Annotated in this window: 49 protein-coding genes and 2 pseudogenes (1 of these 51 running past the window's edge); 25 read left to right on the top strand and 26 right to left on the bottom strand. The window is 63.9% G+C overall.

Features of this window, described 5'->3' with window-relative positions; translation table 11 throughout:
- From BLV31_RS24130 to BLV31_RS24115, 4 genes are all read left to right on the top strand, one after another.
- On the top strand, positions 1–982 hold the 3' portion of the coding sequence (locus BLV31_RS24130; RefSeq protein WP_064060133.1) for an NDMA-dependent alcohol dehydrogenase. 143 nt of this gene lie to the left of the window's left edge; only the last 982 of its 1,125 coding nucleotides appear in the window; its start codon lies beyond the left edge, outside the window; its stop codon occupies positions 980–982.
- 139 nt (positions 983–1,121) lie between these two features.
- Positions 1,122–2,456 (top strand): MFS transporter, encoded by a 1,335-nt coding sequence (locus BLV31_RS24125; protein WP_162273059.1) that lies wholly within the window; start codon positions 1,122–1,124, stop codon positions 2,454–2,456.
- Between the two features lie 146 nt (positions 2,457–2,602).
- Positions 2,603–3,814, top strand: a complete 1,212-nt coding sequence (locus tag BLV31_RS24120; RefSeq protein ID WP_248846172.1) for an MFS transporter — start codon at positions 2,603–2,605, stop codon at positions 3,812–3,814.
- A gap of 16 nt (positions 3,815–3,830) precedes the next feature.
- Positions 3,831–4,535: a GntR family transcriptional regulator gene (locus BLV31_RS24115; protein ID WP_139193024.1), complete on the top strand. Its 705-nt coding sequence runs from the start codon at positions 3,831–3,833 to the stop codon at positions 4,533–4,535.
- A 1,152-nt stretch (positions 4,536–5,687) separates the two neighbouring features.
- Here the strand turns inward: BLV31_RS24115 and BLV31_RS24110 are convergent.
- The 3 genes from BLV31_RS24110 to BLV31_RS25255 form a co-directional block, all read right to left on the bottom strand.
- The gene (locus tag BLV31_RS24110) at positions 5,688–7,112 is read right to left on the bottom strand and encodes an aldehyde dehydrogenase family protein (RefSeq protein WP_064060130.1); all 1,425 of its coding nucleotides are present in this window, start codon (positions 7,110–7,112) and stop codon (positions 5,688–5,690) included.
- Between the two features lie 166 nt (positions 7,113–7,278).
- Positions 7,279–8,259: a C-terminal binding protein gene (locus tag BLV31_RS24105; protein ID WP_211269799.1), complete on the bottom strand. Its 981-nt coding sequence runs from the start codon at positions 8,257–8,259 to the stop codon at positions 7,279–7,281.
- A complete protein-coding gene (locus BLV31_RS25255) occupies positions 8,256–8,465 on the bottom strand; it encodes a hypothetical protein (RefSeq protein WP_211269798.1) in 210 nt (69 codons plus the stop codon). Before BLV31_RS25255 ends, BLV31_RS24105 begins: the two co-directional genes overlap by 4 nt.
- A 90-nt stretch (positions 8,466–8,555) precedes the next feature.
- Here BLV31_RS25255 and BLV31_RS24100 point away from each other — a divergent pair, with 90 nt between their 5' ends.
- The 3 genes from BLV31_RS24100 (at position 8,556) to BLV31_RS24860 (ending at position 11,287) form a co-directional block, all read left to right on the top strand.
- Positions 8,556–10,193 (top strand): GMC family oxidoreductase, encoded by a 1,638-nt coding sequence (locus BLV31_RS24100; RefSeq protein WP_064060128.1) that lies wholly within the window; start codon positions 8,556–8,558, stop codon positions 10,191–10,193.
- A 35-nt stretch (positions 10,194–10,228) separates the two neighbouring features.
- Positions 10,229–10,642, top strand: a complete 414-nt coding sequence (locus BLV31_RS24095; RefSeq protein ID WP_064060127.1) for a hypothetical protein — start codon at positions 10,229–10,231, stop codon at positions 10,640–10,642.
- Positions 10,643–11,080: 438 nt separating this feature from the next.
- On the top strand, positions 11,081–11,287 hold the full coding sequence (locus BLV31_RS24860; protein WP_139193022.1) for a hypothetical protein: 207 nt from the start codon (positions 11,081–11,083) through the stop codon (positions 11,285–11,287).
- Between the two features lie 111 nt (positions 11,288–11,398).
- Here the strand turns inward: BLV31_RS24860 and BLV31_RS24085 are convergent, their stop codons facing one another.
- Positions 11,399–12,055 carry a GntR family transcriptional regulator gene (locus tag BLV31_RS24085; protein WP_064060126.1) on the bottom strand — a complete coding sequence of 219 codons (657 nt, stop codon included), beginning with the start codon at positions 12,053–12,055 and terminating at the stop codon, positions 11,399–11,401.
- Positions 12,056–12,125: 70 nt separating this feature from the next.
- Between BLV31_RS24085 and BLV31_RS24080 the strand changes: the two genes are divergently transcribed.
- The 3 genes from BLV31_RS24080 (at position 12,126) to BLV31_RS24070 (ending at position 15,469) form a co-directional block, all read left to right on the top strand.
- Positions 12,126–13,394: an alpha-hydroxy acid oxidase gene (locus BLV31_RS24080; RefSeq protein ID WP_282956079.1), complete on the top strand. Its 1,269-nt coding sequence runs from the start codon at positions 12,126–12,128 to the stop codon at positions 13,392–13,394.
- A 780-nt stretch (positions 13,395–14,174) separates the two neighbouring features.
- Positions 14,175–15,101 carry a fumarylacetoacetate hydrolase family protein gene (locus BLV31_RS24075; RefSeq protein WP_064060124.1) on the top strand — a complete coding sequence of 309 codons (927 nt, stop codon included), beginning with the start codon at positions 14,175–14,177 and terminating at the stop codon, positions 15,099–15,101.
- Positions 15,102–15,115: 14 nt separating this feature from the next.
- Entirely contained in the window at positions 15,116–15,469 is a 354-nt protein-coding gene (locus tag BLV31_RS24070) for a WhiB family transcriptional regulator (RefSeq protein ID WP_072740596.1), read from the top strand.
- A gap of 221 nt (positions 15,470–15,690) precedes the next feature.
- Here BLV31_RS24070 and BLV31_RS24065 read toward each other — a convergent pair whose 3' ends face one another.
- Positions 15,691–17,322, bottom strand: a complete 1,632-nt coding sequence (locus tag BLV31_RS24065; protein WP_064062013.1) for an IS1634 family transposase — start codon at positions 17,320–17,322, stop codon at positions 15,691–15,693.
- 119 nt (positions 17,323–17,441) lie between these two features.
- Here BLV31_RS24065 and BLV31_RS24060 point away from each other — a divergent pair.
- Both BLV31_RS24060 and BLV31_RS24055 read left to right on the top strand, forming a co-directional pair.
- Positions 17,442–17,555: pseudogene (locus BLV31_RS24060) on the top strand (integrase); the annotation flags it as partial.
- Positions 17,556–18,630: 1,075 nt separating this feature from the next.
- Positions 18,631–19,635 (top strand): DUF4192 domain-containing protein, encoded by a 1,005-nt coding sequence (locus tag BLV31_RS24055; protein ID WP_064061815.1) that lies wholly within the window; start codon positions 18,631–18,633, stop codon positions 19,633–19,635.
- Between the two features lie 230 nt (positions 19,636–19,865).
- On the opposite strand, the gene BLV31_RS25170 is transcribed toward BLV31_RS24055, so the two are convergent.
- From BLV31_RS25170 to BLV31_RS24040, 3 genes are all read right to left on the bottom strand, one after another.
- Positions 19,866–20,030 (bottom strand): hypothetical protein, encoded by a 165-nt coding sequence (locus BLV31_RS25170; RefSeq protein ID WP_155621909.1) that lies wholly within the window; start codon positions 20,028–20,030, stop codon positions 19,866–19,868.
- A 120-nt stretch (positions 20,031–20,150) separates the two neighbouring features.
- On the bottom strand, positions 20,151–20,459 hold the full coding sequence (locus BLV31_RS24045; protein ID WP_248846309.1) for a hypothetical protein: 309 nt from the start codon (positions 20,457–20,459) through the stop codon (positions 20,151–20,153).
- Between the two features lie 226 nt (positions 20,460–20,685).
- The gene (locus tag BLV31_RS24040; protein ID WP_248846310.1) at positions 20,686–21,102 is read right to left on the bottom strand and encodes a hypothetical protein; all 417 of its coding nucleotides are present in this window, start codon (positions 21,100–21,102) and stop codon (positions 20,686–20,688) included.
- Positions 21,103–21,369: 267 nt separating this feature from the next.
- Between BLV31_RS24040 and mobF the strand changes: the two genes are divergently transcribed.
- The 3 genes from mobF (at position 21,370) to BLV31_RS24025 (ending at position 29,141) form a co-directional block, all read left to right on the top strand.
- Positions 21,370–25,797 (top strand): MobF family relaxase, encoded by a 4,428-nt coding sequence (gene mobF, locus BLV31_RS24035; protein WP_064061818.1) that lies wholly within the window; start codon positions 21,370–21,372, stop codon positions 25,795–25,797.
- A gap of 17 nt (positions 25,798–25,814) precedes the next feature.
- On the top strand, positions 25,815–27,128 hold the full coding sequence (locus tag BLV31_RS24855) for a PIN-like domain-containing protein (RefSeq protein ID WP_139193021.1): 1,314 nt from the start codon (positions 25,815–25,817) through the stop codon (positions 27,126–27,128).
- Between the two features lie 381 nt (positions 27,129–27,509).
- On the top strand, positions 27,510–29,141 hold the full coding sequence (locus tag BLV31_RS24025; RefSeq protein WP_064062013.1) for an IS1634 family transposase: 1,632 nt from the start codon (positions 27,510–27,512) through the stop codon (positions 29,139–29,141).
- Positions 29,142–29,162: 21 nt separating this feature from the next.
- Here BLV31_RS24025 and BLV31_RS24020 read toward each other — a convergent pair whose 3' ends face one another.
- Genes BLV31_RS24020 through BLV31_RS23990 form a run of 7 tightly spaced genes read right to left on the bottom strand, consistent with a single transcriptional unit; the run spans position 29,163 to position 37,914 of the window.
- The gene (locus BLV31_RS24020) at positions 29,163–29,783 is read right to left on the bottom strand and encodes a hypothetical protein (RefSeq protein WP_064061418.1); all 621 of its coding nucleotides are present in this window, start codon (positions 29,781–29,783) and stop codon (positions 29,163–29,165) included.
- Positions 29,780–31,591 carry a type IV secretory system conjugative DNA transfer family protein gene (locus tag BLV31_RS24015; protein WP_064061417.1) on the bottom strand — a complete coding sequence of 604 codons (1,812 nt, stop codon included), beginning with the start codon at positions 31,589–31,591 and terminating at the stop codon, positions 29,780–29,782. Before BLV31_RS24015 ends, BLV31_RS24020 begins: the two co-directional genes overlap by 4 nt.
- Positions 31,588–33,087: a putative type IV secretion/conjugal transfer ATPase gene (locus BLV31_RS24010; protein ID WP_248846281.1), complete on the bottom strand. Its 1,500-nt coding sequence runs from the start codon at positions 33,085–33,087 to the stop codon at positions 31,588–31,590. The genes BLV31_RS24015 and BLV31_RS24010 overlap by 4 nt, the downstream gene beginning before the upstream one ends.
- Positions 33,087–34,679, bottom strand: coding sequence for a hypothetical protein (locus BLV31_RS24005; RefSeq protein WP_064061415.1), 1,593 nt, complete (start codon positions 34,677–34,679; stop codon positions 33,087–33,089). The genes BLV31_RS24010 and BLV31_RS24005 overlap by 1 nt, the downstream gene beginning before the upstream one ends.
- The gene (locus BLV31_RS24000) at positions 34,679–36,808 is read right to left on the bottom strand and encodes a hypothetical protein (protein ID WP_064061414.1); all 2,130 of its coding nucleotides are present in this window, start codon (positions 36,806–36,808) and stop codon (positions 34,679–34,681) included. The genes BLV31_RS24005 and BLV31_RS24000 overlap by 1 nt, the downstream gene beginning before the upstream one ends.
- 2 nt (positions 36,809–36,810) lie before the next feature.
- Complete coding sequence (locus tag BLV31_RS23995) at positions 36,811–37,563, bottom strand: DUF8175 domain-containg protein (RefSeq protein ID WP_064061413.1); 753 nt, start codon at positions 37,561–37,563, stop codon at positions 36,811–36,813.
- Positions 37,564–37,596: 33 nt separating this feature from the next.
- Positions 37,597–37,914, bottom strand: a complete 318-nt coding sequence (locus tag BLV31_RS23990; protein WP_225623901.1) for a hypothetical protein — start codon at positions 37,912–37,914, stop codon at positions 37,597–37,599.
- Positions 37,915–38,246: 332 nt separating this feature from the next.
- On the opposite strand from BLV31_RS23990, the gene BLV31_RS23985 reads away from it, so the two are divergent.
- Positions 38,247–39,449, top strand: a complete 1,203-nt coding sequence (locus BLV31_RS23985; protein WP_064061412.1) for an IS110 family RNA-guided transposase — start codon at positions 38,247–38,249, stop codon at positions 39,447–39,449.
- Positions 39,450–39,481: 32 nt separating this feature from the next.
- Here BLV31_RS23985 and BLV31_RS23980 read toward each other — a convergent pair whose 3' ends face one another.
- From BLV31_RS23980 to BLV31_RS23950, 7 genes are all read right to left on the bottom strand, one after another.
- Positions 39,482–40,996, bottom strand: a complete 1,515-nt coding sequence (locus tag BLV31_RS23980; protein WP_064061422.1) for a MinD/ParA family ATP-binding protein — start codon at positions 40,994–40,996, stop codon at positions 39,482–39,484.
- A gap of 10 nt (positions 40,997–41,006) precedes the next feature.
- Positions 41,007–41,606 carry an RAD23 family protein gene (locus tag BLV31_RS23975; protein WP_064061411.1) on the bottom strand — a complete coding sequence of 200 codons (600 nt, stop codon included), beginning with the start codon at positions 41,604–41,606 and terminating at the stop codon, positions 41,007–41,009.
- Positions 41,603–42,178 (bottom strand): hypothetical protein, encoded by a 576-nt coding sequence (locus BLV31_RS23970; protein WP_248846279.1) that lies wholly within the window; start codon positions 42,176–42,178, stop codon positions 41,603–41,605. Before BLV31_RS23970 ends, BLV31_RS23975 begins: the two co-directional genes overlap by 4 nt.
- 135 nt (positions 42,179–42,313) lie before the next feature.
- The gene (locus tag BLV31_RS23965; protein WP_248846278.1) at positions 42,314–43,918 is read right to left on the bottom strand and encodes a peptidoglycan DD-metalloendopeptidase family protein; all 1,605 of its coding nucleotides are present in this window, start codon (positions 43,916–43,918) and stop codon (positions 42,314–42,316) included.
- Between the two features lie 154 nt (positions 43,919–44,072).
- Complete coding sequence (locus tag BLV31_RS23960) at positions 44,073–46,016, bottom strand: cutinase family protein (RefSeq protein ID WP_248846277.1); 1,944 nt, start codon at positions 46,014–46,016, stop codon at positions 44,073–44,075.
- A gap of 32 nt (positions 46,017–46,048) precedes the next feature.
- The gene (locus tag BLV31_RS23955; RefSeq protein ID WP_248846276.1) at positions 46,049–46,582 is read right to left on the bottom strand and encodes a DUF8176 domain-containing protein; all 534 of its coding nucleotides are present in this window, start codon (positions 46,580–46,582) and stop codon (positions 46,049–46,051) included.
- Between the two features lie 233 nt (positions 46,583–46,815).
- Positions 46,816–48,099 (bottom strand): hypothetical protein, encoded by a 1,284-nt coding sequence (locus tag BLV31_RS23950; RefSeq protein ID WP_064061421.1) that lies wholly within the window; start codon positions 48,097–48,099, stop codon positions 46,816–46,818.
- A gap of 535 nt (positions 48,100–48,634) precedes the next feature.
- Here BLV31_RS23950 and BLV31_RS23945 point away from each other — a divergent pair.
- Positions 48,635–49,081, top strand: coding sequence for a helix-turn-helix domain-containing protein (locus BLV31_RS23945; protein WP_064061406.1), 447 nt, complete (start codon positions 48,635–48,637; stop codon positions 49,079–49,081).
- A gap of 218 nt (positions 49,082–49,299) precedes the next feature.
- Here BLV31_RS23945 and BLV31_RS23940 read toward each other — a convergent pair whose 3' ends face one another.
- Positions 49,300–50,508, bottom strand: coding sequence for a GAF domain-containing protein (locus tag BLV31_RS23940; RefSeq protein WP_139193019.1), 1,209 nt, complete (start codon positions 50,506–50,508; stop codon positions 49,300–49,302).
- Between the two features lie 166 nt (positions 50,509–50,674).
- Between BLV31_RS23940 and BLV31_RS23935 the strand changes: the two genes are divergently transcribed.
- Positions 50,675–50,860, top strand: a complete 186-nt coding sequence (locus BLV31_RS23935; protein WP_064061405.1) for a toxin-antitoxin system HicB family antitoxin — start codon at positions 50,675–50,677, stop codon at positions 50,858–50,860.
- 358 nt (positions 50,861–51,218) lie between these two features.
- Complete coding sequence (locus BLV31_RS23930) at positions 51,219–52,217, top strand: hypothetical protein (RefSeq protein WP_064061404.1); 999 nt, start codon at positions 51,219–51,221, stop codon at positions 52,215–52,217.
- Positions 52,218–52,286: 69 nt separating this feature from the next.
- Here the strand turns inward: BLV31_RS23930 and BLV31_RS23925 are convergent, their stop codons facing one another.
- Both BLV31_RS23925 and BLV31_RS23920 read right to left on the bottom strand, forming a co-directional pair.
- Positions 52,287–52,550 carry a sigma factor-like helix-turn-helix DNA-binding protein gene (locus tag BLV31_RS23925; protein WP_064061403.1) on the bottom strand — a complete coding sequence of 88 codons (264 nt, stop codon included), beginning with the start codon at positions 52,548–52,550 and terminating at the stop codon, positions 52,287–52,289.
- Positions 52,547–53,434, bottom strand: a complete 888-nt coding sequence (locus BLV31_RS23920) for a replication initiation protein (protein WP_029547303.1) — start codon at positions 53,432–53,434, stop codon at positions 52,547–52,549. The genes BLV31_RS23925 and BLV31_RS23920 overlap by 4 nt, the downstream gene beginning before the upstream one ends.
- A 186-nt stretch (positions 53,435–53,620) precedes the next feature.
- On the opposite strand from BLV31_RS23920, the gene BLV31_RS23915 reads away from it, so the two are divergent.
- Positions 53,621–53,896 carry a ParB family protein gene (locus BLV31_RS23915; RefSeq protein ID WP_064061402.1) on the top strand — a complete coding sequence of 92 codons (276 nt, stop codon included), beginning with the start codon at positions 53,621–53,623 and terminating at the stop codon, positions 53,894–53,896.
- On the top strand, positions 53,893–54,150 hold the full coding sequence (locus BLV31_RS23910) for a ParB family protein (protein ID WP_064061401.1): 258 nt from the start codon (positions 53,893–53,895) through the stop codon (positions 54,148–54,150). The genes BLV31_RS23915 and BLV31_RS23910 overlap by 4 nt, the downstream gene beginning before the upstream one ends.
- Before the next feature lie 87 nt (positions 54,151–54,237).
- Here BLV31_RS23910 and BLV31_RS23905 read toward each other — a convergent pair whose 3' ends face one another.
- A complete protein-coding gene (locus tag BLV31_RS23905) occupies positions 54,238–54,888 on the bottom strand; it encodes a hypothetical protein (protein ID WP_139193018.1) in 651 nt (216 codons plus the stop codon).
- 465 nt (positions 54,889–55,353) lie between these two features.
- Between BLV31_RS23905 and BLV31_RS23900 the strand changes: the two genes are divergently transcribed.
- The 4 genes and pseudogenes from BLV31_RS23900 to BLV31_RS23885 form a co-directional block, all read left to right on the top strand.
- Complete coding sequence (locus tag BLV31_RS23900; RefSeq protein WP_248846275.1) at positions 55,354–56,166, top strand: DUF2637 domain-containing protein; 813 nt, start codon at positions 55,354–55,356, stop codon at positions 56,164–56,166.
- 761 nt (positions 56,167–56,927) lie between these two features.
- A complete protein-coding gene (locus BLV31_RS23895) occupies positions 56,928–57,068 on the top strand; it encodes a hypothetical protein (RefSeq protein WP_254778519.1) in 141 nt (46 codons plus the stop codon).
- Positions 57,069–57,094: 26 nt separating this feature from the next.
- Positions 57,095–57,310: a hypothetical protein gene (locus BLV31_RS23890; protein ID WP_064061398.1), complete on the top strand. Its 216-nt coding sequence runs from the start codon at positions 57,095–57,097 to the stop codon at positions 57,308–57,310.
- A gap of 76 nt (positions 57,311–57,386) precedes the next feature.
- A pseudogene (locus BLV31_RS23885) lies at positions 57,387–57,671 on the top strand (DUF3560 domain-containing protein); the annotation flags it as partial.

The raw sequence follows: 57,671 nt of genomic DNA, 5'->3' as shown, positions 1-57,671 counted from the left end.
TGACGGGCCGGTCTACCACGAGGGTCTCGGACCCACTCTCGGCGGCCACGAAGGTGCTGGTGTCGTGGAGAAGGTCGGTTCAGCGGTGACACATCTCAAACCGGGCGACCATGTGGTCTTGGCTTTCATCCCCGCATGCGGACGATGCGCTCCGTGCGTGGACGGCCATTCGAACCTGTGCGAGATGGGACAACACAATCTGACGGGAGTCGAGCTCAGCGACCTCAAGCCGCACATCCACGCCCGCGGCGTGGGCATCGGCACCATGTGCATGCTGGGAACGTTCAGTCCCTACGCCCTTGTCCACGAAGCATCGGCAGTCAAGATTCGCGACGACGTTCCACTCGAGGTAGCTGCGTTGGTGGGCTGCGGCGTCACGACCGGTTGGGGTTCGGCTGTCAATGCGGCGCAGACCCAGGCCGGCGACACTGTGGTTGTCATCGGTGTCGGGGGTGTCGGAATGAATGCAGTCCAGGGTGCCCGCATGGCAGGTGCGAGGCGGATCATTGCGGTCGACACAGTGTCGTGGAAGTTGGAGCACGCGTATCAGTTCGGGGCGACCCACACCGCATCGAGCATCGAAGAAGCATACTCGCTGGTGAACGAGCTGACGTGGGGCCTGATGGCCGAGAAGGTCATCTTGACCACGGGACTCGCTGAAGGCGGCATCATCAATGCGGCGATGGGCCTGGTCGGCAAGCGGGGGACCCTGGTAGAGACCGCCGTGGCGCCAGCAAGCCAGACTGAGGTGACCTTGGATCTGTTCACCTTCGGCACCTACGAAAAGCGGCTGGTAGGTACCTTGTTCGGATCATCCAATGCGCGGACGGCCATTCCCAAGCTTCTTGACTACTACATGGACGGCACGCTCAAGCTCGATGAGCTCGTCACCAACACGTACTCGTTGGATGAAATCAACGAGGCCTATGCGGATATGCACGCGGGCAAGGTCATTCGCGGAATCATCAAGTACGACCTCTGATACGCCTCCCCACGTCGACCACACCTTCCCGGTGGCGGCTGGCGGCAATCTCACCGGAAGCAACGGGTAAACCATGCAATCAATCGCATCCGAAAATGATGTGTACCGTGCAATCGACAATGGTCGCAGCACGAGCAGAATGAAGTGGATCTGGATCCTCGGCCTGGGCGGCGTCTTCTTCGAGGCGTACTCGGGAGCTGCCCTGGCCACGGGGCTTGCGCCGTTGACCGAGCAGCTCCAATTGTCGACCACCGAGGTCTCCATCATCACCAGCACCTACATGGTGCTTGCAGTCCTGCTGTGCCCGCTCGCCGGCTCGCTTGCGGATCGTTTCGGCCGCATTCCCATCTTGATCAGCGCGAAGGTCATCGCCTGCGCATCCATGGTGATAGGGCTCGCCGCGCCCAACTTCGAGATACTCCTCGCCAGCCGACTTCTCGCCGGCATCGCCTGGGCAATGGACTTCGGAGTCGTTCTGGCCTACATCGCTGAGTTCCTACCGCGTCGCCATCAACGTAAACTCAGCCGCTGGCAAGGGGTATGGTACGTCGCGACGACTGCCAATCTCCTCATCGCTTTCCTGATCTACCAGATGGACGTCGGGCTCGATATTTGGCGCTACCTACTTGGAACCGGCGCAATCATCGCTGCACTGTTGGCCGTGCTGCAGTTCCTACTTCTGCCCGAATCCCCACGGTGGCTAGCCTCCAAGGGCAGATATGTCGAGTCCGTGAAAGCACTCAAGATCGTGTACCACACCGATGCAGTCGCGGTGGAGGGAAAATCTGCAGGGGACGGTCCTGCCATTCAGGCTCCCGGGTTCATTCGCGGTACCCGCGAGCTGTTCAGCCCACCCTATTTGGGACGAACGACTCTCTCGACGGTCACCTTTGCGGCTCAGGCGTTGCAGTACTATGCGGTCGGGTGGTACCTGCCCATCATCGCCTTCCGGTTGTTCGGCGAAAGTTTCGAAGCAGCAACACTTGGCGCTGCAGTGTTCAATGCCGTCGGTATTGCCGGTGGTTTCGCCGCCGCCGGTTGCTACAAAGTACTGGGCATTCGTCGTGCCGTTCGCATCGGTTTCGCTTGCTGTGCAGCGGTCCTCATCGTCTTTGGATTGGCCTTCGATAATCTGCCACTGTGGGCAGCAATCGGACTCCCGACGATGTTCATCCTGTTTCACTCCACGCTGGCAGCATCCGGTGGGGCTGCCTTCTCGGCGTTGGCTTTCCCCAGCCACTTGCGGGGGCTCGGAATGGGATTCGCCACGACAGCATGCAACATCGGCGCTGCAACGGGGCTGTTCGTATTCCCGTTCCTGCAGGAGACGTTGGGTGAAGGCGGTGCCATCCTGGCGACGGCACTTGTCCCCTTGGTTGGTCTTGCAGTGGCAACCCTCATTCGCTGGGATCCGGAGAAGGATCTGGAGGCCGACGACACAAGCGAGGACCTCGTTCCGACACCAGTCCACTAGGGCAACACACCATGCCGCCCCACAGCTGTACCTCAGTCCCGGCGACCGGTCGGTCGCCGGGACTGACGGATGTCGAGAGGTCTTAAGCCACGATGAGGTCAATACGACGATGGAATCAAGGTGTACGCCAGCGCGCGCTCATCGCAGTGATCCAGGTCTTGAGTTTGAGTGTCTGGTTCTCGGCGACAGCAGTTGTGCCGAGTCTTCGCAGCGAGTGGGGTATCGGTTCGGGAGAGGCGGTCTGGTTGACCGCATCTGTGCAGGTCGGATTCGTCGTCGGCGCGATCGGCTCGACACTTCTCAATCTTGCCGACCGGGTTCGCCCGCAATTGGTTCTCGGGGCAAGCGCGTTCCTGGCCGCCGGGATCACGCTGCTGTTCGCGGTCACGGTCGACAGTCTCAGTGCCGCGATCCCGCTACGGTTCGCGACCGGGGTATGTCTGGCGGGTGTGTACCCGGTCGGCATGAAGGTCACAGCCTCATGGGCACGACCGTCGGAGCGCGGTCGTGCGTTCGGAATTCTGCTGGGTGCCTTGACACTAGGTACCGCACTACCGCACCTGATCGGTGGTCTCGGCTCCATACCCTGGCGATCGGTGATGACAATCGCCGCCCTGCTCTGCGCAGCCGGCGGACTGCTCGCCATCACCTTGATCAAATCGGGTCCATACGTCAACAGCACGATGCCGCGTCCCAATCCCCGATACGCCCTGGCCATGTTCTTGGAACGAGGGCCACGGCTGGCAAACATCGGCTACTTCGGCCATATGTGGGAGCTGTACGCACTGTGGACCTGGATGCCGGCATTCATCCTCGCCAGCCAGCAGCACACTTCTGCAGGGGCAAGTCCGATGTCCAGTATCACCGCATTCGTATCCATCGGTATCGCCGGAATCGCAGGCTGTCTCTTAGGTGGCTGGGCGTCGGACCGGTTCGGCAGACCCATCTCGGCATTCACGGCACTGGCGATCAGCGGCCTGTGTTGTCTGCTCTCGCCTGTTGTCTTCGGTGCTCCGTGGATTGTCCTGGTGATCTTTCTTCTCGTCTGGGGATCGTCGGTCATCGCGGATTCCGGTGTCTTCTCGACAAGTCTCAGCGAACAGGTCGACCCTCGTTATGTGGGCACGGCCTTGACAACACAAACAGCGATCGGCTTCATGCTTACCGTGGGCTCTATTCAGCTCGTGCCGGTGATAGCCGACGCTGTCGGCTGGAGGTTTGCATTCCTGATACTTGCCCTTGGGCCGATAGTCGGTGCGCCGGCCATGCTCATACTTCGGAGAATCCGGGGTGCCGACACCCGATCGCACTCTGGTGTCCGGGAGACCCCGGCTGATAATCTTATACTCGAGAATTAACAGCGGAAGGTGCACGATGACGCAGGTCGACCGCGCGGGATCGATCCCTACGAAGAGCATGCCGCGACGTAAGAGCTCCGACCGGCAGGCGGCAGACTGGCTCCGCGACGCCATCGTCGACGGGGGATATACACCGGGTGCTCGATTGACCGAAAACGCCCTGGCCGAGGGCACTGAACTGTCCCGCTCGACAATGCGCACCGCGCTCCTGCACCTTGCGTCTGAGGGACTCGTCGTACGAGAGGCATACTCCGGCTGGCGTGTCGCCGAGTTGTCCGCGGCGGATGCACGTGACGTGTACAACCTGCGTAGCGCACTCGATGGTCTTGCTGCTCGTCACGCTGCACTGAACGTCACAGACGACGGTGTAGTGGCGTTGAAGGCGGCCCTGTTGGACCTCGTGCTCGCCGCGAGGGAGAGGACAGACGTGCGCAGGCTCGCGGACATGGACATGGCTTTCCATTGTCAGGTGGTACGGATGTCCGGCAACGCGCGACTCGAGGGCGAGTATGACCGACTCAAAAGCGTGGTCCTTCGGTACGTTCGTGCAACCAATCTCATGGCCTCCTCCGAAACGATAATCAGCGAACACGCTGCAATCTTCGATGCCATCGCAGCAGGTGACCCGGACCTTGCCGAGCAGCTCGCAATCCGGCATGTGCTCGACCACGGCGAACAGTTGGCGCAAGAGCTTGCTCGCGCGCCGGAGACAGAGCTGTAGCGTCCGAGGCCTTGATATTCGGTCGCTTGCAGCTATCGAGGCAAATGGTGTCGCGCCCGACGAGGCCTTCCTGGCGTGGAGAGTAAAACGATCCGCTATCGCTTGCGTCGAGTAGTCGCCGACGAATTGCGCATCGGGACAACGACTTCGAGGTCCTCGTCGTCTATGGGGCAGCGGCCCTCGCGAAGTTCGGGACCGCTGCAGGGTACGTAGCAGCCGATCTGTGGTGTCCTGGGCGCCGCGAAGGATGTGCACCATGGCGCAGCCTTATCCACCGAGTACCGCGACGTCGTTCGAGTGACCCGCGCCCGCGAACCAGGCCGGCATCTGGAGCAGGTAGCCGCGGATTGTTTCGCCCAGTGAATTTTGCTTGCTGTCCTGGAAAGCGGTAGCCGATTTCCAGGACAGCATCAAACCCTCTTTCATGCGCCAAGGTCCGGTGGGTCGAGCCGAAGAATGAGGACCGGGCCTCCGATCTGCGGGGTAGTTGTGCGCGAGGGCATGTTCCGGGAAGACCCCCGCTCGCGGGCGAGCTCTACTGCGGACCCGATTCCGGTGGCCATGATGCGCGGGGTAGCCAAAGATCGCTCACTCGTGGTAGCTACCGGCTGCGCGCGCGGCCGGCTCCCGATACGTATCAGGTCACACAGTGTTCGGCTGCCGGACGCGATCCGCTTGCTGGATGCGTGCCTCATGCAGACTCCGACGTACAGGGCGGATTCAACCGGTAGCCGTAACACCCGATGACGGAGGCGTTGATGGGCAGGACGTCTGGGTGAATGTGGTGATTGCGGGCACGTTGCGACCCCCAGTTGTCGGAAGGCTGCCGTTGCGAAGGGCTTCGGCTCGTCTGCTTCGGAAGGAAGTCGTGACGGGCGCTCCGAGTGCGCTGGCGGTACCTCGCATGGCGTAGGTCGTTGAAGTCGGTGGCTCACTGCACATCCAGTGGGAGACCCTGCCCAGCGGTCCCGTCATTGCCACATGAACTCGGATGGTGACCGAGGGTGGCAGGCGTCCGAGCAAGCAACCTGCCACCCTCGGACCGCCCCGATGACGCGTCAAACGGCAGGTCCAGCCGGGGATGACTCCTTGATCAAATGTGAAGCGCGCAGTAATGTCCGTGTGACTGCGCCGCCTCCCGCGAGAGTTCGATCAGCCCTCGTCGAAGACGGATTTCATCTCCAGGAACTCGTGCATGCCGAACTTCCCGAACTCTCGACCGTTCCCCGACTGCTTGTAGCCTCCGAAGGGAGCGTTCTGGTCGAGCGGGGCGCCATTGATGTGAACCATTCCCGTCCGTAGTCGTCGGGCCACGTTACGTGCGCGGTCGTGGTTTCGGGACGAGACCATCCCCGAGAGTCCGTACTCTGAATCATTCGCGATCGCAACAGCTTCGTCAACGGTGTCGTAAGGCATGATCACGAGCACAGGGCCGAAGATTTCCTCACGTGCGATGCGCATCGCTGGAGTGACATCACTGAACACCGTCGGTTTCACGTAATACCCTGTGTCGAGTCCCTCCTGGCGGCCTGGCCCGCCCGCGATCACCGTCGCTCCCTCTTCGATCCCGGACCTGATGAGATCGTTCACCTTGTCGAACTGTTGGGCGGACACGACCGGGCCGACCATCGTGTCGGGATCTGCCGGGTCTCCCACGATCACTTCATCGGTGGCTGTTCGCGCAATCGTCACTACCTCGTTCAGGAGCGCAGACGGTACGAGCATTCGAGAACCGGCATTGCATGATTGCCCGGAATTGCTGTACATCGCTTGGACATCCCGGCGAATTGTGGTTTCCAGGTCGGCGTCGTCGAGTACGATGTTCGCCGATTTACCGCCGAGCTCCTGGGACACTCGCTTGACCGTAGCGGCGGCATTGCGTGCGACTTCAATGCCGGCACGCGTGGACCCGGTGAACGACACCATATCGACGTCAGGGTGGCTGGACAGGGCATTTCCGACAACGGGGCCATCACCGTTGACGAGATTGAAGACACCGGCGGGGACCCCTGCATCTTCCATGACTCGCGCGAACACCATGGCGCTGAGCGGCGCAATCTCGGACGGTTTCAAGATCATGCTGCAGCCTGCCGCCAGCGCCGGTGCAACCTTGGCGGCAATCTGGTTCAGTGGCCAATTCCATGGCGTGATCAGGGCGCAGACACCGATGGGTTCGTGATAGACGGTCGTCGAACCCACGCGTTCTTCGAAATCGAACTCTTTCAGGGCGCGCAGCGCAGCCTCGAGGTGACCTCGACCGGATGGAACCTGTGCGTTCTTGCACAGCTGGACAGGAGCGCCCATCTCCTGCCGGAGAACATCGGCGAGCTCATCGCTGCGCTGCTCATAGGCGTGGATTACTGCTTCGAGAAGTGCGATTCGCTCGTCTCGCGAGGTTTCCGCGAAGTCCGTGAACGCGGAACGAGCGGCGGCGACTGCGGCGTCGACATCGCGCTCGTCACCTAATGTGATGGTGGCGAACGGCTTCGTTGTCGCCGGGTTGACAACGTCCAGCGTCCGATTCGAGTGGGAATCAACCCATTTTCCGTTGATGTAAAATTGGCGTTCGTCAAACATGTCGTTGCCCTTCGTGGTCTCTCGCCGATCGGATTGGGTAAGGTCCCCGGCCACCGGCCGCGGGCATTCAGAGAAATCCGTGTCAAGGATTAACAATCACAGGCTAGGGTGATCTGTGCCATGAGTCAAGCCTCGTGTGATGCCGGAATCGGACCGAATGAGCTGGTCAGACGACCTTGCATCGAAGTTCTTCTCCGCGGATCGCGCGCCCTGCCTCCTCGGCCGCGAGTTGCTGTAGGCGTGCCAGGGACTGCTCCGAATAGAAGGCTGTATGTGGGGTCAACACGAGACGAGGCGCCCGACGTAGCGGAGAGTCTTCGGGTAAGGGCTCTTCTTCGAACACGTCCAGGCCGGCACCCCTCAAATGCCCGGATTCCAGAGCCTCACAGAGAGCCCGCGCGTCGACAAGCGGCCCTCGTGAGGTATTGACCAGGACCGCGTCGTCACGCATCAGGTCAAGCGTCCGAGCATTGATGATGTGGTGAGTCTCGGAGGTCAAGGGAAGGTGGAGAGATATTGCGTTGCTGCGGGCCAGCAACACATCCAGGTCGACCATCTCGATACCGATCGCCGCCATAGCGGCGACATCTGCGAATGGGTCATGGGCGATAACGCTGAACCCGAACGGCGCCAACCGCGTATGCAGTTCTCGGCCGATGCGGCCGACGCCCACCAGGCCGATGGTGGTCGACGCGAAGTCGTGGATCGGGCCGAGTCCAGCCGGGGGCAACCAGCCCATCTGGCGCACCGCCGAATCGTACTCGGGTATTCTGCGCAGTAGAGTCACGATGAGTGAAGCAGCATGATCTGCGACAGTTCGGCTTCCGTAATCGGGGATGTTCGCGACGGCGATTCCATGGTGGGCCGCAGCGTCGAGGTCCACGTTGTCATAGCCGACGCCATAGCGAATCACCGCGCCGCCCCGCTGCATCGACGCGAGGGCGGCTTCGTTGACCGGAGCTTGGTTGACGAGTACGACGAGGGCGCCCTGGGCGGCCGACGCGACGTCTTGCTCTGTCCGGCACTGATGCTCTCGGAAGTCGGCGTTGTGGTCAGCGGCGGTGGCGCGTTCGGCGGTCAAGGATCCGAAGGCGTGGTCGAGGACAACGACCACGGGATGTTGAGGGTTGTCGGTTCTGGGAGTCACCCCAGGATCGTATGCTGCATGCAGGTTTTGGTCGAGTGGAACTTTCTCGGCGCTTCCCGGGCGAGTTGCCGGGCCAGTTCGAGTGGATGTTTCACCCTCGAAGCGGTGATGAGCGCGGTACCTGCACGGAAAAGGTGACGTTTGACATAGTTCTCTTTCTGCATGCACAATGCAGCAGACGCTTTGGCGATCCGTCCGATGGTCACCCGTCTCGGTGCACCGCTCGCGTATATCCAGCATCGCGGTCAGAACCTCGAAGCCGGCCGCGGCTTACAGACACTTACCCTGGAGGCTCCATGGACCTACTTGATTCATCGGCAGAAGTGTACGACGTCATCGTCGTCGGTTCAGGCCCGAGCGGGGCGGTCGCGGCCAAGAGGTTCGCAGAGAGCGGTTTCTCGGTTCTCTGTCTCGAACAGGGCGAGTACCCGGACTACACGTCGATCCGGAGCGCAGACCCGGAGTTCGAGCTTACTAAGGACAAGCACTTCTCGTGGAACCCGAACACGCGTCAAGCCGACTCCGACTATCCGATCAACGATGCAGACTCGGAAGTTGCTCCGCTGATGTGGAACGGAGTCGGAGGGAGCTCGATCCTCTACGCTGCAGCATGGCATCGCCTCAAGCCCAGTGACTTTCGGGTCAAGACACTAGATGGCGTAGCGGCGGACTGGCCGCTCTCCTACGAAGACCTCGCGCCGTTCTATGCGCGCGTCGAGACGGACTTCTCGGTGTCGGGAGTTCCGGGGGATCCGGCATATCCGGAGGGGTTCGACATCCCACTTCCCCCGTTCCCCCTGGGCGATCTCGAACGACGTTTCGCCGCTGCACATGATCGACTCGGCTGGCATTGGTGGCCGGGATCGAATGCGATCGCCACTGTTCGTCACGGCGCCTTGGAGCCATGCGTGAGACGGGCCAGCTGCATGTGGGGGTGTTTCGACGGAGCGAAAGCCTCGGTCGACCGCACCCACTGGCCCAAGGCGGTCGAACTCGGGGTTACGCTGCGCCAGCGTGCCAGAGTGCTGCGTGTGGAGACGGACTCCGCCGGACTGGCGACAGGTGTGACCTACGTGGACCGTGCGACCGGAAAGACCCACTTCCAGGCCGGGCGTACCGTAGTCCTGTCGGCGAACGGGATCGGGACGCCGCGGATCCTATTGGCGTCCGCCAGTAACGCTCATCCCCACGGGTTGGCGAACTCGTCGGGCCTGGTGGGCAAGAATCTGATGATGCACCCCTACAGCACCGTAGTGGGACTGTTCGAAGACGCGTTCGAAAGCTGGCAGGGGCCATTCGGCCAGCGCGCCTATTCGCTCGAGTTCGCCGAAACGCGGGCGGATCGAGGGTTCTACCGCGGAGCCAAGTGGCAGTTGATGGGAACCGGTGGACCCCTCAACACGACAGGGTCTTTCCCCTGGGGTGGTAGTGGTGCATGGGGCCCGGACTTTCACCATGAGGTGCATCGGCGATTCGGTCATTCGGCCTATTGGGCGATCCTCGCCGAAGACCTGCCCGACGAATCCAACGCCGTGACATTGGATGACACCCTCGTCGACAGCAACGGCATGCCGGCGCCGAAGGTGACCTACAGTGCGTCCGCTAACACGCATGCTCTGCTCGAGTTCAACCATGCACTCGCTGAGCAATCGATGAGAGAGGCCGGCGCATACGAGACACTGGTTTCGCCGATTGTGCGGGAGACGGGCTGGCACCTGCTCGGAACTGTGCGCATGGGTGATGACCCCGCAACGTCAGTCGTCGACGGCTTCGGCCGGGCACACGATGTACCGAATCTTTTCGTGATGGATGGAAGCGTGATGCCCACGTCAGGAGCTGTCAATCCGACCGGGACCGTTGCCGCTCTGGCGCTACGGAACACCGAGGCAGCGATCGAGCACGCGCGCGCTCAGAAGGTCAGTATCAACGTCTGAGGGATCACCTCAGGCCCTGTGCGAAGGGTGAAACAATGCTCACGCTGGACGACGTCCAGACTCAACTCGAATGGGTGGCCGACACCCTCATTCCGGCAGACTCGTCACTGGACATGCCCTCGGCCACCGAAGTCGGTATCTCCACGATCTTGATCCCGCGGGCGTTGCGAGCACGTGATGATCAAGCTGCCTTGTTCATTGAGGCTTTGGCGACCCTGCCGGCCGACAGGCCGGCCGACGCAATGGGCTGCATTCGCAGTCTCGACCCACCTCGCTTCGACCTCGTGAGCCGGATGATTGCCGGTGCCTACTTTCTCGATGCCGGCGTGACCGCGAAGCTGGGATACCCCGGCCAACAGGCCATGCGCGATGAACCGGACTACGACGAGATAGCAGAGGTCACCGACCGTGTCATTGCGAGAGGTCCCGTCTACATCCCGACGCCGTGAGTCCCGACCGGCCCTGCGGCGAGAACGCCACAGGGCCGGTTGTGCGCCCTACCTCGACTAGTTTGCGTGAAACCCCATGAACTCGCACCAATACCACCGTCCGCGCCGGATGGAACCGCCTCGGATGTCGCCGCAGCGCCGGAGCCCTCGCCCGGCTCCGATTGGCGCTCGCCGCGCTCGCACTCATCCTGACCCTGAGGCGGAGTTCCTCATTGAGTTCGCCCACAGGTGGGCGCCGTACGGCGGACCTGCCCAAGAGGAAATCCTTGTGCGTTTCGGAATGACAACGGGCCGGTTCCTCGAGCGATTATGGCAGGCACTCTCGGAATCGAACTGTGTCGAGGACGAGATACGTCGTCTTGCAAGCGTCTACCCGCGTGGGCAGGCGAGCGGCACCGCGCCTGTTCCGTGAGTGTTTGTGCACTGCCAGGGGCGGCCATGGCCGCTGGCGATGCTCCGCCCGTTGAGAAACTTGCGGCCGAGGCCAGCATGAGCGGCCTCGGCCCGAGAATCGCGGTGTACGCATCCCTCCGGGACCGGGTGAAAACCGGTGTCGACCTGGCGGTATGGCGCGAGCAGGTCCGCCCGGACTGGAACCCGCTGGTGCAGGGTCGAAACGCAGATGCCATCGACACAGGTGTATAGCACGAGTGCGCTCAGCTAGGCTTTCAGTTGTTGGAACACCACTGGGAGTTCAGCCGCTCGTTGCTGCTCCTCGGTCCTCAAAGTGCTTTGTGCCCGCGGTGTTACGGACAGTCAGGTGTGCCAGGTCCGGCCGACGCGGGAACGGGTCGCGAGGATGTGTTCGCGTGCCAGGCGGGCCGCATCGGCGCTTCGGCCGTGATGCAGCGCGTCCAGAATTGCGGCATGCTCAGCCAAAGCCGGCCGGCCGCTGACCTCCCACGACTCGGTGTAGGTAGTCAGTAGGACTTGCGCTTGGAGGCGCGAGAGGTGCTCGTCGAGAATGGTGTTGCCGCATGATTGTTGTATGAGCTGATGGAATCGGAGATCGGCTAGGCGGGCCGCATGGGGGTCATCGCTCTCAACCGAGGCCTTGAACTGGTTGTGGCTGTCGCTCAGTTCCTGCAGGTCAGCTGAAGTCATGAGTGAACAAGCGAGTTCGGCAGCCAAGCCTTCCAGGTTGGCTCGAACCTGTAGGGCGGCGAGCAGTTCCTGCTTCTCGAGCGTGCGGACAGCGGCGCTGCCGTTGGGATTCTGGATGAGTAACCCCTCGCTGACCAGTCGGGCGACGGCTGCGGCGACAGGGCTTCTGCTCATGTTGAGTGCGTTGGACAGTTTGACAACGCTCATCGTCTGTCCGGCCGGGAACTCGCCCCGCAGCAGGCTGGAGCGGACCTGATCGTATGCCAAGTCCGACAACGACAGCGGATGCTCGATCGGCGCGATGGGCATCTTTACCACCTTTCTCCAGAGGGCGAAACACTACCTAAGCCCTGCTATGTATTGACAAGCTGCATCCTGCATGCAGAATACAGGTATGGTCAAGAGACGCATTCCCCGGTGGTCCGAGTTCAAACCACTTCTTCAGGCGCCACCAATCGAGTGGTCGGCAACGAGTCGGCGTTTGCGCAAGGCCAATTCCGTACACGACCTCCGATCGATCGCCAAACGCCGGTCACCTCGCGCAGTGTTCGACTACACCGACGGTGCCGCCGAGAACGAAATCTCACTCGCCCGCAGCGTGTCCGCCTTCGAACGCGTCGAGTTTCGGCCAAACGTGCTGAGAGACGTCTCCGCCATCGACACGACGACAACGATTCTCGGCCAACAGGCGAACTTCCCACTCGTGATGGGCCCGACGGGATACACGCGAATGATGCATCACAGTGGCGAGCCGGCGGTAGCCAGAGCCGCAGGACGCGCTGGAGTCCCATATGCGCTGTCGACCATGGGCACCACGAGCCTGGAACGTTTGGAGGCCGAGGCGAGAGAGACACGGCGCTGGTTCCAGTTGTTCTTATGGCGTGACAGGGCTGCGAGCACGGAGTTTGTCCATCAGGCTGCACGGACCGGCTGCGACACGCTGATCTTGACCGTTGATACGCCCGTCGGCGGCGCACGACTGCGCGATCTGCGAAATGGGATGACAATCCCCCCCTCGTTGACGATGCGGACGGTGATCGACGGTGCACGGCATCCGAACTGGTGGATGAATTTCCTGACCACCGAACCGCTGGAGTTCGCCTCCCTGAAGCACTTCGATGGATCTCCGGCCGAGCTGACCAACCTGATCTTCGATCCGTCCTCCACGGTGAAAGACGTGGCATGGCTGCGAGAGATGTGGCCGGGCTCCCTCGTCATCAAGGGCGTCCAACATCCCGATGACGCCGAAATGGTGGTCGACGCCGGGGCCGATGCGGTGGTTCTGTCCAACCATGGCGGCCGTCAACTCGACAGAGCGACCACACCATTGGAACAGCTGCAAGAGACGGTAGCTCGAGTCGGTGACCGGGCCGAGGTCTATATCGACGGGGGAGTGCGATCGGGCGCCGACATCGCCGCGGCAGTAGCACTGGGTGCTCGCGGAGCCTGGATCGGACGGGCCTACCTGTACGGTTTGATGGCCGGAGGCGAAGCGGGTGTCGATCGCACACTCGAGCTGCTCCACAAGGAATTCCGTAGCACGATGCAGCTGCTCGGCGCCACCAAGGTGGACGACTTGCGGTCAGATATGGCAGTACTGCGCGAGGTACCACGGGGATACTCGAACCACTCCATAGTCCCTGCATGACGACGTAGGGGCGGAGGCGGGGAACGTCCGGAGGATGGCTGAGGGCAGCGATCAATGCGACCGAGGAAGCGGTTGATCTGCTCACCCGCTTCCAGCTGACACGGTGGTGAGGGGCCGGAGCAGATGCACTTGAGCGTGGCCGGATTCAGATCAGGAAACGTGCTGGTCATCTGGCGAGCCTGCGCTCGATCCAACTGATCGAGCGCAGGCTGTGCACGGGCCCACACGAGGACGATTCCGGATATGCGTCGGTCGAGCTCGTGGACCTTGACGTTGCTCGTGGGTCGATGCGGAACCCTGGACATCAATGCCGAGGTGTCCGGTGGTCAGGGAACAGGGACCGATCGATTGCACCGCGAGAGGCGACAGCCTCGCCGCGTGGAACCGCACATCGCATCGTGCTGGGGCTGGGGGACTGTGGTGACGTTCGACATGGGACTGCCCGAACGACGCCGCGGTTCATCAGAAGGATTTCACGCACAGTCCGGTATCGCCGGTGAGGGCAGTCGGCGAACCCCACGGTCGGCGGTGCCGATTCCTCACAGCCGGGTGCTTGCCGCTGGTGTTGCACGGCACTCCGGGTCTGGGCCTTCCTGGTAGAAACATGTGCGCCTCCAGCGGCGCTGCACATAAGGGAGCCACCTGGAACAGGTGTCCAGGTAGTGACCACTGCATCGACGCCTCGGGGAAGCATGCATTCGTCGGGTGCGGGTTCGCCGACCGCCTGCAGCCCTGACGGGAGAATCGAATGACCTCACTGCACAAAGGGGAACCGCGTTCATGCGTATTGCCAACATTGATAATCGTGCCGCTCTCGTCGTCGGAGAGCCCGGCGACGAACGTGCCGTCGACATCGCCACCTTGTCCGACGGTCGTTTCGGCCCTGGCCTGTCCGCCCTCTACTCGTCGTGGGATGAGGTGCGGGTGTGGGCAGCCGAGGTGGTCGTGGCAAGCCTGCCTGCGACCGCGATCGACCGCGCGCGGCTCGGCGCTCCCTCCCCGGTACCTCGGCAGGTGTTCGCGGTAGGTCTGAACTACCACGATCATGCCGCCGAATCCGGCTTCGAATCACCCACCCACCTGCCGCCGGTGTTCACCAAATACGTCTCGTCGTTCTCCGGCCCCGACACCGAGGTGACCATCCCGGCGGACGGCAACGTCGACTGGGAGGTCGAATTGGTCGTGATCATAGGACGTGAAGCGCACCGGATCGACGAAGCCGATGCATGGTCCCACGTCGCTGGACTGACCGTAGGGCAGGACATTTCCGAACGCATTTCCCAGCTGCGGGGTCCAGCACCACAATTCGGACTTGGCAAGTCATTTCCCGGTTTCACCCCGCAAGGCCCTTGGCTGGTCACCCCGGACGAGTTCGACAACCCGGACGATCTCGAACTCGGTTGCATGATCGACGGTGAAGAGGTCCAGAAGGGACGCACGTGCGAGCTGATCTTCCCTGTCCCCAGTCTGATTGCAGCTCTTTCTCAGACAGTCACTCTCTACCCGGGCGATGTGATTTTCACTGGTACCCCTGCCGGCGTTGGTGTCGGCCAGAGCCCACAGCGATTCCTGCAACCGGGCGAGTCGCTCGACAGCTGGATCGAAGGAATCGGCGAACTGCGCCAGCGTTTCGTGGCCGAATCCGGAAACAAAAAGGCATGTAGGGACGCAGACCGGAAAAGTCATCATAGGCCTCACAGAGTTTGACCTTCGAAATAGCAATGCATCGACCCCCACCGCAGACCGCAATGGCACACAAAGGATCCGCAGTCAGCCTGCAGTGGCGCCGACACGCAGCATGCCGATCACTGGGTGATTATCTGTTCTTCGCTCCCGCTGACGAGAGCGGCGAAATGAAGGCTCGCCGTGAACGTGCCGCCAAACAGATCTGCGCCAACTGCCCAGTTCTCATCCCGTGTAGAGAATCCGCCTACCGTCTCGGCGACGTACATGGAATATGGGGCGGGCTAACAGAGGCCGAACGACGTGGACAGCGCCGTACGACGAACACCATCCGAGCCGAAGACCGCCTCCTTCCAGACCGACCGCCTGGATCTCTGTCAGCGGTCACGTAATTCCCCAGGTTGAGGGGTTGGTCCGTTACGTAATTCCCCACCCGGCCGTCACGTAATTCCCCACCCCTGGGGCGTGTCGGCCGGGGTGTGGGTGCTGCTGCAGGTTCGCTTCTTCCCAAGGTCCACCAAGGGGGCCTGGGAAGGGGCCCGACGGTGGCAAGGAGAACGTGGACGATGACCGATCTGATGGAGTTGTTCCGGCCTGAGTTAGGACATTTGGCTTAGTGTCCCGATTCGAACCCGAGACGGGTGAGAATCTCCAGCTCGGGGGGTGGGATCTGCGGCGGAAAGTCCTGGACGGCACCGTTGATGGCGATGGTGGAGGTCCGCAGCGGCCGCAGTTGCTTGACCAGCCTCGCGATCGCCACCCCGGTCTGGTCTTGGGCGCAACGAGCGACGGCCAGGGCGGCGAACACGATGGTCAGGTGCGCCTCGATGGCGTCGCGGGTGCGGTGGAACATCGGCCGTGCCCGCAGATCGGTCTTCGACATGCGGAACGACTGCTCGACATGCCACAGGTCGTGGTACTTGCCGATCACCTCGCCCGGTTCCATGAGCGTGAGCGGGATGTTGGTGACATAGCCCTTGAGTCCGACGAGGGACCGGGCTCGTGCCAGCGCGACATCATCGACCTGCTGACCTGCGGTGGTGGTCTTGACGAAGCGGGTGGCCTTGGCCTTCCGGGTGCCGTCGACCACCGACCGGGCCCGCGCTTCCTGCGCATTCAATGTTTGGTTGTCGCGGACAGCACGTTTGCGGGTGTACTGCCAGATCGCCCGCCACGAGGTGGTGTCCCGGGTCGGGTTCCAGATCGGTTCGGCTCGTCTCTTCACGGTGTTGACCGTGCTGCGGGCGTGCCGGGGCGTGACGGTGTCGATGATCTGACCATCGGTGAATACATCACCGTTCCAATGGAAATGGGACGTCAGATCACCCGGTGCTTTCGTCACCCGGGAGCCGACGATGAACTTCAGGCCCGCGTCGTCCAGGGCGGTCAGGTTCGATGCGGAGAGCATGCCGGCATCGGCGGCGATGACCATCTCCACACCCTCGAGGCCGTGGCGGGCCTGGAACTGACGCACCATCGGGACCAGGGTGTGGGTTTCGGCCTTGTTGCCCTCGAAACACCCGATCTCCAGCGGGAAGCCGGTGCGGTCGACGAGCAGCCCGACCACGATCTGCGGATCGACCCGGCGCTCCTTGGAGTATCCGACCTTGCGCAGGTCGTCTTCCTTCTCGGCCTCGAAGTACAAGGTGGTCACGTCGAACAGCAGCAACCCCAATCCGCCGGTGGTGGCCGCGTATTCGAAGCAGCGGCGGGCGATCCGGTCGCGGTAGTCACCGGTGATGACCTGCGCCAGGTGGCGTTGAATCGTTTTGTAGGACACCGGATTCGAACCGAGGTCATCGAGGACGCGCAGGGCATCGATCTTCGAGGTCGGTTCGACGATCCGGGCGATCACCAGATCCTGGAACACTGCATCGTCGATGATGTCGAGGCCGAGCCGGTCGTAGACGAAGGTGAGCACGTCATAGAGCAACCGGGCGCTGGTGCGCACGGTTCGTCCCGCGCCGGCGAGTTCGCCGCCGTTGCTCGTGGTCGGACCGGGTAGTTGACCGGTTCGCCAGTCGGCAACATCGGCGATCTGCTCGACGGGCGTCGGCACATCCAGATCGAGCATGCCTTGATCGCCGTGCAGGAACTGGCGGGCTCGTTCGAGCAGAATGCCCAGCTCGACGTCGGTGTGCGCGGACCCGACGTGGGCGAGGATCTCGTGTCCACCGCGGTGTTTGCGCACGACCTGCACCGCTACCGCCCCGGATGCGGTGCGCACTTTCCGCACGAATGCCACCGCCCGAACCTACCTGCTTAGTGTCCCGATCCGCCTCGGCAACGCCGTGAATGCGCAGGTGGAAGCCTCGGCAAAGGGTCTACCCGTCAGTAATGTCCTAACTCAGGAGAACGTGGACGATGACCGATCTGATGGAGTTGTTCCGGCATTGGCATGCCGGCCGCTCCCAGGTGCAGATCTCGACAGCCCTGGGACTCGACCGCAAAACCATCCGCAAGTACCTCACCCCGGCGACATGGTCGAGTTCCCCAACGCGACATTTTCTGGCGGCGGCGTAATATTTGGTGCAGCAAAGTTCACCAACTGTGTGAATGTAGAGTTCAGTGGGGCAAAGTTCATTGGAAACTTTGCCCACATCGCAAGTCACTTCCGGGATAATTCTTTCATTCTGTTCAGGGGTGCTAAATTTACCGCCAAGAATGTGTTACTCAATGGAATGAGGTTTAAGAATTCGACGGCAGACTTCAGTGGATGCGACTTGTCGGGCGCGAGAACCCTTCCAACCGGAGGGCACAGTTATGACGATAAAACCATCTTCCCGCCAGGTTTAACCCGTCCAGCTCATTGGGCCAAATGGGAGTAGCAATTAGATTGCATCGGTCTGCCGTCCCCGGAACAGGATCGCGAAGTTCAAAGGTTCTCGTCAAATCCGCCGCTGTCATGTAGTGATGCAACGTCTCCGGGGCGGCGGTCACGCTGGAGAAGATTGCGAGAAGCCTTTGGCACGATTCCTGCCCTGTCCGGTTCGGTGCGCCGAGTCGCGTTCTCGGTGTTGACCAGGGGCGATCCGCCCCCGGACCCCTTTTGGGGTCGTGTCGGGTGTCGACGAGCAGTGTGTTCGAGGGCTGGTGTGGCAGGCGGATCTTTGCCTCGTTGGTCTCGGGGCCGGTAAACGTATGCTCCCGCGGCCGGCGGACGGTGCCGCCTCGCGCTGGCTAGGAGTGTGCCCGGCTCGTCTGCGGTGTGTCGGCTCTACCGATCCCCGGGGGGCTCCGCCCCCGGACCCCTGTCCCTCCCTCCCAAGGTTCCCGCTGCTCCGCGGGTACCGCGCCCGGTCACCCCGCACGGCCCTACCGGACCCGCCGACCACCGAGCAAGGGAAAACCCGCCCTTGCTCGGCAGTCACCGCGCCCGGTTCACCAGGGCTGCACCGACCGACCGAGGTACCCGCTCCACCACCGAACCCCCGCTACACCCGCAAAACCGCAGGTCATAGCCTATAAACGTGTGACCAGCATCACCAGAAAAGCACCGAACAAACACCAGAAAAACATCGGAAAATCATCAAAACAGATGTAAACTAGAGGCATGAACAACAACGAGAACGGCCCCGTTACCCGCCTCAACACCGCCCAGTTCATCGAAGGCATCCCCGCCTTCCTCGGCATGGTCCCGAACGAATCCCTCGTCATCGCCCTGTTCGATCCCCAGGGAACGACCGGCCCCTTCGCCCGCCTCGACCACGACAACGCCACCGCCGTTGTCGCTCTCGACAAGCTCATGGCCGCCGCCGAGTCCGCCGACTTCAACGCCACCATCGCCGCACTCGTCAGCATCCACCCCAACGGCGACACCGCAGAGGAAACCCTTCTCGCCGCCACCCGCCACGCCTACACGCTCGGTCTGGCCGTGCCCATCGCCGCCGTCCTGCCCGAGTACATCGCCGGTGAGACCTTCTTCAACTTCCCCAGCGCCGAATCCGGCGAACTCGGCGACATCCTCGCGAGCACCGTTGCTGTCCTCGGAGTCATCGACGGCCGCGCACCCATTGCCCCCAGCCGCGACGCGCTCGCCGCCGAACTCGCACCCGCCGAAGACCTCGGAGTGTTGTTCGAGCGCCAGTGGGACGCGCGCCAGGCCCGCGCCCAGGCTCCCGAAATCACCGACGCCGCGAACCTCGAGACGCTGCGCGACGCGATCGAAGCACCCCGCGAGCTGACCTATCCCGAAGCCGTCGCCGTCGCGATCACCCTCACCGACAACCCCCGCGCCCGCGACGTGGCCCTGTACTTCTCCCGCAACGTCGCCGCCGTCGCCATCCTGACCGACGCCGCCCGCAAGACCTCCGGCTACGCCCGCTTTACGATCCTGTCCGTCCTCGCCGCCGTCGCCTACGCACACGGCTACGGAGTCCGCGCCGCCGTCGCCCTCGACGCCATCGAGAACGGAGTAGCCCACGAGACCCAGATCCCCAAGCTCGCGCTTCTCATCCGCCAAGTCGTCGACCACGGCCTGCACGCCAAGGGAGTGCAAGAAGTCCTCAAGGCCGGTCGAAACGTCCTCCCCGAATTCGGATTCACCCCCAAGGACTGACAAACACACCACGAGGCCCCGCACCGACCGGTGCGGGGCCTCGCCCTATCTCCAACTCACCAACGAACCCGCCCGCACCTTCCGCAGCGCGCAGGGCCGAGCTCAGGGCATCGAGCCCCTTCGCCCGACTTCTCCCGCAGCTCGCGCACGGATCCGCGCCACGGCGCCGGGACAACACCCAACCGCAGTGCAACAACCGTGCATCGTCACGGTGCGATTCAGGCGAGCCGTCAGAGAATGTCCGGCTTATCCGAGAAGCAGATGTCGATGCTGCGAGTACGGGGTACGTCCAACACCGGTATGCCAGCGACCGCCGCATCGAGGGCCAGGTCCGAAATCGGCATCACCTCGAGCACGGCACCGAGCAAGGCCGCTTCCGCTTCACTTCGCTGCATAAGAACCCCTAACGTCTCCGAAACCGCCCCGACTCGCGTGCAACGGTCAACTCTCATCATCGAATATCCACCGTGGCCGAACCAACCGCCTCGACACATCAGAAGACGATCGCCTGCCAACTACCACAGCGTTCCTTGCGCCCCGTCGTACAGGGCTGTCTCGATCGCGTGCTGATCCCAGCCATATCGCAAGACCGCCTCGCGCACCGCTCGTGAGCGTCGAGCACGTTCAGCACGGTCGGCGCCGAACCACAACCGCCGGCCCCCGCCGCGACCCTTACGCCCCATGTCCGCCATGTTCTCAGCGGCCGACGCGAGCACCACATGGGCAGCGAAGGCATCACCATCGCCCGTGTTGACGCACAGCGGGTTGTCACAACGCCGGTGCATCGCCACTTCGTTGTCCTCGAGGCCACGTTCCAGCTCCACAGCGAGCGCGTAACGGTGCGGTCGGACCACGATCTGATGACCGTCTCGAGCTATCCAGAATCGTCCGTAGCCGTCGTCACCGAGTGCACCGACCCAGAGGTGACAGGAATCTAAGTCCGGTCCGTACACCACGCGTTGGAAGAAGCGAGTCCCGTTCGATCTCGTCTTCTGGCGCCCACCGCACAGTGGCTCCGTCTCTGACCTCGCGCCGCTGCTTGCTGCCCGATCAGGAGCCGGAAGCAGCTACAGGCACCTCGGGCATCGGTTCGTTCGCCTCACTGCCGCCCTCGCTCGATCCTTGTGCGGGAGGCGTCGAGTCGTTGTTCTCTTCGGCCAGCTTCACCAACCGGCGCACCATCGCCACGTCCAGATCGACGAGTTCGGAGATCGAGGTCGCGGTCTCGCCACGTCCAGCAACCTGCGCCAGCGACCTGCCCGCCGCGAGTTCGGCCGCAGCCTTCTTCTTTTCGAACTCCTCGTTCGCCTTGGCGATCGCTGCATCACGACGAACAGCGGCCTTGTCCACCTTCTCCAGCGACGCCAACGCGCGCTCGAGGTCGCGTTGGTTGTCGCTTATCCGCTTGAGCAATTCAGCGCGCCGTTCCGACAGCTTCGACCGCGCCTGACTGCGTGCCGAGATCACCTTGGTCTCGTTGTGCACCGCATCCCCCGAACCACTCACTGCGACACCCTTCCCGTCTACAACAACTCACGCCGAGTCTAAACCAGCAGCCCGACCAACCTCGTCGCTTCGCCGGAGCGGTCTGCGACCGCCGGCCACACCGATCTACATCGCACCGTATCCGGGCACCAGCAACAGAAGGAAAGGGACACACCTCTTGCAGTTTTACTGACATTCGGGAATCCCGCTCCCAACCTGCACGTTCGTATCGCTAAGATCGAGCCCGTGATGACCCTCCACGTCCTGCACGCAGCGGACGGCTATGAGTACCTGACGCGTCAGGTCGCCACAGCCGACCGCGAGCGCGAACGTGGAGCAGAACTGACCGATTACTACACCGCGCACGGCACACCGCCCGGCGAATGGTTCGGCTCAGGAGTCGACGGTTTGAACGAGCTTCTGGATGACATCCACGTCGAGAACGCCGACCGGATCTCCGTCGGAGATGTCGTCACCGAGGTGCAGATGAAGGCCCTGTTCGGCGAAGGACTCCACCCGAATGCCGACGCCCTGATCGCAGAACTCATCGACCGGGACGTCCCCTCCGAGGACGCGATCCGGCTCGCTCGACTCGGACGGAAGTTCCCGACCTTCAAGAACAACGTCGAACTGTTCGACCGACACGCGGCCGAAATCGCCGAGTACACCGACACCCACGGACACGCCCCGAGCCCGGACGAATCTGCTGCTATCCTCGACCGTATCGCCGGAGGAATGTTCCAGGACAAGCATGGCCGGCCGGTCGCGAACGAGGCCGAATTGCGGAACTGGATCGCCCACGAGAAGGGCAAAGTCCGCCACCCGGTGGCCGGCCACGACCTGGTTTTCACACCACCCAAGAGTGTGTCGAGCCTGTGGGCACTGGCACCGAACGAGACGCGCATCGAGATCGAGCGCATCGTCGATGCCACGGTGAAAGACACCCTCCGGTGGCTCGAAGAGAACGCCTGCTTCACTCGCGTTGGCCGCAACGGCGAGGAACAGATCGACACCAACGGTTTCGTCGCGACCCTCTACAAGCATTTCGATTCCCGCTGCGGGGACCCCAATCTGCACACCCATGCCGTCGTGTCGATCAAGACCCAGGCCGCCGAAGACGGCAAGTGGCGAGCCGTCGACGGATCGACCATGTTCCGCTTCGCCGTCGCCGCCTCGCAGCGATTCAACGCCGAAGTGATGCAGCGCCTGAGCACCGAACTCGGCCTCGAGCTGACCCACCGCGAGATCGAGCAGGGCAAGCAACCCGTGGTCGAACTGGCCGCCATTCCCCGCGACATGCTCGAGATGTTCAGCTCCCGCCGCAGCGCAATCGAGGCCCGCCGCGACGAACTCGTGGCCGAGTACCGCACCAAGTACCAGCGGATGCCTGACGCCAAGACGATGTATCAGCTCTATCAACAAGCAACCCTCGACACCCGCGAAGGCAAGGCCGACGCGAAATCACTCGCCGAGATGCGCGCAGAATGGCGCGAGAAGGCCGCCGAAATCCTCGGCGGCAACGAGGCCGTCGACCAGCTCGTCCGCGACGCCTTCGCCGCCGATCACGCCCCGAGGCCACAGCGCCGCAGCCTCGACGACGACGCCCGAGCCGTGATCACCAAGCTTGAGTCCAAGCGCTCGCGCTGGCAACTGCCACACATCGTCTCCGCAGTCCAGGCCCACCTCGGCGGTGAGACGTTCCCCGACCTCGACACCTACCGGACGGCAGTCGATCGACTCACCAACCGGGTCGTGGAGTTGTCGATAACCACCCCACGAGTCGAGCTGCCCACGATCCCGAGGCGTCTGCGCCGACGTAACGGCGACTTCGTTCTGTCCCACCACGGCAGCCACAAACACAGCTCCCAGCGCATCCTCGACGCCGAAACGATGCTGGTATCGGCCACCAGCGAACCCACCGTCTTCACCGCTCGCACCGCCTCGATCCACGAGGTGTACGAGACGATGCGCGCCGAAACCGGACGCAACCTCAACGCCGGCCAGCGCACCTTGACCGAGCACTTCCTGCAATCCGGGGCACTGCTGGCCGTCGGTGTCGGACCCGCAGGAACCGGCAAGACCACCAGCATGAAGGCCGTCGTGCAGGCATGGCAGAACGAAGGCCGTCGCGTCATAGCCCTCGCACCCTCCGCAGTCGCCGCCGAAACACTCGGCGACGAAGTCGGCGTCACCGGCCTGACCCTGGCCTCCCTGACCTACCCCTGGCGCGGTCTCATCGGCAGTCGCCCCGGCACACTTCCGGCCGGCATCGACATCGCACCGGGCACGATGCTGCTCGTCGACGAAGCCTCCCTTGCCTCCACCCTCGACCTCGCCGCCGTCGTCGAGATCGCCAAGGAACATGGCGCAGTCGTCCGCCTGCTCGGTGACCCGGCCCAGCTCGACGCTGTGGAGACCGGCGGAATGCTGCGCTATCTGGCGCAGAACACCGACGCTCCCGAACTCGACACCGTGGTCCGATTCGGCAACGACACCGCCCAAGCCGAAAACTCGATGCTGCTGCGATCCGGTGACTCCACCGGCCTGGACCTGATCTACGAACGCGATCTCGTGCGCGAAGGAACGCGCAAAGAAGTGATCGGCCAGGCCGTCGAGAACTACCTCCACGACCTCGCCGACGGCAAAGAATCCATCGTCATGCTGCCCACCCGCGAGGACGTCACGGCAGCGAACATCCAAGTCCAGGCCGTACGCCGCCACGACGGAACCAGCGACGAATCCACCACCGTCGCCCTCGCCGACGAACTCACCGCAGGCCGCGGCGACATCGTGCTCACCCGCAGCAACCGCCGCGATCTGAACCCCTCAGGCGGAAAGAAAGCCGGAGCGTTCGTGCGAAACGGCGACCTGTGGGAAGTGCTCGATGTCGTCTCCGAACGCGGCGCACTGACCGTCCGGCACCTCGAACACGGCGGCGTCATCACCCTGCCGGCCGACTACATCAGCACCCACGTGCAACTCGGCTACGCCTCCACCGTGCACCGCGCCCAGGGCGTCACCGTCGACACCGCCCACGCCATCATCACCCCCGAGATGGACCGCTCCGGGCTGTATGTGGCCGTCACCCGCGCCCGCACCGACAACCGGATCTACGTCCCGGTCGACGTGCCGATCAACCTCGACACCGAGCGTCCGCACCTCGAAGACAAGAACGTCTCCACCGGCCGGATGATCCTCGAAACCGTCGTCGCCACCGACAACGGCCACCGCACCGCCACCGAAGAACTCGCCGAACAAGCCGCCCACGCCACCGACCCGGAGCGGCTGCGCGAGGCATATCTGGCCGCCCAACGCCGCCTCCGCGACGACGCACTCGAGACCGAGATGCGCCGCACCCTGCCCGAACAGATTGCCGCCACAATCGAAGGCACCGAAGGATGGGCACAGCTTCGCCAGGTCCTCGCCGATGCCCATGACCACGGCTACAGCACCCGCACACTCCTCGGACACGCCCTCGCCGAAGGCCCCCTCGCCGGAGCGAAAGACATCGGAGCGGTCCTCGCCCATCGCACCCGCGCCATCGTCGGCCAGTTCACCGAACACTCGACATTGCCGCCGCTACCGATCCGCGACCCGCTACACACCGACGCGGAATTGTACGACTTCGCGGTCGAATGCGCCCGCCGCTACACCGAGACCACCGACCGCGCCGCGGCCGCAGACACCGGCATCGGCGAGGTCATCCGCCGCTACCGCGACACCTCCGCACTGCTCGAAACACAGAGAGTTCGCACCCTTGCCACCGCTGCACTCGGAGAAGAACTCGGTGCCCGCATCGCCGGAGAATCCTCCGCACGACTGCTCGCCCGCCAGCTCCACCGCGCCGCCCAAGCCGGCGTCGACCCGATCAACCTGCTCACCTGGCACCACGAACGCCTGGCCGAAAACGGCGTCGAGACCACCGCGGCCGCGCTGCGCTCCGACATGGCCAAGCCCCTGACCGAGTTGATCGCCCGCCGCAACACCGCATGGCTCACCGAGCACGAAGAGACCATCGCCGAGCACCTACCTACGCTCGCGTTGCAGACCGACGACGAACGAGCCCAGGCCATCGCCGGACGCATCGAACATCTCCACCGCCTCAGCGGAGCGAGCATTGAGGAGGTCGTGGCCGATCTGGCGGAGCGGGCCGGAGCCACCGCCCCAGCGACCGTGCTGCTCGCCGAACTCGACCGCATCGCCGCCGACGGCAGAGACCTCACTAACCCAGACACACCCGAATGGGTCGTCGCGCCCGTATCCGACGCCGACACCATCGACCCCGAACTCGCCGCCACGATCCGCGAGGACTACAAGGCCATCGCCGAGCTCCACCGCGACTACCGCGACCAGCTCACCGACGACACCGCCCCGACCTGGGCACACGACACTCTCGGCACCTGCCCCGATGATCCGGAGCACGCTGCTTTGTGGCGGACTATCATCGCCGACGCGGCCGCCTACCGCAGCACTCATCAGGTTGCTGACCTGGAGACCCTGGCCGGAGTCCGGCCGAAGGATCGCCGTGCCGAACTCGACTGGAAGAATGTCGAAAGTCAACGCGCCCAACTACTTCTGCGACAACAGCATCATGATCAGGCGCCGTGCCCAGTTCCGGAACACTCCAGACGCCCGTACGAGGCTCCGCGTACTGAGCAACGCTATCGGCGTATTTGACCAGGTACTCTTCCGCTGTGGCAGAAGAGGTTTCCAGACCAGTACCCCAGCGACTCAGTGATCAGTTTGCTCCGTGGCTTAGTTCCTCGTCGCCCGATGAGGCGCAGTTCTTCAAGAACGCAGTGATTGCACTCGACGCGAACGTGTTGCTCGAACTCTATCGAATCTCTTCGTCCACCCGAAGAGAGGTACTTGATGTTCTTTCGGTGGTCAAGGAAAGAATTTGGATTCCTCATCAGACGGCGCTTGAATACGCTAGAAACCGCGAAGATGCTACTCGGGACAGTGCTAAAAATGTAAGAACGATAAAAGATACTCTTCTAAAATCTGAGGAGAGTGCAATAAATGAATTCAGAGAGGCAAGTAAGAAATTTGCTAAATTTCGCGAGAAGCATCGGACGGCACGGGAGTGGGACCCGCAGAAGTACGGAATAGATGAAAAGTCTATTGGAGAATCCATAAAGGTATTCCGAAAGGAATTTCTGAAAGAGATCGAAGAAATTTCAGGGGAGGTCGATCCGATATCGGCGGATCCAGGTGGTGACAGCATCCTTAGGGAGTTGGATGAGCTACTTGAGGGGAGAATTGGAGAGCCGTACTCCTCCTTCGAACTGCAGAAACACGTCGAGCATGCAATTAACTTCAGGTACCCGAACGAGATCCCTCCGGGGCACGAAGATCGGGGTAAAGGGGAGGATGTTCGGCAAGCCGGCGACTATTTAGTATGGCGCCAAATCCTTGATTATATGGCTAAAATTGAGGATTGCGATGAGAAGCTTGTAATCCTCGTTACAAACGATTTTAAACGGGATTGGTGGGTTCTTGGAGGGGGAGGCAAACTGTTGCGCCCCCGGGAAGAACTGATCTGTGAGATGCGGGACGAGGCGGGAGCGGAACTCCTGTTGCTCTCTATTAGCGACCTTTTGAGTGGGGCGAGTAAGTATCTCAAGCAGCATGTTACTCCAGAGGCTGTCAGTGAGATGAATGATAATGAACAAAAAGTGGCCACGTACGTTTCTGGGGTGCTGTCGGGTTTCCTGGAGGAGCTCAGGAAGTCTCAGGACGTGGAACTCTCCTCGGGTTTCCTGGAGGAGCTCAGGAAGTCTCAGGACGTGAAGTTCTCCTCGGGTTTCCTGGAGGAGCTCAGGAAGTCTCAGGACGTGAAGTTCTCCTCGGGTTTCCTGGAGGCTCTCAGGCGTTCGCAGTCTGCTTTGGAGAATCCGGAAGTAGCGAAGGCTGTGCATGATGCACAGAACGCTGCGGACACAGAGTCTGATCTATCGTCCATGGAGGTTCTCAGCGAGGACGATGAAGTGGACCCCGAGCAGTAGAAATTCAACAAGACACGGTCTCGACCTGCATACGTGAATGCTAGGCCGAGACCGTGTCTCGTTGTGGTGACCGGCTACGGCGCCTGGGCGGGCACTTCCGACGCCCGGCCACCACACCGAGGACAGGCGGGTGGTGAGTCCGGCCTGGTGCTCCTCGGTAGTCTCTAAGTCCGCGCGTACCCCTCTGTATCGTCGGACCACTCCCAAACGTGACCGTCATACGAGACCGGCCCGAACTCGTCGTCAGGATCGACAGGTTCGGCATCGCCCGAGTCCTGAGTTAGGACATTACTGACGGGTAGACCCTTTGCCGAGGCTTCCACCTGCGCATTCACGGCGTTGCCGAGGCGGATCGGGACACTAAGCAGGTAGGTTCGGGCGGTGGCATTCGTGCGGAAAGTGCGCACCGCATCCGGGGCGGTAGCGGTGCAGGTCGTGCGCAAACACCGCGGTGGACACGAGATCCTCGCCCACGTCGGGTCCGCGCACACCGACGTCGAGCTGGGCATTCTGCTCGAACGAGCCCGCCAGTTCCTGCACGGCGATCAAGGCATGCTCGATCTGGATGTGCCGACGCCCGTCGAGCAGATCGCCGATGTTGCCGACTGGCGAACCGGTCAACTACCCGGTCCGACCACGAGCAACGGCGGCGAACTCGCCGGCGCGGGACGAACCGTGCGCACCAGCGCCCGGTTGCTCTATGACGTGCTCACCTTCGTCTACGACCGGCTCGGCCTCGACATCATCGACGATGCAGTGTTCCAGGATCTGGTGATCGCCCGGATCGTCGAACCGACCTCGAAGATCGATGCCCTGCGCGTCCTCGATGACCTCGGTTCGAATCCGGTGTCCTACAAAACGATTCAACGCCACCTGGCGCAGGTCATCACCGGTGACTACCGCGACCGGATCGCCCGCCGCTGCTTCGAATACGCGGCCACCACCGGCGGATTGGGGTTGCTGCTGTTCGACGTGACCACCTTGTACTTCGAGGCCGAGAAGGAAGACGACCTGCGCAAGGTCGGATACTCCAAGGAGCGCCGGGTCGATCCGCAGATCGTGGTCGGGCTGCTCGTCGACCGCACCGGCTTCCCGCTGGAGATCGGGTGTTTCGAGGGCAACAAGGCCGAAACCCACACCCTGGTCCCGATGGTGCGTCAGTTCCAGGCCCGCCACGGCCTCGAGGGTGTGGAGATGGTCATCGCCGCCGATGCCGGCATGCTCTCCGCATCGAACCTGACCGCCCTGGACGACGCGGGCCTGAAGTTCATCGTCGGCTCCCGGGTGACGAAAGCACCGGGTGATCTGACGTCCCATTTCCATTGGAACGGTGATGTATTCACCGATGGTCAGATCATCGACACCGTCACGCCCCGGCACGCCCGCAGCACGGTCAACACCGTGAAGAGACGAGCCGAACCGATCTGGAACCCGACCCGGGACACCACCTCGTGGCGGGCGATCTGGCAGTACACCCGCAAACGTGCTGTCCGCGACAACCAAACATTGAATGCGCAGGAAGCGCGGGCCCGGTCGGTGGTCGACGGCACCCGGAAGGCCAAGGCCACCCGCTTCGTCAAGACCACCACCGCAGGTCAGCAGGTCGATGATGTCGCGCTGGCACGAGCCCGGTCCCTCGTCGGACTCAAGGGCTATGTCACCAACATCCCGCTCACGCTCATGGAACCGGGCGAGGTGATCGGCAAGTACCACGACCTGTGGCATGTCGAGCAGTCGTTCCGCATGTCGAAGACCGATCTGCGGGCACGGCCGATGTTCCACCGCACCCGCGACGCCATCGAGGCGCACCTGACCATCGTGTTCGCCGCCCTGGCCGTCGCTCGTTGCGCCCAAGACCAGACCGGGGTGGCGATCGCGAGGCTGGTCAAGCAACTGCGGCCGCTGCGGACCTCCACCATCGCCATCAACGGTGCCGTCCAGGACTTTCCGCCGCAGATCCCACCCCCCGAGCTGGAGATTCTCACCCGTCTCGGGTTCGAATCGGGACACTAAGCCAAATGTCCTAACTCAGGTCTAAGTCCGCGCGTACCCCTCTGTATCGTCGGACCACTCCCAAACGTGACCGTCATACGAGACCGGCCCGAACTCGTCGTCAGGATCGACAGGTTCGGCATCGCCCGAGTCGACCAGATCGACCATCCGCGCAGCGTCGATCACCGCCGGCCCCGCCCCGTTGCTCGAGTCCGGGAGTGACACGGTCACAGCGACCCCTGCTGCGATAGGGGTCGGTCGCGCCGCGATGTCGGCCGCGATCCATTCCCGCGCCCCCTCGAGCAGCGTGACCTGCACGGTCGGCGGTTCGCAGCGCCCGTCGATACAGTCGCCGAACTCGTCGGAGTTGGCCGCCAGCCGTTGCAGAAGCGGTTGATAGACCTGGTAGTGCCAGCTTCCCGGCGACCACGAATGCACCTGACCGTCGCCGAGTTGTTCGTAGGCGACCTTGTGCGCCGACATCGCCGCCGTCAGTTCCTCGACCATCTTCGGGTGCCGATACCAGCAGCCCTTGATTCGATCGGTGAGCCGGTAGCAGCTGCGAAACCACTCCACCCAGTCGATCAACTCGTCCCACAACTGTTGGGCTTGTTCCTGGTCGAGATGCCGCCACGACAGCCGGCCGGGCGTGTACCCGCTCATCCGAGCACCACTTCCCCGCCCGTGCGGGACCAGGCCCAATCGGGCAGCTCCCCCGTCTCGCAGACCCAGTTGTAGACCTCTTGAGAGTCGAGCACCCGCTTTTTCCAGTGCGGAATGTCCCACACCAGCGGGAGATGGATCCGCGCCGGAGCCGCACCCCGGTAGATCATCAATGCCTGGTCAGCGGGCATTCCGCGAATCTCCGGGGCGGTCATCACCTTCGTCTGCCGAGGAGCCTGGGTCGGAGACCACCACTGTTCGCGCTCGCCGGTCAATCGGGAGATCTGCTCGAGCTCGTTCACATCACCGAGGCCGGGCAGGATGATCCGCACTGGCGAGTTCGTCGTGAACATCTTCCCCGCGCTCGGACCCCATCGCCGGATGTTCTGCTCCTGACCGTGGCAGAACGCCCAGATCGAGATTCCTCGCCCGGCGCTGTCGGATACCTTGTCGGGCAGATCCGGGATGGGCGCGACATTGTTGACCTCATCGAGAATGAACCGCACCGGAGGGTCGATTCGCTCCTCTGGGTACTCCCGCGAAATCTCTTTGGCCAGGTAATACGCCTCCGCCGCCAACGCCGTGACGATCGGTGCGCTCGAGCCGTAGGAGCCTTCGGAGATCAGATACAGCGTCCCGCCGTCGCGGATGAGCTGCGCGAGGTTCACCGACTCGTCGGCGGTGACGTTGACTGCCGCCATCAGCTTCGGTGAGGCGAGGGGATCGAGCAGCGTCGAGACCGTCGACATCACATCGTCGACCGAATCCGATCCCGAGCCGCCGAGCTGCGAATACTCCACGCTCCACGTCGGCAGGTCCCGGTCCAGAATCTCCTTGACCTTCGGCACCTGCCGCTGCATTGCCCAGCGATAGAAGGTGGTCACATCCCCACCGGACACCGCCGCCGCATACAGACAGCACCGCAGGTACTTCGCTGCGTTCGTCGAGAAGTACCCACTGTTCTTGGTATCGCCGAGGGGAACAGCCTGAACCAGCGCATCGGCACGCCGGATCGCCGTATCCGGGTCATCGCAGCCGGCCAGCAGGGACCATCGCATCGGCGTCGGCCACCGCGTGATGCCCTCGGGGTCGAACACCTCGACCGGGCCGGAGACCAACCGTTGCCCTACCGTCGACCACAGCAGATCAGGTTTGGTGGTCGTGGCCAGCACGAACCCGACCGATTCGACGATCCGCTGCCAGGCCAACCGCCAGCTCTTGCCCGATCCGGTCGGACCCTCGACCAGCGTGCCGTCCCGGTACTGGACGAACACCTCGGCATCTTTGCCGTGCTCGCCGTAGAGCGTGCCGATCCGGGTCGCCACCTGGTGCGCGTCGATCTTGCGGGCCGGAGTATCACCCAGGCTCGCCCGGTTCGTCTTCGCGGCTTTCACTGCGCTCTTGCGATCGAGGCCGCGCTGACGCAGCTCCGTCCGGTCCGCGAACCCTTCCTGGCGCGTGCGCTTAGCGCGCTGACGTGCCGAAACCTTCCCGTCGATCACGAGGACGACGGCGATATAGACCAGCATCGCTGCGATCAGGCACACCCACACCGCGACCGCCGAGCCCGGCCGCGAGTCCTCGGACCAACCCACCGTCGGGTCACCCGGCGTGAGCACCAACGCCCGCAACACCGACAACGTGCCGTGCAGCCCTTCCGGGAACACCGGACCCGCCCCGGTCACCAGGCCGGCAACCGCGCCCCCGGCGTACACCGTCCACAGGACCCCGCCGATCACCACGACCACCAGGCCGGTACCGACCGGAATCACCGGCTGTGTCGGCCGCTGCTGACCCCGCTCGTTCACTGCACCGCCCCCACCAGCTCGGCCAATTCCTCGGCATCGAGAGTGTCCGGGAGCCGGGTCTGCCCGACCAGCGTGCTCGCCTCACCTCGAATGACCTCATCGGTGTCGGTGAGGGTGATCTCGAGCGGGGACCGCTCGTGCTTCATCAGCACCGGATCGGACTTGCCCATCACCACGAGACACTGTCCCTTGTGCATCGACATCAGCAGATCGACGCAGTATTCGGGCAGGTGGTACATGCGAACCGTCTGCTCGGCATCGTCCACCCGATCCTGTCCGTACAGGAACACGATCCCGGCTTCCTGCATCAACGCTCGAGCCGGAGAATCCGCAGGTAGATCGGCGATGTGATGGAACGCTGAGACCGTGGACAGGCCCAGGCCGCGAGAGAGCTTCATGTTGTCGCGGAAAACCCTCCCGGTCGAGCCTTCCGCGATGTGCCAGCCTTCCTCGACGATGAGAATGGTCTGCTTATGCTCGGATGCGCGAGCGGCGAGAACATTCGACAGCCACGTATTGATGACCGTCATCACCACCCGCAGCGCCGGTCCCTTGTTGGGCAGTTCGGACACGTCGAAGTGCACGAGCGGATGGTTGAGCGCATGACGGACATCGACCGAGGTCGGCTGATCGACCAACCCTCGCAGATCCCCTTCGCAGAGCTGCCGCAGCGCCAGGCCCGGATCACGACCCCACCGGCACGCTTCCTTCTCCCACACCTCACCGAAGGTGACCGTCGCTTCCTCCGGCGTCGACAGCAGCAGATCGGCGACATCACGCAGGATCGGTTCGGTGCCCTCGCTGCGGGCACGTTCGTTGACCAGTCTCAGCGCCAGGTTCAGCGCCGCGATCTCCGTCTGCACCAACGTCCGCTGCATGGTGTCCTCGAGTACCGCGGCAATCAGCACTTCTTGACCGGCCGGCACGATGCCACCAGAAGTGGTCACCGACGACGAAATCGCCGGGTCCATGATGTTCAACCGCGCACCGTCACCGCCGGTCTTGAACCTGATCGACGGCACCCCCAGCGACTTGGCGAGCTCGGTGTACTCACCACCGCGATCACCTTGGCGCTTCTTGTCGATCACCACGACCTGGCGGCCGGCCGCGATCTGCCGCAATCCCAGGGTGGTCTTGATCAGTGAGGACTTCGCCTTGCCGATGTCACCGACCACCGCGACGTTGATGTTCTCGATCTCACTTCCGTACAACGCGAACGGATCGGTGATGACCAGCGCATTCGACATCAGGTTCCGCCCGGACACGAGACCTTCGTGCCGTACGTTCTTGCGGGTGGTCGCCAGATTCAGCGCTTCGGCCTGGCGGGTCGTCGACCACACCCCTTCCGGGCGCGGCTCGTACCATCCCCACCGGTCGAGCCATTTGTTGCGCTTCGGCGGATGTCGACGAGGAACCGTCGGCGTGTCCGCCTGATCTATCTCCGGAGCGGTCGGCGCAGGCGCAGCGTCCTTTTTGCGGCTGCGTAGTGACGGCATCAGACCCCCTTGGCCCGGGTGTACTTGGTGGCCGCGAGTCCGCGGCCGAGCGGCAGAGTGAGGAATTGCGCGACATCGTGGCTGTCGTCGAACCAGGTGAACTCTTTGATGGCGGCTTGGTCGGCGGCCTGCTCGAGCCGCGCACACGCTCGCATCACCGCATCCTCATCCGGTGCGGTGACCGACACTGCCATCGACCAGATCACCCCGTGGTGTCCCGAGCCCGGCTTGAGGTCTTCGCGGCGACGCAGTGATGCCGACGCCATGACCTCCGATGCACCGTCGGTGACCTGGCCCTTCTTTCGCTCCTTGTACTGGCGTGCTGCATCCTCGGTCGCGTCCTTGCGTGCCACCTGGCGCGCTTTGACCGCATCGACGAAATCCATCCGCACCTTCACCGTGCGGATTGTTGGCTGGGCCGGAATCCCCTCAACAGGATCGCCGGGGTCCGGGTCGACGCCGGTCAACAGCGGCGAGAGCCATTCAGCGTGCAGCGGGATCGGTTCGATCGAACCGGGCCGGATCAACCCGACTCGGGTATCCCATCGGTCGGACACCCGTGTCGACAGGTCTCCGCCGACATACGACGGCCAGCAGTTGCCCCAGTTCGCGCCACGATGGGCATCGAGCGCATAGGACGGATCGAGCATCGAGCGGAACACCGCACAGGCACGTTGTTGGCCGAGCACCTGCACCTGTCCGAGCCGGGCCGAGGTCAGCGCGCCGACCGCCCGCATGGTCTCCTCGACGATGACCTGGCCGATACCGGCCTTCGTCTCTACGCCCTTACGCTTGGCGACCGCTCCGGCCGCCGACAGCAACTCGACCGACTTCGGGAAGATCAGCGTGGCGTAGCAACGATGCTCTTCCGACTCCGGGGCCAGACCGTCGATGAGCTGGCCGTAGGACTCGACCGCAGGCATCACCCGGTGTGCATGAGGATTCGCACGCACCACCGATTCCATCCACGCCACGTGCGGAGTCAGATCGGCCGGCACCGAGCGGTGCACCATCTCCAGCCCTCGAAGCAGCGAGGATCGGCGCGCGAACGAGGCCAGCGTGCGCGAGAACGCCTGCGAGGTCACTGCCCATTCCTCCGCGCCGCGGAGTCCTTCGGCGAGCCCTTGAATCGACAGCACCACCGAGTAGTAGTTGTTGTCACCAGGCGTCCGGTGCTCGAGGATGAACATGTCATCGAGACCTGTATCGGTCAGATCCAGCGGAGCGACATCTCCGAGCGGCACCGGGAACTCCCAGCCCGGATCGGCTCCGAGCACCCCGTACAACTCATCACCGGGTGCCCGATAGACGTGTTCACCGTGCTTTCGCCGCCGCCGATCCCGGATCCGGTGCAGTTTCTCCCCCGCCCAAGACCGGCGACCGTTGATGTCGGTCGTCGCCCACAGCGTGCCGCCCACCACCGCAAGGACACCGGCCAGTGTCCAGATCGTCGATCCGAAGAAGACGAACAGGAACATCGAGACCATCAGCGCCGCTGCATAGGCGAACAGCACCGGTTCGGGAACGGGGATCAGTCCTCGGCGAGCGATTTCCGAGCCGAGGATCGAGGTGCGCTGCTCACTGTCACTCATCACTGATCTCCCATGTTGTCGGCTCGTTCAGGAGCGTTCTGTGCCGCCTGGGCCGCCTTGTTCAGCGCTGCGCCGCCCACGGTCCCGGCCACGACAGCCGCTCCCACCCCGGCCGAGGCGACCGTGCCGGAGATGCCCTTGGCTGCCCCCATGAGCTTGCGAGTGCTCGCCCCACCGTGCCACCCACCGCTATGACCTGCGGTAACACCCGAGTGCTGGTGGGAGGTCGACCCGGCGGAACTATGGGACGTCGACCCGTTCGAGGTGGAGGCCCCTCCCCCCACCAACGCCCCGCCGCCGACAGGATGGGAGTGAGCCGCCCCTGCGGAACGGGCCGCAGCGACCTCACCCCCGCCACCACCGCCGCGGGCCATCATTGCCATCTGCGCGGTCTGCAAAGTGCCGCCCAGCCCTTGTCCGGTCGCCGATCCGGTATCGCCGAAGCCTTCCGAATCTTCACTGGACGGCATGAACGGGGCGTACTTGAGCAGCGACCACGGAGCGAGTCCGACCAGTCCGATGCACACCGCCGACATCGCCAAGGCGCCAAGCGATGCGAGGTCACCGTCGACGTAAGCCCCCGCGCTGCTGTCGATCAGCACCGTGGCCAAGAACCCCAGACCGAGGAAGATCACCGGCTTGGAAAACACGATCGAGATGAACACGAAGATCGGGCGCATCGCCTTCTTCCGCAGGTTCGGATGCACCCACAATCCGAACGCGACACCTGTCAGGCCAGCGAGGATCGGCAAGGCAGCGGCGTGCATCAACATGCCGAAGAACAACGCCAGCGACCCGAGAAACAACAACCCGAAGAACACGATGCCGGTCAGAGAGCCGCCGACGACGGTGTCGTTCGTGATGCCTCCGAGCATTGCCGATACGGACACCACCGCCTGCTCCAAGTCCTGCTTGAGCAGTCCAGACAGGGAGGTGGTCAGCGCGTGCGAGAGCTGGACCAGCATTTCGGCGGCGGCCGGGGCGAACATCATCGACAGCACACCCAACGGGGCGTATCCAATCAGGCTGTGCGCCAGTTCCATTCGTGTCGATTTCTGTGCGGAGGTTCGGTAGATCGTGAACAGTGCGGTGATCGACATGACGAACACCCCGATTCCGCAACTGACCGCGTACCACCGCAGGAAACCTTCATCCCGCGGGTTGAACTCGTGGATGTTCGCCAAGCCCTCAAGGACCGAGGTGGTCAGCGATACCGCGCTTTCCTTGGTGCTGTTGGCCCAGTCGTCGATCACGCTGCCCGGATCAGCGATGAACGCGACCACATCACTGGCCTTGTCGACGGCCGCCATACCGAGGCCGACGCCGAGCTGGATCTGAAGCGGCGTGGCGGCCTTGAGGACCACACCACCGACTCTGGCGAGATCGAGGAACCGGTCAGCGAAGTCCTTGTTCTGCTCTTTCCAGTTCCAGATGCCGCCGAACATCGCCCCCACCCGCGTGTTCCAGGCGCGGCACTGTACGAGTTCATCCGGCCCTGAAGTCTTGTCACAGTCGAGGAAATAGGCCCTGTTGCACAGCATCTCGTGGTCGCTGCACGGATTCTCAAAGATGTCGTCCGGCAGGTTGTCGACCCATTTCTGTTGCTTCATCACTGCGATCGAACCGGCGTCGGGTGCTGCCGCCCAGGTAAATCCCCAGTGGTTCCCGCCCGGCTCGGACCACTTCGCCAGATCCGCAGCGCACACCTTGGCCGAGGGCGAGAACTCCGGGTCGCCACCGGGGAAGGATGCCGGCCAGGTGGTCGGAGCCTTGCCGTCGAGCACCGCTTGCTTCGCTTCATCCTCCGAGACGCCCATCAGCTCGGCGTACTGCGCGATGCGCTGCGTCACCGGGGACGCCCAGTAGAGAATTTGCTGGTCGAAGCGGAGGTACTGCGCGAGGTACTGCCCGAAGTCGCCACCCTTGTCCGCGCACGCCGGATCGGTCGACCACCCGGCCGCCTCGAACTCCGGGTGACCGGGAAAGAACTCCTTGAGCTCGTCTGGCATCCCGGCAGGCCACCCTTCGGCAGCGCCACTGAGCTGCTGCGCCCACGCGGGAATCGCACTCGAGGCCAACGCGAGCACTGCCAGCAGCACCGCAAGAAAAGTACGGACAAGGGGTCGCATGATTACTCCACGAAGAAGGTGTAGAGGCCGTTCGCGCCGAATTCGGCGAGAGTGGAGTCCCCTTCGGGGAACGAGACCTCTTCAGGCTCGGGTCCGGACCGGAACGCCCAATCGACGGCCTTCCAATCCCCGTTCTCCCACTCCAAGGTCACCGTGGTCGTGGACCAAACCGTGAGGACGCTGATCTTGCCCGTGCCGCTCAGATCGCTCTGGCTCGCCGAGACTGCCCACACCGACACCACCGCACGGTCATCCGAGTAGTCCGTGACGTTGACCAGGACCGGGATGTTGTTCATCACGGTGTCTTCGGAGTGCGAGACGTTGTCCTCGACAATGGCAATCAAAGCATCGCTGGCGCCGTCCCCGACAAGGTTGTTTTTCAGGTCGGCGGCGGTCACCCGGCCGAGGGCGATCTGGCTCACTGCCTGCACGAAGTTGGCGGCCGCGGTCTGTGCTCCGGCCTCGGTGTGGTCGTAGCCATGCGGAACACCGTTGGTGATCGAGTTGGGGCCGTGCCCGGTCCGCACCGTGTCGGACTCCGAGCTACCGCCGCTCAACCCCGCGAGAATGATCCCGAGGATCGTCACCACGAGCAGGATCACCAGGCCGTACTTGAACCATGAGGGCAGTCTGCCGAACGCCGCCTTCCATCCTTTGGTCTCTGCCGTCTTCGCCGAGGATGTCGGCGTCGGTACTGCTGTTGCCGGGGGCGATTGCTGGGAGCCCGGCTTGATCGAGCTGAAATCGGGTGCCATCTGATTCTCCTAACAGTGCTGGTAGATCGGCTATTAGCCGTTGACGACGAACAAGATGGCGCCGACGATGATCCCGGCTCCGGCCACGCAACCGAACGCCACGCCAGCGGTCTTGGCCGAATCCATCGAATCGCTCAATTCGCTCTGGTAGCCCCCGGCGCGAGCCTTACGGATCTTGTAGAGCGAAATGATCAGGTTGACTGCGGATACCGCCAGGACCGCACCCCAGATACCGCCCGCAATCCGCGACCAGGTGCTCTGGAACGTAGGACCGAACACCCCCAGATCAGGGGAGATTCCGTCGAGTGGATTGTCGGTCTGAGCCGAGGCGGTACCGGCGGTGAGCAACACCGTGCCGATCGTGGCCGACAGCAGGGACGCAGCACGGGCCACGCTACGAGGTAGCGACCGCATCGAGGTATTGCGAGACATCACAGGGGTCCTTAAGTTCGTAGGTGCAGTTACTTCGTGAGAGTTACGTTGAGCTGTAACCCGGGCGGGCCGGGCGAGGCTGCATAAGGTTTGCCCACTCTCGAGTGGGGCTTGAAAGGACTGGCCACCCGACCTGTCTGGACACCTCGGACCGCTGATTGAGATCTGCGCATGATCGCTTGTTTAAGGAAATGCCGGCGGAGGCGTCCATCGGGGCCAGGCCGGAACACAAGCGAAAACGAGGAAATCCGATGACCGGTTCGCAACTGTGGGCAGGAGTCGACGTCGGCAAAGAACACCACTGGATATGCGTACTCGACACCTCCGGGACGGTGGTGCTCTCGCGGCGATGCGACAACGACGAAGCAACGATCCGTGCGGTGATCACCGAGATCGACGCACTCGCCGAGACGGTGTCGTGGACGGTGGATCTGACCACCGCCTACGTCACCTTGTTGCTGACTGTGCTGGCCGACGCCGGGAAACCGGTGCGCTACCTGTCCGGACGTTCGGTGTGGCAGGCATCGTCGGTCTACCGCGGCGGCGAAGCCAAGACCGACGCCCGCGACGCCCGGGTGATCGCCGATCAGTCCCGGATGCGGTCGGACCTGCCCGTTCTGCGTCCCGACGACGAGTTGATCCGTGAGCTGCAGATGCTCACCGGCCACCGCACCGATCTGGTCGCCGACCGTACCCGGACCATCAACCGGCTGCGTCAGCAACTCGTCGCGATCTGCCCCGGCCTCGAACGCCTCGCGCAGATCTCCTCGGACCGGGGCTGGGTGGTGCTGCTGGCCCGCTACCAGCGACCGAAAGCGATCCGCCGTGTCGGTGCGGCCCGACTGGCCACGATGCTCACCGGGGCCGGGGTGCGCCACGCCGAATCGATCGCCCGGGCCGCGGTCACCGCTGCGAAGGCGCAGACCGTGCGGTTGCCGGGGGAAGATGTCGCTGCCGAACTGGTCGCCGAATTGGCGCAGGCGGTGATCGATCTCGACGCACGTATCAGGGCCGTGGACGCGGAGATCGAGGCCCGATTTCGCCGTCACCCTCTGGCCGAAGTGATCCTGAGCTTGCCGGGTATGGGATTCCGGCTCGGCGCCGAATTCCTTGCCGCAGTCGGTGACCCCGCCCTGATCGGATCGGCCGATCAGCTCGCTGCCTGGACCGGGTTGGCGCCGCGACCCAGGGATTCGGGTAAACGCACCGGGCGTCTGCACACCCCTCAGCGCTACAGCAGGCGCCTGCGCCGGGTGATGTACATGTCGGCGTTGACCGCGGTCCGTTGCGATCCTCGATCCCGCGCCTACTATCAGCGCAAACGTGCCGAAGGTAAGCGTCCCGTCCAGGCCACGATCTGCCTGGCTCGGCGGCGCGTGGACGTTCTCTACGCTCTGCTCCGCGACCACCGCACCTGGCAACCGACCGTGCCGGTCACCGCGGGGGCGGCTTGACAGGATCATTGAGAGTCCTTTCACACAGAAGGTCAGGCGTAGGGATCGAAGCTCGACGGCTTCGGTGGTTGCGGCCGTCGGGCCGGGGCCGGCGGTTGGTGCACCTCAGCAGCGGATTCGCTCGAGGCGTCCGGTTCGGGGACCGCTTCCGCCGCCTCGGCGGTGGGCCGGTAGTCCAGGGGCAGGTCCCTGGCCGGGTCCGTCTCAGGCACCCGGACAGCAGGAGCGGCAGCGGGTTCCACTACCGGGGCCAGGGGCGGCTCAGCTGCGGGAACCGACTCGGGAGCCGGGGCCGGCCGGGGCGCTACGAAGCTCGGAACGTCCGCCGCGAACGTCGGCGGATTCGGCTCCGGGGCGACCGCCGGAGCCGGTACCCCCTGCTGCCGGAATCCGGCCTGCCGCTCGACGATGGCCTCGGCCAGCGCATCGGTCACCATCGCCGCGACATTCGTCCACGCGATGATCGAACTCTGCGACAACGCCTCGAGCGTGATCCGCTCACCGGTGGCGAAGACCGGCTCGAACGGGACCCGAACGTAGGTCTGCACACCGAGAGAGTCGAACTCGTCGACAATCGCAGTTTCGAGGTTCGGATCGGACCCCGGCGTCGCGCACAGCAGCACGATCGCAGAGCGCAGCAGATGCTCGAACCCTCGCTTACGGAGGCCGTCGAGCATCGCGTAGGCGTGCTGCGCCATGTCCCGGCGCATCGGCAGCGGCACCACCAGCACGTCGGCGTGGCGCACCGCCCACTGCCATGCCCCGGCCTGCGGAGTGGTGGCTGTGTCGATGATCAGCAGGTCGCGATGGCGACGAAGCACCGCGCCCAACGCCGCGCACTCGTCCTCGCCGAGCATGTCGTCGTAGGAAGAATCGGTGTCCCCGGCCAGGATCTCGTCGTGGGTGGGCTGGAGCCGCAGATACGCCGCCAGCTCCCCCGCCTCGACGTCGGCCGACATCAGCCGCGATGCGTTGTCGAGGACATCCCACACCGTGCGTTCGATGGGTGCGGTGCGCGCTGCGCGAATGCCGAGGGTGCCGCCGGCCTCGCTCATATCCACCGCCACGACCCCGCGGCCGCGATGCTTACCGAGCATCGCTGCCAGCGCAATCGACGTCGGAGTTTTGCCGGCTCCGCCCTTGGTGTTGACCACAGCGACCGTGCCCGAACCCGGCAGCGTTCGCTGGATCGCTTCGACCGCCGCCCGGTGGCCGGTCTCTGCCGATGCCGCCTTCGGGGCCAGTTTCGTTCCCAGAGCTGCATTGATCCGACCCCGCCAACCCCACTGAGCAGGCTGGGAAAGTGCCGGTGAGGCGGCCTCGTCGAACAGTGCGCCGTGCCCGGTGGACGGCATTGTTGTCGGCGTGATCGGCTCGTCGACGGCCGCGAGAGCATCTACTCCGACCCCGTACGGATCGGCGATGTCCTCGGTTACAGGCTCGGGAGCCGGGGCCGGTTCGGGTTCGACAGCGGGACGGTTCGGGCGTAGCCGCAGCCGACGCGGGTCGATGGTCGGTTCGTGGTTGTAGTCAGCGATGTCAGCCATCACGCTCACCTCACAGGGTGGTGACGGACGAAACGCGCCATCCGTCGCCGTTGTCGGTCAGCACCACGGCGACGTACTGCACGTCTGTGCCGATCTCGGTGCCGCTGGAATCGGTGACCGTGCTGGTCACCTCGTACATGCCGTGATACTTCGTCGCGGTATTGGCCTGTCCCTGGTTGGGGACCTCCACCGCCACGGCGGTGACCGTCGCGCCCTGCGACGCCCACTGTGCCCACTCACCGCTGGCCTTGACCGGGATCTGCACATCGGCGCGGACCTGCGCGTCGAGTTCGCTGGTCAGCACGCCCAGATCGGCGGCCCGCACCGGCGCGTCGTTGCGATTGGTGTCGGTACGGGTGTCATAGGAGAACCAGGTCCCAACGACCGTGCCGCCGAGCTCGCCCGGATCGGAGGTGTCCACACTCGGTGCCGCCGGAGCGGGGGTGGACTGCTCGGTGGGTGCAGCCGGTTCGGTGGGAGGCCATGCCTCCGTCGACGACGGCTGTGCCGACGAGTTCGTAGTGGTCTGATCCTGGTCGGTCTCGGAGCTGCATCCGGCCACCGTTAGGGCTCCGGCGAGGACACCGATCAGTGCCAGTCGGCGGATCATTCGGCCACCACCAGATCCGACAGGCGGATCGCCCGCCATTCGCCGTAGCCCGGTTCGAGGCACCACTGCTCGGCCGGATTGCCCGTCGGCGTCACCTCAAGATCGAGGATGACCTGCTTTTTTGCCGCGAGATCGGCCAGTTTCACCCCGTCGATGCGTTCACTGCTCACCCGCAGACGCAACCGAACCGCCTCGACCTCGAGGTGGTCGCGGACTTTCGCAGCGAGGAACACGGCTTTACCGGCGCTGGCCTCATCCGCCGAGTCCTGATCGCCGGGCCGGAAGATCCGATCGTCCTTGTGGAACGAGCCGTACCAGGCGACATCGCTGGTGTCGGCATCGCCGACGACGGCGAACGAGCCACGTTCGTCGCCGGCCGAGGCCAAGGACACCACCGGAGCCGACGCGGCGGCCGCGGCCAGCTTCTCGGCCCGTTCACGCTGCTCGCGTTCTCGCAGGACGTCGTAGTCCACATCGAACTGCTTGTAGAGCTCGCGCTTGATCTTCGGCCACTGGGTGCGCGTCATCAGGTTGTTCTCCGCAGCCCAAGCCCGCAGGTCCGAGGCCGTCATCGCCTGGACTGTCCGGGTCGATCCGAGGGTGCGGACGGCCGATTCCGCCTTGTCCCACTCTTCGCTCACGGTGTGATGTTTCCTTCCTGGTGTGTCATCGTTTCCGATGTTCTGGCGTATGAAATCCGTTGTGCATCAACCAAATCGAATGGCTCTGACCTGCTTCGGGGGCGTCCATTCGGTGATCCGGACCTTCTCGCCGGACTGGGGTGCTTCGACGACTTTGTTGTCCCCCATCCAGATCCACACGTGGCCGGGGTAGGGCTGCACGATGTCTCCGGGTTGCAAGTCCGTCGCCTTGGTTACGGGCGTCCCTCGGGGATCGTTGACCTGAGCGGAGTCCTGGTGTGGCAGAACAATTTTTCCGTCCGTAGCCTGCGCCACCGCGTACACGACCAGGCCCGAGCAGTCGAAGCCGACCTTGTTGTGGTCGCCGTGCTCATCGGCGACACCGCCATCGGCGATGCCGCGAGTCGGGCCGGTGGCATCCCCGCCGCCCCAGGCGTAATCGGTGCCCAGCCATCCGAGTGCTGCATCGACCACCCGCGAACCGCTCACCGACGGCGGCCGAGGCTGGTCGACACCGGCGAAGTCAGCGCGGCCAGCCAGGATGGTGCGGACGTAGCTCGTGGTCTCCGCGTTGCCGCACACCCCGCCGGAAGCGAGTGTGTTGCCCGGCCCGCAGTTGTAGGCCGAGAGCATCAACTCGGTGCCGTCACCTGAGACTTTCCCCTCGCGGAGCCACTGCTGCGTCTGCTCCCACATCTGGCAGTCGTAGTCGGCCATGGCCATCACCGAGTCACCGATGGAATTCACGTCGGCCACGCCGTCACCGTCGTAGTCCTGACCGATCGAGGCCCAGGTCGCGGGCATGAACTGTCCCGGCCCGCGTGCCCCCGCCGGAGACACCGGCGAGGAGGGGCCGTAGCGGAACTGGTTCTCGGCGTAGAGCTGGGAGGCCAGTAGAGGAGCGTCGATCGCCTCGCAGGTCTGAGCCGCCTTGACGATCCACTCCCGGAACTCCTCGGGGACCGATCCCGGCGCGAGGGAGCGTCCGCCGGGGCGCGTCAGGCCGGTGCAGCCGGCACCGAGCGAAGTCTCGGCCGCGACCAGCTGCACATTCGGCGAGGTCGGACGCTGTTGCAGGGCGTCGAGTTCAGCCGCATCGGCCAGCCACGGCATCGGGTCGATCGGAGATCCGCCGTCGAGTCGGCCCCCGGGCCAGACCTCGAAATGCAGGTGCGGTCCGGTCGAACCTCCGGCGTTGCCGACCAGGCCGATCAGATCCCCGGCGCGCACCTCGTCACCGACAGAGACGAGAACACCGTCCGGGAACATGTGCCCGTAGACCATCGAGATGGTCGACCCGTCCGCGGTGGCCGAGTCGACGATGATCCAGTTGTCGAAACCGTTCTCATCGCTCGCGCCGGAATCTCCTGCTGCAACAACGATTCCGTCGATCGGTGCATAGAAGGGCGTACCGATCGGTGCTGCCAGGTCGATGCCGTTGTGCGAGGTACCCCAGCGCGGGCCGAAACCGGAGGTGAACGTGTAGGTGCCGGTGACCATCGGCTGCACCTTCTTGCCGGTGGCAGCACGCAGGTTGTTCGGTGACCGGGACGGTCCCTGCGTCGGCAGGCAGTTGTCCGGATCGGGATTGTCGCTGCCGCACATCACCAGCGCACCCATCAGGGCCACGACGCTGGCTGCTAGCGAAATTTTCGTCGTCGAAGAAGCCACGTTCTCACCCCCTTTGCATGAGTGCTTGTCGCTAGCCCGCCCAGGCCATGCACGTGAGTGACTTCGCATCCGCCCGCCCGAGGTCGGATGTCGCGTTAGTGGAAGGCTCCCGGTCCTGGCAGCGGCACCACCCGCTGACCAGGACCGCCCGGCGTCAGCCGATCGCCTTGGCGAAAACGTTCACCATCGTGTCGATCGCGTTGTCCTTCCCATCCGGGGACCAGCTCGGATACGCAATGTGCGAGTTCGAGGCGTAGAAACTCGCCGCGGTGAATCCTTCGGCCACCAGCTGCCCCAGCTCTGCCGCACCGTCACTACTCGCCAGCGTCATCACCGATTGGCCCAGGCCGGCCAGATCACTGTCCTGTGCCTGCACCGCCATCAGCGAGCCGATCGGATCGCCCGGATCGTGCAGTTGATCGGGACTCATCTTCTGGCCCGGGGTGAGCACGCCGAGAGCCACCTGCGCCAGCTCCACCGCCACCGGCATCAGCCGAGACAGCTCGAGCACGTTCCCGCTTTCGGCCACCGACCAGGCGATTTCCTGAATCTCACCGACATTGCGGGCCAAGCGAATCACATCGACGTTGCCGAGCAGATCGAGCACCAGCGCGGCGATCGCGGCCGTGCCGGACGGGTCCGGAACCATCGCCACCAGCCGCGAGAGTGTCTTGAAATCCACCCCGGCAGCCATCTTCACCAGCGGGGAGAGCTGATTGTTCAGATCCCCCGCGACCGCGTGCGCTCCGTGCACATCGCCGGTGGCAATCTTGATCGGAAGCTGCTGCAACCCGGCCGCCACCGCCGGATAGTCGACCGAGGTCACGCCGGAGACGACGCCCAGCAGTTGATTGATGATCGTCGTCGGCTTGGCCACCGAAAGCACCTGCGTTGCCGTCCGCAACTCCACCGGACCCGAGGCCGCCAACGGCGACAGGCCCGCGACCAGCGCATCTGCCGACTCTGCCAGCGTCGACACATCGATCGACTCGCCCGAGGCCCGTGACTTGAGCAAGGCCGTGCTCACGCCGGTCACCGCTTCGGCGGCCGACAACACTGCCGGGACATCGACCTGCTCGAGCATGTCGAGCACGCCCGCCGTGGTCGCCTCCGGCGATCCCTCGGGAGCCGAGGTGAACGTCTCACGCGCGCCCGGATTGCTGTCGATCCACTCTCGCGCCTGGTCGATCGGCGTCAAAGTCTCCGACACCAGCCGCGCCTGCTGCGTCATGCGGGCGATGTTCGCCGCTGAGGTGGTCGACGTCGGACCAGCGGCATCGAGCGACGACACCGACTCGGCCAGCTGCGAGGCTGCCCCGAACACCGCCGACAGATCCGCGTTGCGCCAGGTCCCCGGCGAGGACAGCTCATCGACCAGGGAGGATTGCGCCACTGTCGACGTGCCGGTGATCGTCGGAGTCTGGGGTGATGCAGTCGAGGCGAGTTCGGCAGAAACGTCGACCGCTCCCGGCGGATTGGCGATGATCCGGCCCAGAGACGCCAGGAACGGCGTCGACTGGCCATCGGTGTTGCAGTACGCATCGTCCGGGTGGCAGATGTCGAACACCTTGCCCGCGAGCTTGCCGAACCCTTCTGGGGCCGGCCCAGCGATGCCCTGACCGCTCAGGGGCGGGCCGATCAACGTTGCGCCCTCGGTGCCCCGCTTCGGATTAGCGAGCAGAATCACCGCCTTGACCTGCTGCGGAGTGACGGGGCCGAGACCGTGGCCGATGTTGACGGCCAGATCGTTGCCGATCTGCGCGCCCTGGCTGTACCCGGCGATGAGGTACTTCGACGACGGGCACCGTTCCATCAACTCCGCTGCCGCTTTGTCGCCCCGCGACTTCGATTCGGCATAGGACGTGCCGTTGAAGAACGCCTCGCCCGGATACGGCACGTACACCACGTCGAGGTTCTTGCCGAACCGTTGCTCGAGTGCGTCACCGACCGCCGCGAGCATGCCCGTCGGCACGGTCGGATCAGCATGAGCGGACGTTTCCGTCGTGCCGGGAATCATCAGCGCGATCGTGCGCGCACACCCGTTCGTCTCCGCTGCGTGAGCAACTGTCGGTGTGCTCACCGCGGCCGCGGTGGTCACTGCTGCCGCTGCCAGAGCGAGACTTGCTTTCCTCATGCCCCGACCTCTTCGATGGAGCGGATCATCACTCGGCCGTCCTCGGCCGTGGTCGTTGTGATGCGCTGTTTGAACTCGTTGCGCCGATCCGGGCGGACCTCGGTGATCTGCGCGCTGTAGGTGTTCGGCCCGATGGCCGTGACCTCGAGGCAGTGCGTGGTCCCCAGCGGCACGGTGTCGATGCCCTGCTGGATCATTGCCGCTTCGGGCAACGGCGCATCAGGGGCCATCAACTCCCGCACCGACTCACCCGAACGCAGCAGGTAATAGCGGTGTTCGAGCGCCGCGATCACCCCTTCGCCGGAGAGTTGGTCACCCTCGCCAGGCGAGCACGGATCATCTGCCGCTGCCGCGGCCGCGGTCGGCGCAGCGGTTGCGGTGTCCGGGACCAGGCCACCGAAGTCCGCGTCGTCGTCACCGCCGCCGACGAAAGCGGTGATGCTCCAGCCGGCCAGTCCCACGACGGCCACGGCCGCGAGGCCGAGGCCGGCATAGGTCAGTCCCTTCCCGGCAGGGCGGCGCGTGGTCACCTGCGTGGTCGGGTGAGTGGCGCGGCGACCGGCATCGGCCGCCGCGACCACTCGAGACGCCGACTCACGGGTAGACGCGGTTCTCCCGGAGGAAAAGCGCTCTTCGGCCACCGGTACCGACACCGGCACCGACTCCCGAACCATCCGGGTGCGAGGTGCGGTCGCATCGAGCACCCGAGGTGAGCCCGCTCGGTCGTTCCGCTTCATCGGTTCGTCTCCCTCTTCGACTGGACTCAGGCGTCGACTGCGGGTGCGGGCGTGCCGAGACCCAGACCGACCGCCTCGCTGACCAGGCGCGATGCCAGCCCCGGCGTCGCGTCGGTGAAGAACGAGTCGAGTGCCTGGTCGACCTGTTCGATGACCTGCTCGCCGCCGGGCTGTGCCTGAACGAAGTCGCGGACCTGCTCATCGATCGCAGGTGCGGTCTCGGTGGCGAAGGTCTGCACAGCGTCGGCAGCAGCCGCACCGATGGGATCCTCCGACCACTGCGCGAGCGTGGTGTCGACCTGTTCGGTGACCTGTTCGGCCTCGATATCGGGCACCTCGGTCTCGATCGGCGTGGCATCCTCGCCCGCGCCGTAAGCCGTGCCGACCCCGTACCCGGCCAGACCGCCGCCGAGTGCGCCGAGTCCGCCACCGACCGCGCATCCGACGCCGAATCCGGCCGCCGCACCAGCGGCGGTAGCGGCAACGCCCGAGGTCACGGGAGCAACCCCCGGAATCGGCAGGGGCACCATCGTGCCTGCTCCCGCCCCGACGATGCCCGCGACCGTGCCCACTGCCAGTGCGGTCGGGACACCAGCCGCGAGGCAGCCGGTGCCGAATCCGGTCGCTGCACCTACAGCCGTGCCTGCGACCTGGGCCGAGGCGATCTTTTCGGCCTCTTCGGTCTCCACGCCGGTCGACCGGTGGTAGTCGGTGACCATCGCCTCGACCACTGCGGTCGTGCGATTGGTCTTTTCGGCATCGACGTCCGAGACCCAGTTCGGCTGGTCGAAGATCACCCGGCCGAAACGCATCTTGTTGACCGGAGCCTCGATCGGCAGGGTCGGGCCTTCGACCACGACCGGCGCCTGCGGAGCAGGAACGCTGTAACCGGAGTAGCCGGAGTAGACGGAGTTGTCGCCGCCCGAATAGCCGTTGTACTGCGCCATCGACACACCGCCGCCGGTCTGCGGGTTGTAGGCGCGGGTGCCGCGGTTGTACTCGGCCGGAGGCGCTACCCAGAAGTTCTCGGCGGGCTGTGGATCAGGAGCCGAGGGTGCAGGAGCAGAAGTCGAGGGGGGCGTGGAGGTGATGCCCGCCTGCCCACCACCGGACTGCGGCGGGGACGTGATGCCCGCCTGCCCGCCGCCGGAGTCGCCGGTCGGCGCTGCTGCTGCCGTCGGCGCAAAAGCAATGAGCAACCCGGCTGCCGCCGGTGCCAGAGTCGCGGTGCTGAGCACCGCACTGGTCGTTCGGCGGCGCCGGTGTCTGCCGGTGCCGGAAACCAGCTGATCTTCGTTGGATACGGACATGTACATCGCCTTTCTGCGAATGAATCGAATCCCGAATGCGTGAAGGACCTGAGCGAGACAGGGATCCGTCAGGGCCGAGAAGATCGGGTGGTCACCACAGAGAGGTAGTCCGCTTGTGCACGTGTCGGCAGCGCCGGCTAGGTGCGGGAACGCTGCTGCCCGGCGCGCACAGTCGAGTAACGCCAGAGCAGCAGCGCCCGACAAGGAAGTGGGCTCTCGTCCGTAGTGACCTGGTGCCCGAGCTTGCGTAGTCAGCCCGGATGGGTTGTTACGTAGGTGGTTCAACCCCGGATACGTGACACCGACGCCAATCACTGACACGTGTCCGGGGGTTTCCCTTTGCCGGTGGCCTCACCGTGGCTCGCGCTGATTGCCGGGCCAGACGCTCCTCGGCTCAGCTGATCGTTACCCCCTTCCCCACAAAACCCTTCATTGAAACTCTATTCCGGAATACTACAGCAAAATCTATTACAGTGGAAGATGACGCAAGCCATTCCTGTAGGGCAGTGTTATGGCTCGTGGAAAGGTTTCGGGCATGACGAGACGGCCTCTTCGGGGATTCGACCGCGAGAGGCTGATCGATCTGCGGACGGAGAAGGGTTACACCCGTGGTGACCTGGCGAGATTTGCCGAAGTGAGCGTGGCGGCCGTGCGTGCCTGGGAATCCGGGCAGGCGACCCCGCAGGTGGACCGTCTGGCCCGTGTCGCTGCCGCCCTCGACGTTCCGATGTCCGAGCTGGTGCGGATACCCCCGCACGACCGGTATCTGGGCGATCTGCGCGTCCAGGCCGGCCTGACCCAGCCCCAGCTGGCGCTGCAAGCAGGCATTTCCACAGCCTCGCTCAGCAGCCTCGAGCTGGGGGAAACCGTACTGCGAGAGCCGGTGGCCGAACGACTGGCCCAAGCTCTGGAAGTGGACACAGCCGAGGTCCGCGCCGCCTACGAACGGACCCGAACCCGGCCGCCGGGCGCACCCGTCTGACACGCGCGACACGCTGTGTGTCGACGCACGACAAATACGGATCACCACGTCTAATCTCTCCCCCCGCAGAGATAGCAGCCCGCCTCGCGCGGGCATGCGGAGGCGGCCGAAACCGGCTGTGCTACATCCAGGACCGAGTGGACAAGCCCCGGGAAATCCCCACAGAAGGGGACGCGGAAGACAAATTACCAGACCACGGCAGATAGTCCGGGGCCAACCTACCTGCCCGACATGCCCCGATCAGAACCCTGCAAATCCTCTGTGAGCAAATCGAATTCGTCCGGAATCGTTGAAACTCGAACGAGCACGAGACGGTCACTGAGTGGACCGGGATACGGGCTGATCGACAAATGCGCTGCTTGCCAACCTGATTCCGAACGCAGACGGGCGCGGACGCACCGAGAAGCGGTATTACCCGAACGGAACGTTGCCAGCGCGTCGGCCAGTACATGCCGGTCGTCGGGATGCACGATCTCGTTTCCACTCTTGATATTTCGCCAGAACACCCATGGCGGAGCGTCCGGTAGCCACATCACCAGAACCGCGAGGTCGGCGACAAAGACACCGGTGTAGACCTCCGCAGACCGCAGCATCTCCTGCATTCCCAGCTCGCTCAGTGTCGGCAACTCCGGTGACGTCGTATCGGAGACGTCGTGCCACAGCAGCCGCAATCCCACGTTGCCCGGATCAGTGCACCCCTTGCCCCAGCAGTACCAACGCATCACCCGACCGTCCGCGTGCAGAACCGATACGGGAGCCGCCCACCGACGACCATGCACCGGCTCGATGCTCAGCTCGAACAACGACGCCGAATCATCGAATTTCACCGCATTGGCGATGTACTCCGCCGGAGTTCGCTCCGGCACGTGCTCCTCAGGGAGCACCCCGGACATCATCGATGCTTCGATCGTCTGACCGATCACCATCCGCTCGAGATTCCACGCAATCCCGGCTGCGATCCGAGGCGGGCCGGGGACCCGGCCGGACTCTCCCACCCACACCTGGACGCCGTGTGCCTCCCCACTCGGGCCGAGAACGGGCAGCGCTTTGATGTGGAACGCCTTCTGCGCTTCCTTACGTGAGCACAGATCGATCGTGACCGGACGACGAGTGCGAACCACTTCGTCGACGATCGGCGTGACCGGAAGGTCCGGAGCCGGCTGAACATGCCGGGTCACCGACGCCCAATCCTTGACCGTGCCGCCGCAGCTGACAACGGACATCTCACCGTCTACCAACGTCTCGACCAGATGCCACTCGTTGAGAATCACGATTAACTTATAACCTCCCCAGCCGTAGGCACAGTGCAGCTGCCCCAGGGAACCTACCTGCCGACTACTCCTTTCTTCGAAGCAAGCGCTGGCCCCTCCACCCGTGGCTCGTCCCGCAATAACCCCGGACGGAGCGACCACAGCTGCAGCACCCACCATCCGCAGTACACAACGCAGCTGGGGGTCCCGGCTCAGACCTATGCTGTCGTCCCACGAGTCGACACGCGCCACGCCGATTTACGGGGGTAACTGACATCCGCCCTCTCAGCCGCTAACCTGAGTCAGATTCAACGGGCCGATCTTGAAGAACGGGGGTTTACGCATGGCACAGCCGCACAAAGGCGACCGCGCTGCGATGACTCTACGTATCCCCGCTGAGCTGCACGAACAGCTCCGCAACGATGCCAAGGACGCCAAGGTCGCGCTGTCTCAGTACGTCGCCGACCTGCTCGCACTGCAAGCCGGTCGACCGGACCTTGCCCGCGAGATCAAGGCGGTGGCCGTGTAAACGTCACCAGCGAGGGGCCGCTAGCCGCCAACTAGACCGCCCTCAGATGCAGAAAACCCCCCGCCTGCCAAGCGAGGGGTCTTCCAAACCGAATATGTGACCGAGCCAGTCGCCAAACTCTCTCGGGCCACTCGAACTTTCTCACCAGAAAGTCTTCGTTATGCATATTAGCGAGCGCTGCTCGTTTGGGCCAACTTCCGCCTCAAATCACACACCCGCGTGTCGCCCTCAACGGAGCGCACACGCCGCTCGCGCTACTCCCAAGACCCGCCGTGGTCGCCGTCGCGGCAGCTACAACCTGCATGTTTCCGATGGTGCCTACTCCCCCATCCCCGTCTGGGACTCCCGCGCCGGATGGATGCGCCAGATCATCACCTTCGCCCGCAGCGAGACCGGCATCAAGATCTGCCACGAGCACCGCATCGCCCCGGACAAGTTCATCGCCGCCGCCAACGCTCACGCCGCTTACGCCGACGAATCCACCGGCCGCAGCCTCACCGCCGCCCGCGACACCCTCGCCGAATACGCCGGCATCAGCACCGACGTCCTCGACCGAGCCCGCCAGATCCTTCGCCGCATCGGAGCCGCCGTCGAACTCGTCCGCGGCCGCTACCTCACCATCGCCGAACGCATCGAAGCCAGCCTCACCCACGGCGGAAAGCAACTTCGCGCAGCTTCCGTGTGGGCCTTGACCAGCAAGTTCACTGCCACCTCTTCTGTTTATCCCCAGTTTCCGAATCATGCGGATCTACCGGAGAACCCTTTGGGTTCTACAGGTATCTCTCGTTCTCAAGTAATCACCAACGCGCGCGCTACGCGCCGCGCCCGAGCTTCCTCGAAAACCCCGGGCGGCCCACGACCCCTACACGCTCAGATCGCCGCAGCGCGCCTGGCCGACCGACTCGGTCCCACGATGCCCGAATACCGCGGCGTGGACCGGAATGGCCACTACGTCCCCGGAACCACCCATCACCACGTCGGAGCGATCGCCGACGCCCTGACCGCCGCAGGCATCGACACCACCCGATGGACCGGCGACGACATCGCCGACCAGATCACCGAGTTCCGCCGCGACCGCACCCTTCCACACCTGACGTCCCCGACCGCCTTCCTGCGCTGGCAGCTCCGCGCCCTCGCCGACGTGTGGTCAGGGCCTACCCCCACCGAGCGCCGCACTGAGATCCAGGACCGCCGCGCCGCCGAACGTCGCGCCGAACTCGACCGGCGTGCTGCTCACCCTCCGGCCAGCGACGACACCCGTGCCACCGCTCTCGCCGAGATCCGGCAGATACTGTTCCAGCGCTTGGGCATGCGCACCCGGACCCGCGGGGACCGCTTCGACCGGAACCACTACTGAAGAAATGCTCGCTCCGGTCAGCACCGCAGCGGCGAAGGGGAATCGAATCGTTTCACGCGGAAGCCGCTCCTACCCCTCGAGCTTGCGGGCATCATGCAATATCCGACCCACCGCTCCGATCGATATCTTCAGTTCCTCGGCGATCTCGCGGTACTTCATCCCCTGCTCGCGAAGTTCGACCACCTGCTTGCGTCGACGTTCTGCGCGTTCGAGGAATTGGTCTCGGGGTTCGGCAATCAGACGACGTGCAGTGCGCTCCGACGAGCCGAGCCGGCGTGCCAGTTCCTTTGCGGTGATCGACCGACGTTGTTGTGCCTGGGCGCTGCCACTCATTGCGCAAACTCCAATGCTGTCGCCAAATCGAACTTGGTGGCCCGCTTCCTGTTTGCTTCCCGTTTGGCGGAGCTCATGACCTTGCCCCCCTTGCTGCCACGTGCTGCCTGGCGCGCCCGGAACGTCCCCTCGTCGAAGTTACGCCAGATCCACTTGCCGATGGAGTACGCCGTGGCACGGACCTCGATGAAAGGAAGAGGGTCGGCGAACTCGCTGTTGATTCCGTGACAACGCTGAAGAACCAGTTGAAGCCACTGGTCGACGGTGTCATGACGATGGTGCCACCACTGTGGGTACGCCCACTTACGGGCAGTGTCGAACATCGTCACATTGCGGCCCAGACCCACGGAGCGGTCGGGCCGGCGCGGGGCCTGACGAGGTGTGTAGATGGTCGCCAGATCCCGCAACGAGTAGGGATCCGCTGGACCGTAAATGGTTTCCCATTCAGGGTGGATCGGGTTCTTGGTCAGCTGCCCACCGTAGGAGAAGTCCCCACCGACGGAGATACACAGACCTCGCTCGATGCGATGGGCGTAGCGCAGCGGAGTCAACCGCGCCGAGTCGGTACGGCAGACTCGATGATCGCCCAGCCACCAACCCAGGTGCGCCCGCCCGGAGGGAGACTGCGCGACCCAGCTCGGCGTCGGATGATCCGACGGTTTCTCGAACGCCCGCATCGCCGCATCGGGGTGGTCACAGTCGATGACGATCGATCCGAGCAACGCGTGTGGAGAGTGCTGGATGTAGCGCATCATCAATGCCTGGTCACGGCTCATTCGGTACTGACCGTGCTCGAGTTGGTTCGTCGCGAACGGCCGATGCGGCAGGAGCACCTCGTTTCCCCACTGCTCGTCAGTGAGAAGGGACTCCCCCACGGTTTCCATGCCGAGTACTGTGCACTACCAAGATCGACTATTCGGGTAGGACACGCCGAGCCATATACAGAGATTATTCGGGTAGGTCATGCCAAGCCATATCAGGTATCCGCCCCGGCAGCTCCCTTCCACACCTCGAACCTCTCCCCTCATGACAGAGTCGACGACACACGTACCGAAGTTACGATGAGAACCATGACCGGGAAGAAGCGCATGGCCTTCGACATCAGCGAAGCCGACGCCGACCGGATCCGCGCCGCCTACGTCGGCACCCGCGCCATCCTGCCCCCGGCCACCCTCAGCGAGTTCATCACCACCTTGCTGGTCGAGGCCATCGAACGCCTCGAAGCCGAACACAACGACGGCCGACCCTGGCGCACCCCCAGCCGCAGCGAACTCAAATCCCTCTCCCAGACCGGCGTCGGACGCAACGCCCCCGGCCACCCAGGAAAACAGGACCAGCAGCAATGACCGAGGCGTCACGCACACCGCGACTCAAACTCGGGTTCCACACCGACCAAGCCGAACGCATCCGCGCCGCCTACCTCGGCACCCGCGCCATCCTTCCGCCGAGCACCTTGAGCGAATTTCTCGAGGCAGCCGTCCTCGAGACAATCGAACGGCTCGAAACCGAACACAACAACGGCCGCCCCTGGGACGTCCCGTCCGCCGGAGAGATCAAATCCACTTCCCAGACCGGCGTCGGTCGATGGAACCGTGCTTGAAGCGACGGGACCGTAGTCTCCCGAACCCTTGAGAGCTGGCCCTGTCGACGCGACGGAACTCAATTGACGCCTTGCGCTGGCGATAATTCACTCCCACGGTGCTCTGACACTGAATGCCCAAATGAGAAGGGCCACTGTCGTCAGGCAGCACGTTGCAACAATCACGTACCCCCATCGGTCCGAAGCCTCGACACGGCTGTACCAAGCTGATCTGGTGGCCTTGACCTGGCCTTTCCGCATCGATGGCTCCTGCGCCGAAGGGTTCCGTACGTCTGTGGTCTGTGCCGAGGATCCGAATGCCTCTGCGATCTGCGGGAGCAAACACAAGATAAGCCCCAGTAGCAACGCAACCGATCCAATGCACACCAACCACAGGCCCCACCCAATCGAGGCGAACACGTCACCGGACTCGGCGAACATTGCGTTACCTCTGAACAAGTCGGTGAATCCGACCAGCGCGCATAAGGCTCCAGCGAGAAGCGCCACGATCAGCGGCACCGAAGAATTCCACGATGCACGCACCAGCAAGCCCGTTCCGGCAATTCCCGCAGCGATGAGGGTGAGCTTTCCGTCCGAGCTGTCAGTGCCACTGAAAGTGGCCGAGGCCAGCGGATTCTGCAGTATCCCCCACGGTCCGAGACTTCCGACGATCACGGCGATGCTCGCCATTCCGGCCACGACATACGCGGGTGTGTTCAATGTGGACATCGCGGTTGCGGGCGATGCTGATTCAGTCATGTAGTCCTCCGGTCACTGTGCGGTGATCATCGCGCATCCTTGGAATACCGTGTTTTGATCGTGGAGTGTTTCCGTCGCGACGAAACCTACCCACCGCTTTGAAGGACTACCTGACGTGAGCCCGATCGGGCCGCCCAGCTAACCGGACCGTCGACCTCAAAGAACGCGACATCGACCGACCGGCATACCTACCGCCGGGCCTCGGGGACCTCGCCACCACCGTTACGCAAGAGACGGGCCAACAGGGAAGGAAGGCCAGTCCTGCTCGCTGTGTGAGTCTCGACTTGCTCCAATCTCGCGGTCGCGACCAGTTACCTCGGCCGCAATTCTCAAGACAAGAACTCACCGTGACCTGAAACTCTCACATAAGAAACCACTTCTCATTTCATAGTTCCCATTGTTATTATGGACGCTATGATAGCGACGAAGTGCCATAAGAACGAGAAGAACTCGGAACCTGCCACCGTGACCGCCGTCAGCGGATCCATGTGGTTCGCAGGCGTGACCATCACCGTAGGAATCGGGGCGGCCGCGTTCATTCTCAGCTTCCTCGCACTGCGAGACCTGTGCATCCAGGCCGGCCAACCGAGAGAGATCGCCTTCCTGTTCCCCGTCATCGTCGACGGAACGATCCTGCAAGCAACGATGGGAGTCGTCTCCCGACGTCACGACCACCGGGCGCGACGATTCTTCTGGAAGATTCTCATCGGCGCCGCCACCGTCTCGATCGCAGGAAACGCGATCCACGCCGTTCTCACCACGACGCCGGGCTTCAACTCCGTTCTCGCTGCCGTGATCGCCACACTCCCGCCGATCTCACTGCTCGCGTCCACCCACGCGCTGACCGTTCTCGGCCGTCGCACCGCCGCGCCCACCGAGAGCCCCGCCGAGACTCACATCGAATCCGTGCCCGCGACACAGCCGCGCCGTGAGACCGCGAACGAGAACGCGACCGCATCCAAGACTCACGTCACGACCATCACTGAGAACCGTGCCGCAGCCAGGACTGCGAACGAGACCCCAGCCGCGCAACCGACTCGCACCGCGACCTCTGACGCTCTCACTCGACAGCTCGAGGTGCCACTGCCCCACCTACCCGGCGCGCACCTCGACGCCACCCGCATCCCGACCTTCCACTCCCACGAGGAACGTCGCGAGTGGGCACTGACTCGACGCCAGGCCGGAGTGGACGTGCCCGTCATCGCCCAAGAAGTCGACCGCTCCGTCGCCACCGTCTACCGATGGCTCTCCGAGGCCGACACCTCCGTCACCATCTGAGCATCACAAGACCATCGAAAAAAACAACTTTTCAGCTTCAAATCTGAATCAATAAAAGATCAGGCCGACATCAAAAAATGTCCACGTCTGATGCCTGCCAGCCTCACCTCGGCGTATCGAACTCGGGAATCGTCCCCGGATCGGTGCGCCGAGCCGCATTTGCGGCGTTGACCAGGGGCGATTCGCCCCCGGACCCCCTTCGGGTCGTCTCGGGTGTCGACGAGCAGTGTGCTTCGAGGGTCGGTGTGGCAGGCGGATCTTTGCCTCGTTGGTCTCGGGGCCGGTAAACGTATGCTCCGCGGCCGGCGGACGGTGCCGCCTCGCGCTGGCTAGGAGTGTGCCCCGGCTCGTCTGCCGTGAGCATCGGCTCTACCGATCCCCAGGGGCTCCGCCCCCGGACCCCTGTCCCTCCCTCCCAAGGTTCCCGCGCTCCGCGTGCACCGCGCCCGGTCACCCCGCACGGCCCTACCGGACCCGCCGACCACCGAGCAAGGGAAAACCCGCCCTTGCCCGGCAGTCACCGCGCCCGGTTCACCAGCGCAGCACCGACCGACCGAGGTACCCGCTCCACCACCGCCACCGAACCCCCGATACACCCGCAAAACCGCAGGTCATAGCCTAAAAACGTGTGACCGGCATCACCAGAAAAGCACCAAAAAATTAGCAACAAAACATCGAAAAAGCATCAAAACAGATGTAAACTAGAGTCATGACCAAGGAAGAGATCATCGCGAAGCTCCACAACCTCGGCCGCGACATCGATGCCCTGCTCGAGAAACATCTCGACCGGCAAGGGCATCTCCGTAGTCCTGGCCGAGTCCCGCGACACCAAGGCCGCCGCCCGTGCCGCAGGCATGACCGAGGACGAAATCAGCGCCGCAATCGAATCCGGCCTCAGCTGACCGACCACCCCGGAAGGAAAGACGCGATGACCACTCCCGCCCCCGTCCAGACACTCGAGCTTCCCGACCAGTGGTGCGACTACAACGGCTGCACCACCAAAGCCACCCACACCGACGGCGAGTGGGTCATGTGCCCCCACCACGAGGAACGCGCCTACCGGACCACCACCTACTGGCGGACGATCCTCCGCTGGACCACCCGCCCAGACCCCCACTGGCCTGTCTTCATCGCCGAGTACTGATCCACCCTCCGCGCCGGTGGGAGTCACCGCGACTCCCCACCGGCGCGCACTACCGACCCGAACAGGAAACGCGCACATGCTCACCATCACGCACACCCCCACAGCGGGCACGATCATCGACGGCACCAGCAAAGGCGACGGCACCGCCCCGATCCTCAAAACCGCAGGTTGGAAATGGGGACGCAGCATCACCGCCTGGTACATCCCCCACAGCCGCGACCGCGCCCCCCACCTCGCCCGCATCGAACACACCGCCGCCGCCCTGCGCGCCGCCGGACACGACGTCGAAACCGACATCGACACCACCCTCCGCGACGGCACCGACGCCCACCACGACCACAACGAGCGTCTGACCCACCGC

It is taken from the genome of Rhodococcus pyridinivorans (genome assembly GCF_900105195.1).
Classification (GTDB): Bacteria; Actinomycetota; Actinomycetes; order Mycobacteriales; family Mycobacteriaceae; genus Rhodococcus; species Rhodococcus pyridinivorans.
This window is presented reverse-complemented; position numbering and strand designations above follow the sequence as displayed.

What these genes read in the sequence shown, in the direction of transcription:
- BLV31_RS24085 (WP_064060126.1), bottom strand. Translation starts at nt 12,055, where the DNA reads ATGCCCATCGCGCCGATCGAGCATCCGCTGTCGTTGTCGGACTTGGCA.
- BLV31_RS23930 (WP_064061404.1), top strand. Translation starts at nt 51,219, where the DNA reads ATGCGCCAGATCATCACCTTCGCCCGCAGCGAGACCGGCATCAAGATC.
- BLV31_RS23925 (WP_064061403.1), bottom strand. Translation starts at nt 52,550, where the DNA reads ATGAGTGGCAGCGCCCAGGCACAACAACGTCGGTCGATCACCGCAAAG.
- BLV31_RS23995 (WP_064061413.1), bottom strand. Translation starts at nt 37,563, where the DNA reads ATGGCACCCGATTTCAGCTCGATCAAGCCGGGCTCCCAGCAATCGCCC.
- BLV31_RS23970 (WP_248846279.1), bottom strand. Translation starts at nt 42,178, where the DNA reads ATGACGGCCTCGGACCTGCGGGCTTGGGCTGCGGAGAACAACCTGATG.
- BLV31_RS23950 (WP_064061421.1), bottom strand. Translation starts at nt 48,099, where the DNA reads ATGTCCGTATCCAACGAAGATCAGCTGGTTTCCGGCACCGGCAGACAC.
- BLV31_RS25170 (WP_155621909.1), bottom strand. Translation starts at nt 20,030, where the DNA reads ATGCAGCGAAGTGAAGCGGAAGCGGCCTTGCTCGGTGCCGTGCTCGAG.
- BLV31_RS24010 (WP_248846281.1), bottom strand. Translation starts at nt 33,087, where the DNA reads ATGCCGTCACTACGCAGCCGCAAAAAGGACGCTGCGCCTGCGCCGACC.
- BLV31_RS24125 (WP_162273059.1), top strand. Translation starts at nt 1,122, where the DNA reads ATGAAGTGGATCTGGATCCTCGGCCTGGGCGGCGTCTTCTTCGAGGCG.
- BLV31_RS23910 (WP_064061401.1), top strand. Translation starts at nt 53,893, where the DNA reads ATGACCGAGGCGTCACGCACACCGCGACTCAAACTCGGGTTCCACACC.
- BLV31_RS24080 (WP_282956079.1), top strand. Translation starts at nt 12,126, where the DNA reads ATGCAGAATACAGGTATGGTCAAGAGACGCATTCCCCGGTGGTCCGAG.
- BLV31_RS23920 (WP_029547303.1), bottom strand. Translation starts at nt 53,434, where the DNA reads ATGGAAACCGTGGGGGAGTCCCTTCTCACTGACGAGCAGTGGGGAAAC.
- BLV31_RS23935 (WP_064061405.1), top strand. Translation starts at nt 50,675, where the DNA reads ATGGCACAGCCGCACAAAGGCGACCGCGCTGCGATGACTCTACGTATC.
- BLV31_RS24095 (WP_064060127.1), top strand. Translation starts at nt 10,229, where the DNA reads ATGCTCACGCTGGACGACGTCCAGACTCAACTCGAATGGGTGGCCGAC.
- BLV31_RS24110 (WP_064060130.1), bottom strand. Translation starts at nt 7,112, where the DNA reads ATGTTTGACGAACGCCAATTTTACATCAACGGAAAATGGGTTGATTCC.
- BLV31_RS23945 (WP_064061406.1), top strand. Translation starts at nt 48,635, where the DNA reads ATGACGAGACGGCCTCTTCGGGGATTCGACCGCGAGAGGCTGATCGAT.
- BLV31_RS23895 (WP_254778519.1), top strand. Translation starts at nt 56,928, where the DNA reads ATGCCCTGCTCGAGAAACATCTCGACCGGCAAGGGCATCTCCGTAGTC.
- BLV31_RS23975 (WP_064061411.1), bottom strand. Translation starts at nt 41,606, where the DNA reads ATGATCCGCCGACTGGCACTGATCGGTGTCCTCGCCGGAGCCCTAACG.
- BLV31_RS23985 (WP_064061412.1), top strand. Translation starts at nt 38,247, where the DNA reads ATGACCGGTTCGCAACTGTGGGCAGGAGTCGACGTCGGCAAAGAACAC.
- BLV31_RS24055 (WP_064061815.1), top strand. Translation starts at nt 18,631, where the DNA reads ATGAACAACAACGAGAACGGCCCCGTTACCCGCCTCAACACCGCCCAG.
- BLV31_RS24020 (WP_064061418.1), bottom strand. Translation starts at nt 29,783, where the DNA reads ATGAGCGGGTACACGCCCGGCCGGCTGTCGTGGCGGCATCTCGACCAG.
- BLV31_RS23980 (WP_064061422.1), bottom strand. Translation starts at nt 40,996, where the DNA reads ATGGCTGACATCGCTGACTACAACCACGAACCGACCATCGACCCGCGT.
- mobF (WP_064061818.1), top strand. Translation starts at nt 21,370, where the DNA reads ATGACCCTCCACGTCCTGCACGCAGCGGACGGCTATGAGTACCTGACG.
- BLV31_RS24115 (WP_139193024.1), top strand. Translation starts at nt 3,831, where the DNA reads ATGACGCAGGTCGACCGCGCGGGATCGATCCCTACGAAGAGCATGCCG.
- BLV31_RS23905 (WP_139193018.1), bottom strand. Translation starts at nt 54,888, where the DNA reads ATGACTGAATCAGCATCGCCCGCAACCGCGATGTCCACATTGAACACA.
- BLV31_RS24100 (WP_064060128.1), top strand. Translation starts at nt 8,556, where the DNA reads ATGGACCTACTTGATTCATCGGCAGAAGTGTACGACGTCATCGTCGTC.
- BLV31_RS23890 (WP_064061398.1), top strand. Translation starts at nt 57,095, where the DNA reads ATGACCACTCCCGCCCCCGTCCAGACACTCGAGCTTCCCGACCAGTGG.
- BLV31_RS24005 (WP_064061415.1), bottom strand. Translation starts at nt 34,679, where the DNA reads ATGAGTGACAGTGAGCAGCGCACCTCGATCCTCGGCTCGGAAATCGCT.
- BLV31_RS24075 (WP_064060124.1), top strand. Translation starts at nt 14,175, where the DNA reads ATGCGTATTGCCAACATTGATAATCGTGCCGCTCTCGTCGTCGGAGAG.
- BLV31_RS24000 (WP_064061414.1), bottom strand. Translation starts at nt 36,808, where the DNA reads ATGCGACCCCTTGTCCGTACTTTTCTTGCGGTGCTGCTGGCAGTGCTC.
- BLV31_RS23915 (WP_064061402.1), top strand. Translation starts at nt 53,621, where the DNA reads ATGACCGGGAAGAAGCGCATGGCCTTCGACATCAGCGAAGCCGACGCC.
- BLV31_RS24860 (WP_139193022.1), top strand. Translation starts at nt 11,081, where the DNA reads ATGGCCGCTGGCGATGCTCCGCCCGTTGAGAAACTTGCGGCCGAGGCC.
- BLV31_RS24070 (WP_072740596.1), top strand. Translation starts at nt 15,116, where the DNA reads ATGCATCGACCCCCACCGCAGACCGCAATGGCACACAAAGGATCCGCA.